This window comes from Pseudomonas sp. NY15437 (assembly GCF_048068435.1).
Classification (GTDB): domain Bacteria; phylum Pseudomonadota; class Gammaproteobacteria; order Pseudomonadales; family Pseudomonadaceae; genus Pseudomonas; species Pseudomonas nitroreducens_B.
Window position 1 is genome coordinate 274,832 of record NZ_JBLUQC010000005.1, and the last position, 57,227, is coordinate 332,058.

At 66.9% G+C, this 57,227-nt stretch carries 44 protein-coding genes and 1 CRISPR repeat array (2 of these 45 running past the window's edge); of the genes, 21 read left to right on the top strand and 23 right to left on the bottom strand.

The window, feature by feature from the left end:
* The 4 genes from ACNFIA_RS14505 to pcsA form a co-directional block, all read left to right on the top strand.
* Positions 1-724: the 3' portion of an amino acid ABC transporter permease gene (locus ACNFIA_RS14505; RefSeq protein ID WP_416785895.1), read on the top strand. Its footprint begins 461 nt before the window's first position; 724 of the gene's 1,185 nt are visible here — the last part of the coding sequence; its start codon lies beyond the left edge, outside the window; the stop codon is at positions 722-724.
* 10 nt (positions 725-734) lie between these two features.
* Positions 735-1,832 carry an amino acid ABC transporter permease gene (locus ACNFIA_RS14510; protein ID WP_259757043.1) on the top strand — a complete coding sequence of 366 codons (1,098 nt, stop codon included), beginning with the start codon at positions 735-737 and terminating at the stop codon, positions 1,830-1,832.
* Positions 1,833-1,844: 12 nt separating this feature from the next.
* On the top strand, positions 1,845-2,621 hold the full coding sequence (locus tag ACNFIA_RS14515) for an amino acid ABC transporter ATP-binding protein (RefSeq protein WP_416785898.1): 777 nt from the start codon (positions 1,845-1,847) through the stop codon (positions 2,619-2,621).
* 266 nt (positions 2,622-2,887) lie between these two features.
* A complete protein-coding gene (pcsA, locus tag ACNFIA_RS14520; RefSeq protein WP_416785901.1) occupies positions 2,888-3,661 on the top strand; it encodes a phosphatidylcholine synthase in 774 nt (257 codons plus the stop codon).
* A 201-nt stretch (positions 3,662-3,862) separates the two neighbouring features.
* Here the strand turns inward: pcsA and ACNFIA_RS14525 are convergent, their stop codons facing one another.
* On the bottom strand, positions 3,863-4,819 hold the full coding sequence (locus ACNFIA_RS14525; RefSeq protein WP_416785904.1) for a GlxA family transcriptional regulator: 957 nt from the start codon (positions 4,817-4,819) through the stop codon (positions 3,863-3,865).
* Between the two features lie 124 nt (positions 4,820-4,943).
* On the opposite strand from ACNFIA_RS14525, the gene ACNFIA_RS14530 reads away from it, so the two are divergent.
* The 4 genes from ACNFIA_RS14530 to ACNFIA_RS14545 all read left to right on the top strand — a co-directional run bounded on the left by ACNFIA_RS14530 (position 4,944) and on the right by ACNFIA_RS14545 (position 7,502).
* Positions 4,944-5,429 carry a nuclear transport factor 2 family protein gene (locus ACNFIA_RS14530; RefSeq protein ID WP_416785906.1) on the top strand — a complete coding sequence of 162 codons (486 nt, stop codon included), beginning with the start codon at positions 4,944-4,946 and terminating at the stop codon, positions 5,427-5,429.
* A 70-nt stretch (positions 5,430-5,499) separates the two neighbouring features.
* Positions 5,500-6,201 (top strand): glutathione S-transferase C-terminal domain-containing protein, encoded by a 702-nt coding sequence (locus ACNFIA_RS14535; protein WP_259757029.1) that lies wholly within the window; start codon positions 5,500-5,502, stop codon positions 6,199-6,201.
* Positions 6,198-6,503 carry a GIY-YIG nuclease family protein gene (locus tag ACNFIA_RS14540; RefSeq protein WP_259757028.1) on the top strand — a complete coding sequence of 102 codons (306 nt, stop codon included), beginning with the start codon at positions 6,198-6,200 and terminating at the stop codon, positions 6,501-6,503. The genes ACNFIA_RS14535 and ACNFIA_RS14540 overlap by 4 nt, the downstream gene beginning before the upstream one ends.
* 63 nt (positions 6,504-6,566) lie before the next feature.
* Positions 6,567-7,502, top strand: coding sequence for a glutathione S-transferase family protein (locus ACNFIA_RS14545; protein ID WP_416785909.1), 936 nt, complete (start codon positions 6,567-6,569; stop codon positions 7,500-7,502).
* Here ACNFIA_RS14545 and ACNFIA_RS14550 read toward each other — a convergent pair.
* The 3 genes from ACNFIA_RS14550 to ACNFIA_RS14560 all read right to left on the bottom strand — a co-directional run bounded on the left by ACNFIA_RS14550 (position 7,483) and on the right by ACNFIA_RS14560 (position 11,219).
* Positions 7,483-8,409 (bottom strand): DUF4344 domain-containing metallopeptidase, encoded by a 927-nt coding sequence (locus ACNFIA_RS14550; RefSeq protein ID WP_416785912.1) that lies wholly within the window; start codon positions 8,407-8,409, stop codon positions 7,483-7,485. The genes ACNFIA_RS14545 and ACNFIA_RS14550 overlap by 20 nt on opposite strands.
* Before the next feature lie 322 nt (positions 8,410-8,731).
* A complete protein-coding gene (gene yejK / locus ACNFIA_RS14555) occupies positions 8,732-9,739 on the bottom strand; it encodes a nucleoid-associated protein YejK (RefSeq protein WP_259757020.1) in 1,008 nt (335 codons plus the stop codon).
* Between the two features lie 115 nt (positions 9,740-9,854).
* On the bottom strand, positions 9,855-11,219 hold the full coding sequence (locus tag ACNFIA_RS14560; RefSeq protein ID WP_416785915.1) for a TAXI family TRAP transporter solute-binding subunit: 1,365 nt from the start codon (positions 11,217-11,219) through the stop codon (positions 9,855-9,857).
* A 259-nt stretch (positions 11,220-11,478) separates the two neighbouring features.
* Here ACNFIA_RS14560 and sbcD point away from each other — a divergent pair, with 259 nt between their 5' ends.
* The 4 genes from sbcD to ACNFIA_RS14580 all read left to right on the top strand — a co-directional run bounded on the left by sbcD (position 11,479) and on the right by ACNFIA_RS14580 (position 17,441).
* Complete coding sequence (gene sbcD, locus ACNFIA_RS14565) at positions 11,479-12,699, top strand: exonuclease subunit SbcD (RefSeq protein ID WP_416785917.1); 1,221 nt, start codon at positions 11,479-11,481, stop codon at positions 12,697-12,699.
* Complete coding sequence (locus tag ACNFIA_RS14570; RefSeq protein ID WP_416785920.1) at positions 12,696-16,145, top strand: AAA family ATPase; 3,450 nt, start codon at positions 12,696-12,698, stop codon at positions 16,143-16,145. Before sbcD ends, ACNFIA_RS14570 begins: the two co-directional genes overlap by 4 nt.
* Positions 16,145-16,600, top strand: a complete 456-nt coding sequence (gene aac(6') / locus ACNFIA_RS14575) for an aminoglycoside 6'-N-acetyltransferase (RefSeq protein WP_416785922.1) — start codon at positions 16,145-16,147, stop codon at positions 16,598-16,600. The genes ACNFIA_RS14570 and aac(6') overlap by 1 nt, the downstream gene beginning before the upstream one ends.
* A gap of 349 nt (positions 16,601-16,949) precedes the next feature.
* Entirely contained in the window at positions 16,950-17,441 is a 492-nt protein-coding gene (locus ACNFIA_RS14580; RefSeq protein ID WP_259759717.1) for a Dps family protein, read from the top strand.
* Between the two features lie 282 nt (positions 17,442-17,723).
* Positions 17,724-18,409: a CRISPR direct-repeat array (repeat unit 28 nt; unit sequence TTTCTGAGCTGCCTACACGGCAGTGAAC).
* A gap of 129 nt (positions 18,410-18,538) precedes the next feature.
* On the opposite strand, the gene cas6f is transcribed toward ACNFIA_RS14580, so the two are convergent.
* From cas6f to cas1f, 6 genes are read right to left on the bottom strand one after another with little or no spacing between them, the layout of a single operon-like run.
* Positions 18,539-19,102 carry a type I-F CRISPR-associated endoribonuclease Cas6/Csy4 gene (gene cas6f / locus ACNFIA_RS14585; RefSeq protein ID WP_416785924.1) on the bottom strand — a complete coding sequence of 188 codons (564 nt, stop codon included), beginning with the start codon at positions 19,100-19,102 and terminating at the stop codon, positions 18,539-18,541.
* 3 nt (positions 19,103-19,105) lie between these two features.
* Positions 19,106-20,143: a type I-F CRISPR-associated protein Csy3 gene (csy3, locus tag ACNFIA_RS14590; protein WP_416785927.1), complete on the bottom strand. Its 1,038-nt coding sequence runs from the start codon at positions 20,141-20,143 to the stop codon at positions 19,106-19,108.
* A 15-nt stretch (positions 20,144-20,158) separates the two neighbouring features.
* Complete coding sequence (gene csy2 / locus ACNFIA_RS14595) at positions 20,159-21,157, bottom strand: type I-F CRISPR-associated protein Csy2 (protein WP_416785929.1); 999 nt, start codon at positions 21,155-21,157, stop codon at positions 20,159-20,161.
* The gene (gene csy1 / locus ACNFIA_RS14600) at positions 21,150-22,496 is read right to left on the bottom strand and encodes a type I-F CRISPR-associated protein Csy1 (protein WP_416785931.1); all 1,347 of its coding nucleotides are present in this window, start codon (positions 22,494-22,496) and stop codon (positions 21,150-21,152) included. The genes csy2 and csy1 overlap by 8 nt, the downstream gene beginning before the upstream one ends.
* A gap of 31 nt (positions 22,497-22,527) precedes the next feature.
* Positions 22,528-25,926 carry a type I-F CRISPR-associated helicase Cas3f gene (cas3f, locus tag ACNFIA_RS14605; RefSeq protein ID WP_416785933.1) on the bottom strand — a complete coding sequence of 1,133 codons (3,399 nt, stop codon included), beginning with the start codon at positions 25,924-25,926 and terminating at the stop codon, positions 22,528-22,530.
* Entirely contained in the window at positions 25,923-26,900 is a 978-nt protein-coding gene (gene cas1f / locus ACNFIA_RS14610; RefSeq protein WP_416785936.1) for a type I-F CRISPR-associated endonuclease Cas1f, read from the bottom strand. The genes cas3f and cas1f overlap by 4 nt, the downstream gene beginning before the upstream one ends.
* Before the next feature lie 1,597 nt (positions 26,901-28,497).
* Between cas1f and ACNFIA_RS14615 the strand changes: the two genes are divergently transcribed.
* Entirely contained in the window at positions 28,498-29,040 is a 543-nt protein-coding gene (locus ACNFIA_RS14615; RefSeq protein WP_416785938.1) for a hydrolase, read from the top strand.
* 12 nt (positions 29,041-29,052) lie between these two features.
* Here ACNFIA_RS14615 and ACNFIA_RS14620 read toward each other — a convergent pair whose 3' ends face one another.
* Entirely contained in the window at positions 29,053-29,943 is an 891-nt protein-coding gene (locus tag ACNFIA_RS14620) for a LysR family transcriptional regulator (RefSeq protein WP_416785940.1), read from the bottom strand.
* A gap of 158 nt (positions 29,944-30,101) precedes the next feature.
* Between ACNFIA_RS14620 and ACNFIA_RS14625 the strand changes: the two genes are divergently transcribed.
* Positions 30,102-31,625 carry an MFS transporter gene (locus tag ACNFIA_RS14625; protein WP_416785943.1) on the top strand — a complete coding sequence of 508 codons (1,524 nt, stop codon included), beginning with the start codon at positions 30,102-30,104 and terminating at the stop codon, positions 31,623-31,625.
* 32 nt (positions 31,626-31,657) lie between these two features.
* Here ACNFIA_RS14625 and rlmF read toward each other — a convergent pair whose 3' ends face one another.
* The 5 genes from rlmF to ACNFIA_RS14650 form a co-directional block, all read right to left on the bottom strand.
* On the bottom strand, positions 31,658-32,665 hold the full coding sequence (gene rlmF / locus ACNFIA_RS14630; protein ID WP_416785946.1) for a 23S rRNA (adenine(1618)-N(6))-methyltransferase RlmF: 1,008 nt from the start codon (positions 32,663-32,665) through the stop codon (positions 31,658-31,660).
* 53 nt (positions 32,666-32,718) lie between these two features.
* Positions 32,719-33,297 (bottom strand): VTT domain-containing protein, encoded by a 579-nt coding sequence (locus tag ACNFIA_RS14635; protein ID WP_259757002.1) that lies wholly within the window; start codon positions 33,295-33,297, stop codon positions 32,719-32,721.
* Positions 33,298-33,307: 10 nt separating this feature from the next.
* A complete protein-coding gene (locus ACNFIA_RS14640; protein ID WP_416785948.1) occupies positions 33,308-33,604 on the bottom strand; it encodes a winged helix-turn-helix domain-containing protein in 297 nt (98 codons plus the stop codon).
* Between the two features lie 22 nt (positions 33,605-33,626).
* Positions 33,627-35,456 carry an SLC13 family permease gene (locus ACNFIA_RS14645; RefSeq protein WP_259757000.1) on the bottom strand — a complete coding sequence of 610 codons (1,830 nt, stop codon included), beginning with the start codon at positions 35,454-35,456 and terminating at the stop codon, positions 33,627-33,629.
* Positions 35,457-35,567: 111 nt separating this feature from the next.
* Complete coding sequence (locus ACNFIA_RS14650; RefSeq protein ID WP_416785952.1) at positions 35,568-37,223, bottom strand: thiamine pyrophosphate-binding protein; 1,656 nt, start codon at positions 37,221-37,223, stop codon at positions 35,568-35,570.
* 196 nt (positions 37,224-37,419) lie between these two features.
* Here ACNFIA_RS14650 and ACNFIA_RS14655 point away from each other — a divergent pair, with 196 nt between their 5' ends.
* Both ACNFIA_RS14655 and ACNFIA_RS14660 read left to right on the top strand, forming a co-directional pair.
* Positions 37,420-42,381 carry a C39 family peptidase gene (locus tag ACNFIA_RS14655; protein WP_416785954.1) on the top strand — a complete coding sequence of 1,654 codons (4,962 nt, stop codon included), beginning with the start codon at positions 37,420-37,422 and terminating at the stop codon, positions 42,379-42,381.
* A 175-nt stretch (positions 42,382-42,556) separates the two neighbouring features.
* The gene (locus ACNFIA_RS14660; protein WP_416785957.1) at positions 42,557-44,461 is read left to right on the top strand and encodes a M14 family metallopeptidase; all 1,905 of its coding nucleotides are present in this window, start codon (positions 42,557-42,559) and stop codon (positions 44,459-44,461) included.
* Between the two features lie 6 nt (positions 44,462-44,467).
* On the opposite strand, the gene ACNFIA_RS14665 is transcribed toward ACNFIA_RS14660, so the two are convergent.
* From ACNFIA_RS14665 to ACNFIA_RS14690, 6 genes are all read right to left on the bottom strand, one after another.
* Positions 44,468-44,821 carry a DUF86 domain-containing protein gene (locus ACNFIA_RS14665; protein ID WP_416785960.1) on the bottom strand — a complete coding sequence of 118 codons (354 nt, stop codon included), beginning with the start codon at positions 44,819-44,821 and terminating at the stop codon, positions 44,468-44,470.
* Positions 44,814-45,104, bottom strand: a complete 291-nt coding sequence (locus ACNFIA_RS14670) for a nucleotidyltransferase family protein (protein WP_416785963.1) — start codon at positions 45,102-45,104, stop codon at positions 44,814-44,816. The genes ACNFIA_RS14665 and ACNFIA_RS14670 overlap by 8 nt, the downstream gene beginning before the upstream one ends.
* 83 nt (positions 45,105-45,187) lie before the next feature.
* Entirely contained in the window at positions 45,188-48,037 is a 2,850-nt protein-coding gene (locus ACNFIA_RS14675; RefSeq protein ID WP_416785966.1) for a valine--tRNA ligase, read from the bottom strand.
* 766 nt (positions 48,038-48,803) lie between these two features.
* The gene (locus ACNFIA_RS14680) at positions 48,804-49,175 is read right to left on the bottom strand and encodes a DNA polymerase III subunit chi (protein ID WP_259756996.1); all 372 of its coding nucleotides are present in this window, start codon (positions 49,173-49,175) and stop codon (positions 48,804-48,806) included.
* 19 nt (positions 49,176-49,194) lie between these two features.
* Positions 49,195-49,623 carry a DNA polymerase III subunit chi gene (locus ACNFIA_RS14685; RefSeq protein WP_416785969.1) on the bottom strand — a complete coding sequence of 143 codons (429 nt, stop codon included), beginning with the start codon at positions 49,621-49,623 and terminating at the stop codon, positions 49,195-49,197.
* Between the two features lie 160 nt (positions 49,624-49,783).
* Positions 49,784-51,274, bottom strand: coding sequence for a leucyl aminopeptidase (locus tag ACNFIA_RS14690; RefSeq protein ID WP_416785972.1), 1,491 nt, complete (start codon positions 51,272-51,274; stop codon positions 49,784-49,786).
* A 191-nt stretch (positions 51,275-51,465) separates the two neighbouring features.
* On the opposite strand from ACNFIA_RS14690, the gene lptF reads away from it, so the two are divergent.
* Both lptF and lptG read left to right on the top strand, forming a co-directional pair.
* Positions 51,466-52,590 carry an LPS export ABC transporter permease LptF gene (gene lptF, locus ACNFIA_RS14695; protein WP_259756991.1) on the top strand — a complete coding sequence of 375 codons (1,125 nt, stop codon included), beginning with the start codon at positions 51,466-51,468 and terminating at the stop codon, positions 52,588-52,590.
* A complete protein-coding gene (lptG, locus tag ACNFIA_RS14700; protein WP_259756990.1) occupies positions 52,583-53,650 on the top strand; it encodes an LPS export ABC transporter permease LptG in 1,068 nt (355 codons plus the stop codon). Before lptF ends, lptG begins: the two co-directional genes overlap by 8 nt.
* Before the next feature lie 130 nt (positions 53,651-53,780).
* Here lptG and ACNFIA_RS14705 read toward each other — a convergent pair whose 3' ends face one another.
* Positions 53,781-54,296 (bottom strand): RDD family protein, encoded by a 516-nt coding sequence (locus ACNFIA_RS14705; protein ID WP_416785975.1) that lies wholly within the window; start codon positions 54,294-54,296, stop codon positions 53,781-53,783.
* A gap of 156 nt (positions 54,297-54,452) precedes the next feature.
* Between ACNFIA_RS14705 and ACNFIA_RS14710 the strand changes: the two genes are divergently transcribed.
* From ACNFIA_RS14710 to pilV, 3 genes are all read left to right on the top strand, one after another.
* Positions 54,453-56,000, top strand: coding sequence for an EAL domain-containing protein (locus tag ACNFIA_RS14710; RefSeq protein ID WP_416785978.1), 1,548 nt, complete (start codon positions 54,453-54,455; stop codon positions 55,998-56,000).
* A 562-nt stretch (positions 56,001-56,562) separates the two neighbouring features.
* The gene (locus tag ACNFIA_RS14715; RefSeq protein WP_259756984.1) at positions 56,563-56,952 is read left to right on the top strand and encodes a type IV pilin protein; all 390 of its coding nucleotides are present in this window, start codon (positions 56,563-56,565) and stop codon (positions 56,950-56,952) included.
* Between the two features lie 5 nt (positions 56,953-56,957).
* On the top strand, positions 56,958-57,227 hold the beginning of the coding sequence (pilV, locus tag ACNFIA_RS14720) for a type IV pilus modification protein PilV (RefSeq protein ID WP_416785981.1). It continues 282 nt past the right edge of the window; only the first 270 of its 552 coding nucleotides appear in the window; it begins with the start codon at positions 56,958-56,960; its stop codon lies off the right edge, out of view.

The following is a 57,227-nucleotide window of genomic DNA, read 5'->3' on the forward strand; positions in this document are numbered from 1 at the left end:
CCCGCGGCAGAGCATCAGCTTCGGCGACCTGTTCTTCGTCAACAACCGCGGCCTGCAGATGCCCGCGCCGATCGCCGCCGACGGCCTCGGCCCGTTCATCGTCGCGGTGATCCTGGCCCTCGTCGGCTGGGCGGTGATCTGGAAGTGGGCCAAGGCCCGCCGTCATGCCACCGGCAAGGCGTTCCCGGTCTTCCTCAGCGGGCTGGCGCTCTTGATCGTGCTGCCGGGCCTGGTGTCGCTGGTGGCCGGTGCGCCGTTCCACTGGGACGTGCCGGTGCTGCAGGGCTTCAACTTCCGCGGCGGCTGGGTGGTGATCCCGGAGCTGGTGTCGATCATCCTCGCGCTGTCGGTCTACACCGCCGCCTTCATCGGCGAGACGGTGCGCGCGGGCATCCAGGCGGTCAGCCACGGCCAGACCGAGGCCGCCGGCTCCCTGGGCCTGCGCCCCGGGCAGACGCTGCGCCTGGTGATCATTCCGCAGGCGCTGCGGGTAATCATTCCGCCGCTGACCAGCCAGTACCTGAACCTGGCGAAGAACTCCTCGCTGGCCGCCGCCATCGGCTACCCGGACATGGTCTCGCTGTTCGCCGGCACGGTGCTCAACCAGACCGGCCAGGCCATCGAAACCATGGCCATCACCATGAGCGTCTACCTGGCCATCAGCATCAGCATTTCGCTGCTGATGAACTGGTACAACAAGCACATCGCGCTGGTCGAGCGGTAGGGGATATTCCATGACGACGCATACCTTCAAGCCCGACCTGCCGCCACCCGCGATGAGCGTGGGCGTGCTCGCCTGGCTGCGCGCCAACCTGTTCTCCAGCTGGTTCAATACCCTGCTGACGCTGGTCGGCCTCTACCTGGTCTACCTGATCCTGCCGCCGCTGCTGGAGTGGGCGATCATCAAGGCCGACTGGACCGGCAGCACCCGCGCCGACTGCTCCCGCGAGGGCGCCTGCTGGGTGTTCATCGGCTCGCGTTTCGGCCAGTTCATGTACGGCTTCTACCCCGAGGAGCTGCGCTGGCGCGTGGACCTCACCGTGCTGTTCGTGGTGTTCGGCGCGGCGCCGCTGTTCCTCAAGCGCTTCGCCTACAAGGTGAAGTACGGCCTGGGCTTCCTGGTGGCGCTGCCGATCATCGCCTACTGGCTGCTGCACGGTGGCTTCCTGGGGCTGGAAACCGTGCCGACCAGCGCCTGGGGCGGCCTGATGCTCACCGTGGTGATCGCTGCGGTCGGCATCTGCGGGGCGATGCCGCTGGGCATCCTGCTGGCGCTCGGGCGGCGTTCGAAGATGCCGGCGATCAAGGTCATCTGCGTCACCACCATCGAGTTCTGGCGCGGCGTGCCGCTGATCACCGTGCTGTTCATGTCCTCGGTGATGCTGCCGCTGTTCCTGCCCGAGGGGATGAACCTGGACAAGCTGCTGCGGGCCATGGTGATGGTGGTGCTGTTCGAGGCCGCCTACATCGCCGAGGTGGTGCGCGGCGGCATGCAGGCCATCCCCAAGGGCCAGTACGAGGCCGCGGCCGCCATGGGCCTGGGCTACTGGCGGACCATGGGCCTGGTGATCCTGCCGCAGGCGCTCAAGCTGGTCATCCCCGGCATCGTCAACACCTTCATCGCGCTGTTCAAGGACACGAGCCTGGTGATCATCATCGGCCTGTTCGACTTCCTCAACAGCATCAAGCGCGCCACCGCGGACCCGGCCTGGCTGGGCATGGCCACCGAAGGCTATGTGTTCGCCGCGGTCGTCTACTGGATCTTCTGTTTCGGCATGTCCCGCTACTCCATGCACCTGGAGCACAAGCTGGACACGGGCCACAAGCGTTAGGAGCGATTCATCATGTCTGAAGCCACCAACAAGACCGCACAGCCGGCCATCGGCGATCACGTGATGATCACCATGAAGGGCGTGAACAAGTGGTACGGCCAGTTCCACGTGCTCAAGGACATCAACCTGGAGGTCAAGCAGGGCGAGCGCATCGTGCTCTGCGGGCCGTCCGGCTCGGGCAAGTCCACCACCATCCGCTGCATCAACCGCCTGGAGGAACACCAGCAGGGCAGCATCGTGGTGGACGGCACCGAGCTGACCAACGACCTCAAGCAGATCGAGGCGATCCGCAGCGAAGTCGGCATGGTGTTCCAGCACTTCAACCTGTTCCCGCACCTGACCGTGCTGCAGAACTGCATCCTGGCGCCCATGTGGGTGCGCAAGATGCCCAAGCGCCAGGCCGAGGAAATCGCCATGCATTACCTGGAGCGCGTGCGCATCCCGGAGCAGGCCAACAAGTTCCCCGGGCAGCTCTCCGGCGGCCAGCAGCAGCGCGTGGCGATCGCCCGCGCGCTGTGCATGAAGCCGAAGATCATGCTGTTCGACGAACCCACCTCGGCGCTCGACCCGGAGATGGTCAAGGAAGTGCTCGACACCATGATCGGCCTGGCGCAGAGCGGCATGACCATGCTCTGCGTGACCCACGAGATGGGCTTTGCGCGCACCGTGGCGAACCGGGTGATCTTCATGGACAAGGGCGAGATCGTCGAACAGGCGCCGCCGGATCAGTTCTTCGACAACCCGCAGTCGGACCGCACCAAGCTGTTCCTCAGTCAGATCCTGCACTGACGCAGGGCTCTTGGTAGGAGCGAGCGTGCTCGCGAACCGCCTGGCGACTGTGTGCCCGGGAGCTGCGGTCGCGAGCAAGCTCGCTCCTACCGGAGATGGCGCTCTTCTTCCTCCGACGAGTCCCGCTTCACGCTCGTCTCCCCCGATGGCACGTCCAGCCCTCGACGGCGTATGCTGCCGACTCTACCGCCGCAGGGCGCGCTGCGGGAAAACCGGCTGAACTCGGCCGCCTTCCCGGTGTTCCCATGTGCTGTGGTCTGTCAGGGATGAGCTACCGTTTCAGGGAGCTCCCCTGCATCGCCGTCCAAAGGAAGAGAGCCGACGTGAACCTGATCCTATCGCCAATGAACCTCAGCAAAGCCAAGGCCTGGGGCGCCCACGCGGTGACCTCCAGTGGTGTCATCCTCGCGCTGCTGGCGCTGCTCGCGCTCGTCGACAACAGGCCGCAGGCCTGCCTGCTGTGGCTGGGCGTGGCGCTGCTGGTGGACGGCCTGGACGGCACCCTGGCGCGCAAGTTCGACGTCAAGGCGGTGCTGCCGCACTTCGATGGCTCGACCCTGGACCTGGTGATCGACTACCTGACCTACGTGTTCATCCCGGCGATCTTCATCTACCGCTACATCCCGCTGCCGGTGCATACCGAGCTGCTGGCGGTGGGGGTGATCCTGGTGTCCTCGCTGTTCTGCTTCTGCAACGTCAACATGAAGAGCAAGGACAACTACTTCGTCGGCTTCCCGGCGGCGTGGAACGTGGTGGCGGTGTACTTCTTCGTGCTCGACCTGCACCCCTGGGTGAGCTTCGTCACCGTGCTGGTGCTGGCCGCGCTGACCCTGACCCGCATGAAGTTCCTGCACCCCTTCCGGGTGCGCCAGTTCATGCCGCTGAACATCGCCGTGACCTTCATCTGGATGCTCAGCAGTGCGCTGCTGATCCTCCAGCACCCCGTGGACCAACCCTGGCTGCTCGGCCTGTGGTTCGCCGCCTCCGCCTACTTCGTCGGCGTCTGCGTGTGGCGCACGGCCATGGAGTGGTTCCACTGACCGACCGCGGTATCGCGGTTTGCTTCCACGTAGGATGGTGTGGAGCGAAGCGATACCCATCGATACCCGTTTCCACTCAGCCGTCGATCGACGGCTCTTCGTAGGAGCGAGCTTGCTCGCGAGCGGATTTCCCGGCGGCGTTGGCGTTGGACGGTTCGCGAGCAAGCTCGCTCCTACAGCCACCCCATCATCCTGCGGGCTTCAAGCCTGCCGCCCCAGCAGCCGCTGCCGGAAAGCCCCGGGCGTCTCCCCGCATACCTGCTTGAACAGCCGCGCGAAGCTGGCCCGGTCGGCATAGCCGACGTCGCTGGCGATGCGCTCCAGCGACCGCCCCGGATCACCCAGCGCCTCCTGCGCCGACGCGATGCGCAGGCGCTGCACGTAGTCGTTCGGCGACATGCCCACCTGCTCGCGGAAGCGCCGCAACAGCGTGCGCGTGGAGCAATGCACGCGCTGCGCAAGCGAGGCGAGGTCGAAGGGCTGCGCGTAGTTGTCGTCCAGCCAGGCCAGCAGCGGCTGCAGCGGTGAGCCAGCCGGCAGCGGGTCGGGCAGAAGGGGCGTGAAGCGCCGCTGGCGGCCGCGCCCGTGCTCGAACACCAGGGTCGCCGCCGCGCGCCGCGCCAGTGCCGCGCCGGCGTGGCGCTCGATCAGGTACAGGCACAGGTCCAGCCCGGCCTGGGCACCGCCGGAGCAGAGCCGGCCGCGGTCGTCGGTGCACAGGGCGTCGATGTCCAGTCGCACCTGCGGATAACGTTCGCGGAAGGCCGCTTCCAGCGCCCAGTGCGTGGTGGCGCGGCGCTCGTCCAGCACGCCGGCCTCGGCCAGCAGGAAGGCGCTGCTGCACAGGCTGCCCAGTTCCACGCTGGCAGGCGCATGTCGCAGCCAGTCGAGCAGCGCCTGGTTGGCGGCGAGGGTGGCGGCAACGTCCGCGCCGGTGGCAGGAATCAGCAGCAGGTCGCAGCGCCCGGCGAGGTCGAGGCCGCCTTCCACTTCCACGCGGCCGAACGGCAATGCCACTGGCGCTCCGTCGGCGCTGACCCGCAGCACCTCGAAACGCCGCGCGCCGGCCAGGCGGTTGGCGAGGTGGAAACTGTCCATGGCCAGGCCAAGGCTGGAACACAGGGTTTGCGGGCAGACGAACAGGGCTATCCTGAACATGGCGTCTCGCTTTGCTCGGGCGATGAGAGTGGCGGTATCGATCATAATGTTGTCGATATTGCCAATCGTGTCCAGTCGATCTCGCCGCGATACTGCCCGTATTCCTTCCGACACGAGCGCCACCATGGCCCACGCCAACGCCCAGTTGATCGAACGTTTCTACCAGGCCTTCCAGCGCCGCGATGGCGACGCCATGGCCGCCTGCTACAGCGCCGACGTGCGCTTCAGCGACCCCGTCTTCACCGACCTGCGCGGCGCCGAGGCCGGCGACATGTGGCGCCTGCTCACCGCCCGTGCCCAGGACTTCTCGCTGACCTACGAGGGTGTCACGGCGGACGACACGCGCGGCTCGGCGCGCTGGGTGGCGTCCTACACCTTCACCCAGACCGGTCGGAAAGTGATCAATCACATCCAGGCACATTTCCACTTTCGCGACGGATTGATCTGTCAGCACGTGGACAGCTTCGACCTGTGGGCATGGTCGCGCCAGGCGCTGGGCGCCAAGGGAGCCCTGCTGGGCTGGGCGCCGCCGGTACAGCGGGCGATTCGCGCGCAGGCCGACAAGGGGCTCGCGGCGTACCGCGCACAACGCGGGGCGAATTCCCGATAGCGGGCATTGGTGCTCGCCCGTGGCGGCTGGATAGGCTTAAATGACAGGCGACTGAAAGCCGGACGCCGCCATGATCACACTTTTCCAGTTCCCGCCCGCCTTCAACGTACCCAACGTCAGCCCCTTCTGCCTGAAGCTGGAGACCTTCCTCCGCCTCGCCGGGCTGGAGTACCAGGTCAAGCCGGTCATGGACCCGCGCAAGGGTCCCAAGGGCAAGCTGCCGTTCATCACGCTGGACGGCAAACCCATCGCCGACACGGCGATCATCATGCGCACCCTGCAGCAGTACTACGAATTCGACCTCGACGCCGGCCTCGATGCCCGGGGCCGTGGCTGGGCGGTGTCGATCACCCGCCTGTGCGACGAGCACCTGGTGCCGCTGCTGGTGTACTTCCGCTGGCTCGACGAGCAGGGCTTCCGCCAGGTGAAGGACGTGATGCTGCGCGGCATCCCCGCCCCCCTGCGGCCGCTGGTGGGGGTGATGCTGCAGCGCAAGATCCGTGGCGACCTCAAGGGCCGCGGCCTGCTGCGCCACACCCGCGAGGAACTGCTGAGCTTCGCCCGCGATGACCTTGAGGCCCTCGACGGCATGCTCGGTGACCTGCCGTACTTCGGCGGCGCCCAGCCGTGCAGCGCCGATGCCGCCACCTACGGCGTGCTGGCCAACCTCGTCCTCAGCACCCTGGAAACCCCGCTCAACGACATGGCGCGCAGCTACGAGCGCCTGGTCGCCTACTGCGACCGCATGCAGGCGCGGGTCTGGTCGTCGTGACGGCCGCCGCGGCCAAGCCCTGGTTCGTCTACCTGGTGCGCGCCGAAAACGGCGCGCTCTACTGCGGTATCAGTGACGACGCGCAGCGCCGCTTCGAGGCCCATCGCAGCGGCAAGGGCGCGCGCTTTTTCCATTCCAGTCCTGCGCAAGCCCTGGTCTATGTCGAGGCCTGCCCCGGCAAGGGCGACGCCCTGCGCCGCGAGCGGGCGATCAAGGCGCTGAGCAAGAAGGCCAAGGAGCGCCTGGTGCTGGCCAATCCCTTCACCATCAGCGCCGTGGATGTCGTCCCATCCGAGGGATGAGGTAGGAGTCGTCCTACGTACGGGTTAAGCTGCCGGACCACCAACCGGCCGCTGGAGCCACCCATGTCCGAGCTGATCCTGCACCACTACCCGACTTCGCCCTTCGCCGAAAAGGCGCGTCTGATGCTGGGCTTCAAGCAGCTGTCCTGGCGCTCGGTGACCATCCCGCCGCTGATGCCCAAGCCGGACCTGACGGCGCTCACCGGTGGCTACCGCAAGACCCCCGTGCTGCAGGTCGGCGCCGATATCTACTGCGACACCGCGCTCATCGCCCGCCGCCTGGAGCAGGAAAAGGCCGTGCCGGCGCTGTTCCCCGAGGGCCACGAACTCACGGCGGCCAGCTTTGCCCTGTGGGCCGACTCGGTGATCTTCCAGCACGCCGTCAGCCTGGTGTTCCAGCCCGAATCCATCGCCATGCGCTTCGGCAAGCTGCCGCCGCAGTTCCTCCAGGCCTTCGTCGCCGACCGCAGCCAGCTGTTCAGCGGCGGCACCGCCAGCAAGCTGCCGATCGAGCAGGCCAAGCACCAGTGGCCGGCCTTCATGGCGCGCGTCGAGCAGCAGCTCGCCCGCGAGGAGGGCGACTTCCTCTTCGGCGAGCCCTCCATCGCCGATTTCGCCCTGGCCCACAGCCTGTGGTTCCTCAAGGGCACGCCGATCACCGCGCCGCTGGTGGACGACTACCCCTCCGTCGCCGCCTGGCTCGGCCGCGTGCTGGGCTTCGGCCACGGTGCGCCGAGCGAGATGAGCGCCGAGCAAGCCATTGCCGTGGCCCGCGACAGCCAACCGGCCGCGCTGCCCGACGAGGAGTTCGCCGACCCCAATGGCTACCAGGCCGGCCAGCGCGTGGTGATCGCCGCCACCGACTACGGCTGTGATCCGGTGGAAGGCGAGTTGCTCCACGCCGGCGTGGAGAGTCTGATCCTGCGCCGCGACGACGAGCGCGCCGGCACCGTCCACGTGCACTTCCCGCGCATCGGCTTCAGCATCCGCCCGGCCTGAGCCCGACCGGGCCGGGACACTGCCGCGTCACCGGGGTACGCAGGCGCGGCAGGTTCTCGGCCATCTCGCGGAAGTGCTGCAAGCGCTCGTAGCAGAGCGCCATTTCCCCGCTGTTGCGGTTGTACCAGGCGTCCGGCGCGCCGCAGCTGACCAGCCGCAGGTTCAGCGGGCGCGGCGGGCGGAACAGGCGCAAGACCTCGCTGACCATCTGTTGCAGGCGATCGCCATCGCGCAGCAGCGCAATCAGTGGCTCGGCCTCCTCGCGGTTCACCGATGGCGTATCCCAACTGAGCTGCCACGCCGCGTGGCGCTGGATCGACGCGCTGTGCCGGGTGTGGCGTATCCACTCCAGGGCCTTGCTCGCCTGGCGGAACTCCTGGTCGCAGTAGACCGCGCGCTCATAGGGCAGCCCGGTGAGCGGCGGCAACCAGTCCAGCCGCGCCATGTCGCTGCCGTAGAGCAGGCAGGCGATGTTGTAGTAGCGCTGCTCGTCCAGCGGATGGCTGTCCCAGGCCAGCACCTGGTCCGGCGGCGGCTTGGGCGTCTGCCACTCCAGCCGCCAGTAGTCGGCGATATCCAGCAGGCGTGCGTCCACCTCGTCGCGCGGCAGCCTGGCATAGAGGCGGAACAACAGGATGAAGCCGAGCTGGTCCGCCGCATCCTCCTCGCGGCCGAGCACCGGCAGGTCGTACTCGGCGATCAGCATGTGCCCCATCTCATGCATCACGCTGAACTCGGCATTGGCCAGCACGAAGCGCGCGACGTTGGGTGTCAGCGGCTGCGGCGGCGGGGCGGCGAACAGGAGGTGGCTGCAGAGCAACAACAGCAGTGCCCAGTATGAGCTGTGCAACCGGGGATGCCCGGAGAGCGGGGACGCAGCGACAGTGACAGCGTGCGAAGCGGGCATGGCGACCACCGCGAGCGAGAGGCGCCTGATTTGACTCTAGCACCGGCACCACGCGGGCTGCGGAGCGCTTGTCGGAAGTCCGTGCGCTGCGTCCCTGTAGGAGCGGGCCATGCCCGCGATCCGCCGGCAGGGCCGGCGTCCGCGTCTCCACGACCGCCAGTTGGCCAACACCGCGCCAGGACCTTCGCTGCCGCCCACTCCCAGCAGAGCAGCGGACCTTGTCCGCGATCGCGGGCGTGGCCCGCTCCTACAGGGAGAGCGCTTTCCCGCAGGCACAAAAAAGCCCACCGGGAGGTGGGCGTTTCTTGTCAGCGCGCGGAGCTCAGTCCTTGCGGCGCTTGAGCTGGTCCTGCAACTGGGTCGGCAGGCCGCGGATGATCAGCATGTCGCGTTCCTCGTCGTACTCCACCTTGCTGCCCAGCAGGTGCGCCTCGAAGCTGATCGACAGCCCCTCGGCACGGCCGGTGAAGCGGCGGAACTGGTTGAGGGTGCGCTTGTCCGCCGGGATTTCCGGCGACAGGCCGTAGTCCTTGTTGCGGATGTAGTCGTAGAAGGCGCGCGGCGCCTGGTCGTCCATCAGCTCGGAGAGCGCGTCCAGGGCCATCGGTTCGCCGATCTTGGCCTGGCTGGTGGCGTAGTCCACCAGCACGTCGGTCTTCTCGCGGGCCTGCTCTTCGGGCAGGTCCTCGCTCTCCACGAAGTCGCTGAAGGCCTTGAGCAGGGTGCGGGTCTCGCTCGGGCCGTCGACGCCCTCGGTGCAGCCGATGAAGTCGCGGAAGTAGTCGGAGACCTTCTTGCCGCCCTTGCCCTTGATGAACGAAATGTACTGCTTGGAGGCCTTGTTGTTGCGCCATTCGGAGATGTTGATCCGCGCCGCCATGTGCAGCTGGCCCAGGTCCAGGTGGCGCGACGGGGTCACTTCCAGCGCGTCGGTCACCGCCACGCCTTCGCTGTGGTGCAGCAGGGCGATAGACAGGTAGTCGGTCATGCCCTGCTGGTAATGGCAGAACAGCACGTGGCCGCCGGTGGACAGGTTGGACTCTTCCATCAGCGTCTTCAGGTGTTCCACCGCCTGCTTGGAAAAGCCGACGAAATCCTTGCCGCCGTCCAGGTACTCGCCCAGCCAGCCGCTGAACGGGTAGGCGCCGGACTCGCCCTGGAACAGGCCCCAGGCCTTGTTCGGCTTGGCGTTGTAGCTCTCGTTGAGGTCGGCCATCAGGTTCTCGATGGCCTGGGAGTCGCCCAGCTCGGCGTCGCGCGCGTGCAGCGTCGCGGGGTTGCCGTCGGGCTTCTTGTCGATCAGGTGGACGATGGCGTGACGAATCGGCATGGCGGACCCGGATGTTCAGTGCCCGCGCCGGCGCGCGCATCGGCGCGGCGGCAAGGCGGGCGGATTGGAAAACGACAGAGTTTACCCGACCCGGCGGCCGGATGCGCGACGCCGATCAGTCCGCCGCTGGCACCAGCCCCGCGTCGCGCTCGCGGCGGTTGCGGCGCAGCTGGCGCAGGCGGCGGATCACGTAGTTCAGGTGCAGGTGCAGCTCGTACAGCTCGTTGTAGTACGACAGCGGCACCTCCACCTTGGCCAGTTCGGCCTCCAGTTGCTCCAGGCGTTCGATCTCGCTGCTCAGTTCGGCGCTGCCGGTGCGTTCGTCCAGGCGCCGGTCGATCTCGCGCAGGTAACGGTACCAGCGGTAGATGCGCGCGCGGATGCGCCAGCGGTACAGCGGGCCGATGGACTTGAGCAACGGGATGAGGATGGCGATGAAGGGGATCAACAGGATGATGTAGCGGTCCGCCAGGGACGCGATGCGGAATGGCAGGAAACGCTGCAGCAGCGGCGGGCCGCTCTTGTAGTAGCGCCCGGCGTCTTCCTGCAGGGCCAGGGTGCGTGGTTCGGCGCTGGGGAAGGCGCCGGCCGCATCCAGCAGGCTGCCGCTCTTCATGACGCTTCGCGCGGCCTCGAGGATCAGTGGCGTGAGCGCCGGATGGAAGTCGCCGTTGACCACCAGGGTGGCGACCGGGGAGAGGGTGGCCAGGTCCTGGTCCGGCACATTCTGCGCCAGGTTCAGCAGGCCTTCGCTGACCTCCACGCGCTTGAGGAAGGGAATTCGCGCCTCGTAGGCATGGGCGCGGCGAAAGCCGGTGAGTTTCAGCTCGGGGCTGGCGGCCAGGCGCTGGATCAGCGGGTTCTCCGCCGGGCCGACGAAGAAGGCGGCGTCCAGCTGGCCGGCCAGCAGTTCGTTGGCCACCGCGTTGCCGCCGCGCGCCTGCCAGCCGGCCGGAAGCGGCTCTGTGGATATCTCGTTGGCCTTGAGGATGGCCCCGGTGACCGCCTCGGTACCGCTGCCGGCGCCGCCGATGGCCACACGCAAGGCGAGCAGGTCGGCCAGGCGGTCGATCTTCGCTTCGCGGCGCTGGAACAGCCACAGCGGTTCCTGGAACATCGCCCCGAGGGTTTGCAGGTGGGCGCGCTGCGCGGGTTCCAGTTGCAACTCCTGGCCGCTCTGCACCAGCGCCAGGTCAACGCCGCTCGCGTCGTCCAGCAGTTTGCCGAGATTCTCCCGCGAGCCCGCGGTACGCACTAGCTTCAGGTCGAAGCCCTGCTTGGCCAGCTCCTCCTTCAGCCGCTGGCCGAACACCGCGTAGCCACCGCCCGGCGCGCCGGTCGCCAGGGTGGCGCTCATCGGTGGCGGCGGGGCGACGAAGTAGAAGACCGCCGCGACCAGCGCGGCCAGCACCGGCACCAGCCAGAGGTTGGCGCGCACCAGGATGGCGAGGTCCTTGAGCATGTTCAGAAGGCGTTGCATGGGGAGTCCTTGTGACGACGTGCTGTCCTGAAAAGATAGCCAGCCTGGGCGCTGGTGAATGGCGGGCGACGAATCAGGTGTTTCCGAACTGCCTGCACGGCGGCGCAATGGCGCGGGATTTCCTTCTTCCCGTTGCAGGAGTTTCCCTGCAGGAGCGGGCCATGCCCGCGATCCGCCGGCAAGGCCGGCGAATCCGCCATCGGCAGGGCGCAAACCGTTATCATCGCAAGCCTCGAAACACGGCGGCGGATTTCACGGCATGCGCATTCTCCACACCTCCGACTGGCACCTCGGCCAGCACTTCATGGGCAAGAGCCGGGAGGCCGAGCACCAGGCGTTCTGTGCCTGGCTGATCGAACAGGTGCGCGAGCAGGCGGTGGATGCCGTGATCATCGCCGGCGACGTGTTCGACACTGGCGCGCCGCCCAGCTACGCCCGCGAGCAGTACAACCGCTTCATCGTGGCATTGCGCGACACCGGCGCGCGCCTGGTGGTGCTGGGCGGCAACCACGACTCGGTGGCGATGCTGGAGGAGTCCCGCGACCTGCTCGCCTGCCTCGACACCCAGGTGATCGCCGCCGTCGGAACCGACCTCGACCGCCAGTTGCTGGTGCTGCCCGAGCGTGGCGGCCAGCCCGGCGCCATCCTCTGCGCGATCCCCTTCATCCGCCCGCGCGACGTGCTCACCAGCCAGGCCGGGCAGAGCGCGCAGGACAAGCAACTGGCGCTGCAGCAGGCGATCCAGGCGCATTACCGCGCATTGTTCGAGCGCGCCCAGGCGCAGCGCGAAGCCCTCGGCCGGCACCTGCCGATCATCGCCACCGGCCACCTCACCACCGTCGGCGCCAGCGCCAGCGAGTCAGTGCGGGAAATCTACGTCGGCACGCTGGAGGCCTTCCCCACCAGCGCCTTCCCGGCGGCGGACTACATCGCCCTCGGCCACATCCACCGGCCGCAGAAGGTCGGCGGCCTGGAGCACATCCGCTACAGCGGCTCGCCGATTGCGCTGAGCTTCGACGAGGCGACCCAGGGCAAGGAAGTGCTGCTGGTGGACCTGGATGACAGCGGCTTGCGCAGCGTCACCGCGCTGCCGGTGCCGCGCTTCCAGCCGCTGAAATCGGTGTCCGCCAGCCTCGCCCAACTGCCCGCCGAGCTGGCCCGCGTCGCCCGCGAGGGGAGCGCAGAGCAGCCGGTGTGGCTGGAAGTCATGGTGCACACCGACGACTACCTGAGCGACATCCAGTTGCGCGTCGAGAAACTCTGCGAGGAGTTGCCGGTGATCGTCCTGCGCACCCGCCGCGAGCGCGGCACCGCGCAGGCGGCGTTGTTCAGCGAAGCCAGGGAAACCCTCGACGAACTCAGCCCCGAGGACGTGTTCCGCCAGCGCCTGGACGCCGAGGACCTGGACGCGCCGCTGCGCGAACGCCTGACCGGTCTCTACCGCCAGGTCGTCGCCGAGTTGCAGGAGGAGCGCCCGTGAGAATCCTCAGCCTGCGCCTGAAGAACCTCAACTCGCTCAAGGGCGAATGGAAGATCGACTTCACCGCCGAGCCCTTCGCCGGCAACGGCCTGTTTGCCATCACCGGGCCGACCGGGGCGGGCAAGACCACCTTGCTCGACGCCATCTGCCTGGCGCTGTACCACCGCACGCCGCGCATGAGCGTGCTGTCGCAGAGCGGCAACGAACTGATGACCCGGCACACCGCCGACTGCCTCGCCGAGGTGGAGTTCGAGGTGACGGGCCAGCCGTACCGTGCCTTCTGGAGCCAGCGCCGGGCCCGTGACAAGGCCGAAGGCGCGTTGCAGGCGCCGAAGGTGGAGCTGGTGCGTATCGACCGCGACAGCGGCGAGGGGCAGATCCTCACCGACAAGATCAACGACAAGCTCAAGCAGACCGAGACGCTCACCGGTCTGGACTTCGAGCGCTTCACCAAGTCCATGCTGCTGGCCCAGGGCGGCTTTGCCGCGTTCCTCGAGGCCAACGCCAACCAGCGCGCGGAGCTGCTGGAAGAGCTCACCGGCACGGAAATCTACGGGCTGATTTCCCAGCGCGTGTTCGAGCGCACCCGTGAAGTACGGGGCGCGCTGGACCAACTGCGCGCCCGTGCCGAAGGCTTCGAGCTGCTCAGCGCCGAGCAGCGCGGCGAGCTGGAACAGCAGGGCCGCGATGCCGCCGCGCAGGAAACCGCCGTGCAGGCACAGCACGCGGCCGTCCAGGCCCAGCGCCGCTGGCGCGAGGACCTGGGCCGCGCGCAGCAGCAGCTCGAACAGGCGGGCGTGAAGGAGACCGCCGCGCGCGAGGCTCTCCAGCAGGCTCAGGCCGACCTGCAACGCCTCGCCGACAGCGAGCCCGCTACCCGCCTCCAGCCGCTGCACCAGGCCTGGCGCAGCACTGACGAGAGCGTCGAGCAGGGCCGCAGTGCGCTACTGGACAATCGCACGCAGCAGCTGTCCTGCCGCGAAGCGATCGCCCAGGCGCTCTGGGAGGCCAGCCATTACGCGCAGCAGATACACGCCGCGCGCGAGGGCGATTACCAGGCGCTCAGCCTGCAACGCCAGGCGCTGCAGGCGCGGCTGGCCGAGCATCCGCAGCACGCGAAGCTGGGCGAACTGCTCGGCGGCTGGCGCGCGCAGTTCGCCCAGCGTGCACGGCTGGCGCAGGCCATTGCCGATCTGCTGCGGCAGGCCCAGGCGGCCGACCAGGCCTTGCAGGCCGCGACGGGCCAGCGGCAGAGCCTGCAGGGCAATGTCGTCTTCTTGCAGCAGCAGCTCGATACGGCCGCCGCGCAGGAGCGCCAGCATCAGCAGTTGCTCGATGGCTTGCTGGGCGGCGCTACCGAGGGGGAATTGCGCGAGCGTCTGCAGCAGGCACAACAACAGAGCCGCGGGCTGGATCGCCTGGAGCAACTGGCCCAGGCCCGCGCCCAGGCCGCCGCGCAACTGGCGCGCTGGCAGCCGGAACTGGACGCGCTGCGCCAGCGCAAGGCCGCGCGCGACACGGCCATCGTCGCGCTGCGCGAGCGCTACCAGGCGACCAAGCAACAGGTCGCCGACAAGGAAAAACTCCTCCAGCAGGAACAGCGCATTCACCAGCTCGAACACCTGCGCGCGCAGTTGCAGCCCGGCGAGGCCTGCCCGCTGTGCGGCTCGCCGGAGCACCCGGCTATCGCGGCTTACCAGGCGCTGGATATGTCCGCCACCCAGCAGGCGCTGGAGCAGGCGCGCCAGCAACTGGCCGAGCTGGAAAGCCAGGGCATCGCCCTGCGCGGCGAGCTGGCGGAACTGGACGCGCAACTGCAGCAGGGTCAGCGTCAGCTGGACGACGCCCAGGCCGCATTGGCGCAGCATCAGCAGGCGTGGCAGCAGCAGTGCGATGCCCAGGGCGTCGTCCTCGACGACGACCTGCAGCTCGGCGCCGAACGCGCGCGCCACGAGGCCGCGCTGGCCGCCTTGCAACAGCAACTGAGTGCGCTCGACGAACACCGCGCCGAGCTCCAGCAGGCGCAGCAGCAGCGCCAGCGCGCCGAGCGCGATCACGCCGAGGCGGCGCAACGGCTGGCGCTGTTCGACCAGCAGCAGACCCACGAACGCCAGCGCCAGGAAGAACGCGCCCAGCAGCTCGCGACCCAGCGCGCCGAGCTGCAACAACAGGAACAGGCCCTGGCCGCCGCGCTGGGCGAGCTGGGCTATGCCGTGCCCGACGACGGCGAGCAATGGCTGGCCGAGCGAACGGCGCAGTGGCAGCAGTGGCAGCAGGACCAGCAGCGCGGTCAGGAACTCGCCGCCGCCGAGCGCGATGCCGAACAGGCTGCCCGTGCGGCGCAACAGGTGGCCGAGCAGTGGCAGCAGCGTTGGCGAGCCGCCGGCTTCGAGCCGCGCCAGCCGCTGGCGAATCATCCGGCTGCGCCACAGGCGCTGCTCCAGGCCGAGGAGCACCTGGCGGCAGCCCAGCGTCAGGCCGATGCCTTGCAGGGGCGCGAGCAGTCGCTGGTGGAGCGCGTGGAACAGGAACAGGTGCGCCTCGCGGAGCGCCTGGCAAGCTGGCAGCACGCGCTGGCGGCCAGCCCTTTCGCCGACGAATCCGCCTACCTCGCCGCGCTGCTGGACGATGTCCAGCGCAGCGAACTGACCCAGCTGCGCCAGCGCCTGGAAACCGCGATCACCGAGGCGGTGACCCTGCGCGACGCCGCGATCCGGGACGTCGAGCGTTTGCAGGGCGAACCCCACGGCGAATTGCCGTTGGAGGAACTCGACCGGCAGTTGCAGGCACTCGCCACGCAACTGCGGGAGCTCGGCCAGCGACAGGGCGAGATTCGCGCCCAGTTGCAGGGCGACGACAACCGCCGCGCCAGCCAGCAGAGCCTGTTCGCCGACATCGCCCGGCAGGAGCAGGAGCACGACCTGTGGCAGCGCCTGAACAGCCTGATCGGCGCCTCCGACGGCGCGCGCTACCGGCGCTTTGCCCAGGGTCTGACCCTCGATCATCTCGTGCATCTGGCCAACCGCCAGTTGCAGCGCCTGCATGGGCGCTACCAGTTGGCGCGGCGAAGCGACGGCGAGCTGGAACTGGAGGTGCTGGATACCTGGCAGGGCGACACGACGCGCGACTGCAAGACGCTGTCCGGCGGCGAAAGCTTCCTGGTCAGCCTGGCGCTGGCGCTGGCGTTGTCCGACCTGGTCAGCCACAAGACCAGCATCGATTCGCTGTTCCTCGACGAGGGCTTCGGCACCCTCGACGGCGAGACGCTGGAGGTCGCGCTGGATGCGCTCGACAGCCTCAACGCCACCGGCAAGACCATCGGCGTGATCAGCCACGTCGAGGCACTGAAGGAGCGCATCCCGGTGCAACTCAAGGTGCACAAGGGCGTCGGCATGGGCTACAGCCAGCTCGATGCGCAGTTCCGTTTCGAGCCGGAGAAAGCGTGATGAACCGGCCGGCGCGTCACTGCGATGAGCACGATCTGGCCGACTGGGTCGAGCTGCGCCTGCAACTCTGGCCGGGCGATCACGCGGATGCCTTCCGCGAAGAGGCGCGTGACATTCTCGCGCAGCCCCATCGCTATGGCGCGTGGTTGCTGCGCGATGAACAGGGCAGGGCGCTCGGGCTGGCGGAGGCCTCGGTGCGCAGCGATTACGTGAACGGTACCGATGGCTCGCCGGTGCTGTTTCTCGAAGGCATCTTCGTCCGCGAGGAGGCCCGCCGGCAGGGCGTGGCGCGGGCCCTGGTACGCGCGGTGCAGGCCTGGGGCATTGCCCGTGGCTGCGTGGATTTCGCCTCCGATGCAGCGCTCGACAACACCGCCAGCCATGCCTTGCACCGGGCGTTGGGCTTCGTCGAGACCGAGCGCGTCGTCTACTTCAGGAAGCCGCTTCACGATTGATCCACATCAGGCGGAACGCGAGTGCGGCAGTGCTGTCAACTTGCAATCGACGCCAGGCGAGATAGGCTCAAGACCGCGTCACTCAGCCAATCGCGCCCGAGTCGGCACCCACAGGTATCGTGATCTTTCGTAGAGGTGATTTGAGATGAAGCAATCCGCATCGGCTCCGAAGAAACCCGCAGCGGCCAAGCCCGCCGCGAAGCCGGCTGCGAAAGCGGCCAGCAAACCTGCCGCAAAACCTGCCGCCGCCAAAGCCGCGGCCGCCAAACCCGCCGCCAAGACGGCTGCTGCCAAGCCAGCCGCAGCCAAGGCTGCCACCGCAAAAGCCGCTCCGCGTCGCGCCCCCGCGCTGGCCACCCCGTCGGACCTGAGCAAGAACGCCACCCGCGACCTGTCGGCTGCGCTCAACCGCCTGTTGGCGGATGTCTTCGCGCTGTACCTGAAGACCAAGAACTTCCATTGGCACGTCAGCGGCCCGCACTTCCGCGATTACCACCTGCTGCTGGACGACCACGCCACCGAAATCTTCGCGATGACCGACGCCATCGCCGAACGCACCCGCAAGATCGGCGGCAACAGCATTCGCTCTATCGGTCACATCGCCAAGCTCAAGCGCATCCTCGACAACGACGCCGAGTTCGTCCAGCCGCTGGACATGCTCGCCGAGCTGCAGGAGGACAACAAAGCGCTGACCTCCTACATGCGCGAGGTCCATGACCTGTGCGACGAGTACCACGACATCGCCACCGCCAGCCTGATCGAGAACTGGATCGACGAGACCGAGCAGCGCACCTGGTTCCTCTTCGAAACCAGTCGCCGCGGGGACAGTACCGGGCACTGATCTCGCTACACCACAACGCCGGCACCCTTTTGGGTGGCGGCGTTTTTTATGTGGGCGAAAGTCACGATGTGTGCTGCCTGCACGGCAGTGCGCTCGCCCGCGCCGCCCTGGCGCAACCTTCCCCTTGCTGAGCTGCCTATCCGGCAGTGAAAGTCTCTCTTGCTGCAGCATGATTTCAGCATTACCGAAACCGTAGGGCGCATAACGCTGAAAGCGTTATCCGCCGCAGATGCCCCACGAACCTTCTCGGCGGATAACCGCAAGCGGTTATCCGCCCTTGTACCTCAGGGCTGCCTGCACGGCAGTGAACTGCGACTGCCTGCGCTGCAGGCCTGTCCTCCATTTCTGAGCTGCCTGCACGGCAGTGAACCGCGACGCTGCCCAGGCCAGGGTGGCGGAGCTTTTCTGAGCTGCCTACACGGCAGTGAACGCGCACGGCCTTCGCCAGGTTGTCGGTGTAGTTTTCTGAGCTGCCTACACGGCAGTGAACAAGTCATTGGTAGCTACGCCGGCCTCTCGCAATTTCTGAGCTGCCTACACGGCAGTGAACCAGGTGTCCGGGCTGGGAAAGAGCAAGAAGAATTTCTGAGCTGCCTTCACGGCAGTGAACTCGCCGAGGTGGGCGCGTGCGGGCGGCCTTTTTCTGAGCTGCCTACACGGCAGTGAACGCGTTGGCGCGTGCGGTTTGCTCCGTGGTCAGTTTCTGAGCTGCCTACACGGCAGTGAACTTGAAGGGCAGGTAACTGTAGTTCTCCCGGTTTTTCTGAGCTGCCTACACGGCAGTGAGCGCGGCAACTGCGGTCGCGTTCGCCGCGGGTCATTTCTGAGCTGCCTACACGGCAGTGAACGAGCTGGGCGACAGCACCATCAACTGGTTCAATTTCTGAGCTGCCTACACGGCAGTGAACACGTCGCAGGTATTCGGCATCGCCTTGGAGTGTTTCTGAGCTGCCTACACGGCAGTGAACTAGAGCCTTTCTGATGTAACTATCTGTCTCCAAAACAAAAATCAGCCACGGTGACGATCCGACCCTCTTCCAGGCTGAATCGCCAAGTGATTGATTTTATTAGGGCTGGCAATCTCTCCGAAAAAAGGGTCAGAACCACGGCAGGGTGGCGCTGTCGCTCAGGCCGTAGCGGTTGAAGCGCCCGGCACTGGGCTGCGCTTGCAGCGGGCCGTGTCGGATGAACAACAGGAAGCGCTGCCCGCTGTTCCGGCTGTGCAGGCGCAGGAAGGGCAGGTCGAGCTGGCGGCCGGCGGTGTCCGGGATGCGCTGGCGTGCTTGCTCGGCGCTGATGCCGTGGCGGCGCACCAGGCGGCGGCGCAGGCGCTCGGGGTTGCTGTCCACCTGCACCCGGCGCACCGCGCGATACTGTGCGTCAGCGGGTATCGGGCGCCGCTCGCCGATGGCCACCTGGTCGCGCAGGCTGTGCAGCCAGGGCAACGCCATCAGGTGGTCCAGCGCCGCCGCGTTGCCATGCAGACGCAGCAGCTCGCCCAGCCACGGGCGGGCTTCGTTGACCTCGGGGAAGCTGACGCCGATCTGTTCGTCCGGCAGCGCCACCAGTGCCTGATGCAGTTTGGTGAACAGTGCGCCGAGCAGGTGGGCCGGGGCGATTTCCGGATCGGGGCGGATGCGCAGGTCGAGGTAGTGCTCCATGGTTCACCCCGCCTCGCCGAAGACGCCGCCGCGAATCAGCACGGCCAGCACATAGTGCTGGTCGCCTGTTCGTTCCGGTGCCTTGCCCTTGAGTATCCAGTTGTCCAGCAGGGTGTAGAAGTCGGCCTTCTCCTTGGGCTGGCGGTAGGCCTTGCCCTGGGTCGTGACCGAGCCATAGGGCTCCACGGCGATCGGGCCGAGTTCGTCGGCGCCGGGGTACCAGGTGTCGACGCTGCGGATGGCGTTGCCGAGCTTCTGCGAGTGGATGCCCGCCACGCCATTAACGTGGTAGAGGGTCTTGCTCTTGTCGCCGCGGCCGCGGTCGAGGATCAGTTCCTGTGAGGGGAATACCTCTTGGCCGCGGCCGATGCGCACGTAGGCGCTGATCGAGAGCAGCACATGGCATTCACCTCGCAGGCCGGCGGCGAACAGCATGGACAGTGCGCCGAGATCGTCCCGCGCGGCGGCGCTGGCCGGCGCCTCGAAATGCCGCAGCGACAGGTCCAGGGCGTCGAAGGTCCAGCTCGCGGCGGGCTGGCCGTCCACCAGGTGCTCGATCAACACTTCCACTTGCTCGGCACCGATGCGGTTGCGCCACAGCCAGCGCGCATTCGCCAGGTTGCTGGCGTAGCGGTGGGCCAGTTCGTCGAAGCGATGTTCGGCGACATAGGCCTGGATGGTCTGCTCCAGTCGCTCGCGGTAGGTCGCGTCGTTGCAGGCGGAAGGGCTGCCGGTGCCAGCCAGCACACGCAGGCTGAACTGCACTTTCAGGGTGTCGGCATCGTGGGGCAGGGTGGCAACATCGACGGTTTGCAGGTTGGGGCTCTCGATGGCAGCATCGAGCTTGGCCGGGTCCTGGTCCTTGCTCTTGAGGCGGTTGGAAATGGTGCCGCGCACGGACTTCGTGCCGATGCCCAGCGCCGCCCAGGCGCTGCTGTTGTTACGCTGTGCCCAGTCGCCGCCATAGAACAGCGCGTCGGAAGGGTCGAGCTTGCGTTCGAAAGCAAGAACGGAGGCGGTCTTGAGGGTTTCGTTGGCCATGATCGGTTCCTTGGGTCACTCAAAGTCGTAGTGGGCAGCCGCCGAAGCGGCGTAGTCGTTACGGCAGCGATAGAGGCCGAGTTCCTCGGCGTGCTGCGGGTACCAGAGCAGTTGCTGCGGGCTGTGCAAGCGGTGTGGGCCAAGCCATTGGCCCACCGAGTAGAGGCTTTCCACGAAGGCGAAGGGCGCCTGGGGATCGCGTGCATTCGCCACGCTGCCGGGCGCATGCGGCCCGCTTAGGGTGGCGTAGCCCACCGGGATCGGGACGATCCAGCCGAGGCTGTGCGGGTCATGCTCCCAGCCGGCCCGCTCCGTTTCCGATTCCGCGCGGTAACGCCAGTTGATGCGCGACAGCGAGAGCCAGGCGTCGAGCCGGCTGGCGTGCGGGTCGTCTGCCTGCAATGCCCGCAAGCGCGCGTCCAGCAAGTCATCCCGGGCCACCAGGGCGAAGCCCGGTAACAGTCGCTGCCGGGCTTTTTCGAAGCTCAGCGCGCGGTCTTCCGTGTTGCCCTTCAACGCCACGAAGAACGGCTGCTGCCGGGCAGCGGACACACGAGACGGGATCAAACTGCCCCCGGCGATCCGCAGGTTGTCCAGCAGGGCGCGCACGAGGACGGCGATGGCGGCGGCCGCGCTGCCGTCATCCAGGCCATGGGCATCGAGTTGCGGGCTGGTCACGCCCAGCACCAGGCTGATCTCCAGGTGGATGCGGCCTTCCTCGACGATGGCGGCGGTGCCGCCGTCCCTGCCTACGGGGTTGCGGGTCAGGCGGAAGGCGCGGACGAAGGGGCTGTCGGTGACCTGCTCCTCGAACGCGTGACAGACCACGCCGACCGCGTGGAAGCGCAGGTCGAGCCCGGCCGCCAGGGTTTTGCGTTGCAGGGCCCACATCAGGCCGATGAACGCGGTGATGGCGGGGAAACCGTGGGTTTGCGGGCTGGAAAGGGCATTGGCGTTCTGCATGCGCAGGCGCGGCAGCACCAGCAAATGATCGACGTGCGGACACTCAGCCATGCTGCGTTCCCCCCGTGAACAGGCGCCGCTGCAGGGGCGCTGGCCAGGCGGCCACTTCCACGATGGCCTGCCGCGCCCAGTGCGCCGCTTCGACGTCGCCCACCGGCAGGTCGCGGCCTTTCAGGTAGGCGTTGACCCAGTGGGCGAAGCTGGTGGCGATCTGGTCGAGCCAGTCCTTCAGGTGAAAGTCGAGAGTGAACCGTCGATCTTCCTGCTCATGCGTCGGGCGCGGCTCTAGCTCGGCGCGGCCGGGGTCGAGCCAGAGCTTTTCCGCGTCCGGCAGGCGGCAGTCGTCATCGCGGGTCCAGCCGGGGGGGAAGCGATCCTGTACGTCCAGGCCGAAGGCCGCCAGGGAATCTCCGAGCGCGCGCTCAATGCGCTCGCGACGTTGGCGGGTTGCTACAGTGGGCGGCGGGTCACTGACAAGAAAGTCGGCCAGCGCCTTGAGTTGGCCGGCGACACCAGGAAAGCGCGCGAAGCGCTCCAGAGCGGAATCGAGGCGAAGGAAATCGCGGGGAATATCCTGCTTCCAACTCGGCGGCAGCGAAGCCAGCAGGTAATTGACCCCACCGCGCTCGCTGTTGAGCTGAGAAATGTTCTGCGGCTTGGTCCCGCCCAGCCTGCGCGCCACCAGCTTCTGATAGTTGTGGTATTCGCCGTGGTGGGGCGCCTTAGCACGCCGTGCGCGCCGCACCTCCCTGTTGGCCTCACCGAAGCGTGCTTCGCTGATATCGGCGTGGATGGCTTGGGCCAGGCTGCTGGAGAACAGCGGTTGCAGCAGGTGATAGCCGTCGTCGTCTTCCGCCGCGCCTGACACGCACCAGTACAACTGCTTGGCCATGGCGTGGGAGGCTGGTTGGCCACTTTCGTTGCGGATCAGATTGCTGAAGGCCGCCGCCCATTCCCGCGCGGTGCTTTCGTCGTCGTGCAGCGCCGCCAGCAGGTCGGCATCCTCGGCCAGTAGCCAGTCGAGCAACCGGCGTTCTTCGACCTCCACCTTGAGGAACTTGTACACATCCAGCGCGGCGGCATTGCCGACGATATCGTCCGCGTGGACATCACCGAGGCTGTGGGTGCCGATTTCATCGTGGGGGTGAAGCGATGCCGGCGGGCAATGCAGGCTGCTGCCACGCGCATCCGGGTGGGTGGCCTTCAGTACATGGGTTACCGCCTGGATCTGCGCAACGCGCCGCGCGGCGTCCCCCAGCCAGGTGGTGTACTCGTACTTGCCGGCGGCATCGCTTTCGCCCTCACCCTTGAGCTTGGCGTCGCGGCGTTCGCTGATGAAGCCCTCAATGGCCTGGCGGAATCGCCACCGTCGTTGTGGGTTATCGCTCATGGCACACTCCTTCCGGGGATGGATGAATCGGTTATCGGGATCTGGCGAAGCCCAACGCCTCGTGATACCGCCAGCCCTGCCTACTGTCGGGGGCGCTGACGGTGGCGAAGCGCTTGGCGCTGTCTTTCAGCGAGAGGCCTTGCTCGTCTGCCTGAACGCGCAGCAGCTCCAGCAGGTCATCCTGTCCCCAGCGGCCAATGCGTGGGCCGAGTTGGCGCTCCAGGTCGATGCGTTGCAGCAGGGAGTCATCACGGATGTATTCGTCTTCACGCTGCTGCTTCGACGCCTTCACGTAATGCAGATGCAGGCTGTCGCCGTCCTCGTCGGGCAGCAGTGCCAAGGTGGTTTGCCGGTACTGGCTGTCGTCGCGGAAGCGCTGTTGCTGCGGCAGCGCCCAGGTGAGCGCGGCGCGCGGCGATTGCCAGGCACTGGCGGCATTGAGTTCGCCAGCGTTGGGCTGCATCGCGTCGAGCAGCCGGGCGTGTTCCAGGTCCACCAGGCTTTCCTTGGGGCGCCAGTCGTTGCAGGGGCGGGGTTGAATGCGCGGGCACGCGGTGATGTGCCGGTACTCGTCCTCGCGCAGCAATTTGCCCAGCCGGTGACGGGTGAGACGGAAGGGTGCGCTGGCCAGTGGCGCATCGGCCTCGAAGCCCGGGCGCAGGTAGATGGCGCGGGGTTGGTCGTCGTGGCCACGCTCGGCCTCGAAATGCCGCAGGTTGGTGTCGAAGATGAAGATGTTCGGTGATTGGCAGGGTTGGTTGCGATGGCGTTGCACCCGCCCGGCCAGTTGGATCAGCGAGCGCATGGAGGAAGGCTCCACCAGCGCCCAGTCGTAATCGTGGTCGCGGCCCACCTCGCTGACAGGGCTGGCGAGGACGAGGAACAGGTGCTCGGTTTCGGCATGCCCATCCAGGGCCGTGCGAATGTCCGGCAGGCTCCACACGGCATCTGGGTTGCGGCGGTCCAGGGCGCGGTCCAGGCGCTGCTCGATGGCGGAGCGCAGCAGCAGCGGGAAGCGCGCATGGTAGACGCACAGATGGATGCGCATTCCCGGCGGCGCGCCCAGGCGCAGCAGCGCCAGCGCCACCTCGAACAGGGGCTCGATATTGGCCATGCGCACCAGCCCGAAACTCGCTCGCTTGCCGCTGTGTGGGCAGATTTGCCCGTGGGCCGTATGGGCCCAACTGGCCGCGCGCAGTACCTGCTCGGCGAAGGCGTGGCGGATCGCTTCCGTCTGCTGTGCTGGAATGTTTAACGGAATCAGCAGGCCGCAGCGACGTGGCCCGTCGTCGGCGATGGCTTGTCGCAGCGCCTTTACGCGTTTTTCGGTAAAGCGCGCATGGGCCGACACGAAGGTCTCGACCTGCGCACAGGCCTGCTCCTGCACGCCGAACTCGTCGACCCACAGGCAGGCGACCTCGGCGGCGCGCCCGGAGTGCGCGCCGCGGTTGTTCTGGTAATGCCGGCGGCCTGCGCGGTAGGCCTGGTACATGCCCTCCACCAGCGCTGGCGGCAGGGTGGCCGAACAGATCAGCACACGGCTGCCCAGCAGCCCCGCCCAGTGCACGAGGCGGGTAAGGGCGGGCAAGTCGGCGAGGTCGAAATCGTCCAGTTCATCGAGCACCAGGTCGGCGCTCATCAGCCGCAGCATCGGCGCTATCTGCCGCCCGGCGCGTTGCGCCTCGGTGGCGGGCATCAGGTGGTCGATGGTGCAGACCAGTAGCGGCGCCGACAGCAGCTTGCGGATGCTGGCGTCAGCCAGGGCTTTTGCCAACAGCGGGTGGTCGGCCGTGTGCCCTTCGTAGAACACATGGCTGTCTTCATCGAGCAGCGCCTGGATAGAGGCTGAACCCTCGGCCTCGGCCTGTTGCTGGTAAAACTCGAACAACGTGCGGTTGGCCGTACCGCCCACGAGCACGGCCAGCTCGTCGTCGTTCAGGCGCAGCTCCTTGCGGTAGGCGCGCCCGGTTTGCAGGGTGAGGGTGCGCAAGCCCAGGGCGAAGGTGCAGCGCAGGCCCTGTTGCGGGTCGGCCAGGGCATTCATGATGCGCGCGTTGGCAAGGGTCTTGCCGCAGCCGGTGGACGCCATGTTGACGATAAAGGCACCGTGCTCGGCCGCGCGTTCGCGCATGCTCGCCGCCGTGTCCGTGGCTTTGTCCTGCCAGGCGAAGCGCGGCGAGCCGCTGCGTTTGCGCAGGCCGCGGTGCTGCGCCAGGCGTGGCAGGTAGCGGGCGAAGCCGGGCAGACCGTGGACGATGGTGGCGCAGTCGCGGGCCACGCCCAGCAGGTGCTCATCCAGCGGTTGTTTCAGCCGCGTGTGCCCCTCGGCGTCCTGCCCGGTGTTGGCGAACAGCGCGCGCGTGTCGCTGCGCGCCGTGTCGCCTTTGACCCGCTGCGGCGCGCCGTGGGGCAGCGCGGAGTAGTGATGGTCGGCCAGCATCAGGCTCAGCCGCGCCAGGTGCATCACGTAGGGGTTGTCCAGCCAGTTACCCTGGCCGTGCTTTGCGTTCAGCTGCTGTAGGCGCGCGGCGAGCTTGCTGGCCTGGGCGCGCCAGCACGGCTGCGTGACGGGTAGGCCCTGCGGGAAGTGCCAATATGCCGGAAGAAGGTCGGCCGCCGCAGGTTGTCGGCGTTCGTTCCAGTCGGGGCCAACGGTCGCCAGTAGCCCGTCCAGTTGCTCGGCGGAAAAGGACGGATGACGTTTACCCAGCGCGTGTTGCTGGCCGGTGCGGTCGTCGTACACCGGCAGGGTCGGCAGGCGGTGGTGGCTGACCATAAGCCAGCCGATAGCGGCGGCTAACGGTGGCAGGCGCGCGAAGGGCGGCGCACCGTGAGCGGCGGCGCCGTCCAGGCCGTCGCGCAGCAGCCGCGACGGCGCTAGCCAGCAGGCGTCGTCCTTGTCCCTTGGGGCTGCCAGGCGTTGCAGCCAGCCCTCGTCATCGTCCGCGCCGACGAAGGCCTGGAACAGCCGCAGGGAAATCCATTCATGGCGCACCAGGTTGGCTTCCCGCACCGGCTTGCGCAGCCGCTGCTGGAAGGCCGCGCAGGCTTTGCCCAGGTCATGCAGCAGGGCGGCCATTTGGGCCAGCAGGCGAATGGCTTCGGCGTTGTGCCAGTCGTTTTCATCGTCGGCGCGCAGGATGGCGCGCTCGCTGCTGTTGGTCGGCACCGCGCCCTGGGCATTGAAGCGGCTGGCATCGCCGACGATCCACAGCAGTTCGCTGTGGTCCTTGCCGCGAATCCAGTGGCAGGCCACGGCGGTGTTCTTGCGTGCGCTCCTGCGCAGCAGACGGCGCAGGGTATCCAGGCCCGCCTGGGTGATCGGTGTTTGCCAGGTGCGTTCGCCACGGCGCTCAGCGAACTGGTCGAGCAGGCGCCGGCTTTCCTTGAGCGCACGCTTGTCGCACTGGCTGATCAGCAGGACGTTCATGGCGCGCGGCCTCCCAGTTCCTGGGCGACGGCCTTCACGGTGTCGATCATGAAGTCCAGCGCTTCGTGCCGGGCCAGCGCCTCGATGCAGGCCTGGCGGAAGTCCTGCTCCTCATCGCCGCGCATGGCACTGATAAACGCCTGCGGCAGAATCAGGGCATCCTTCACCAGGTCGGCCACATCGAATACCAGGCCGCCGCGCCGCGTCTTGCCGTGCAGCACGGCCAGGCCGTGGGGCAGGCCGAGCACCCAGGTGGCGGTGGCGCCCAGGCCATAGGCCAGGTAGTTGCCGTGATCGAGGAAACGGTTGGCCGGGTCGCTGCCGCTGCCCTGCTTGGCGCGGGTGAATTCGCCGTAGCCAGTGGCTTGAGCCGCCAGGCGAAACAACTGCTTGGTCAGCCGGGCCTCTTCGGTGAGCAGAAAGTCGTGATTGGCGGCGCCGTCGATGACCTCGCGCGAGGCCCGCAGCGCGGTGTCCAAGGTTGCGGCGTCGACGCCGAAGCCAGCGTCGCGCAGCGCGCGGTCTTCCAGCCAGGCCTGCTGTACCCGCTGTAGCCGCGCACGCTGGAAGGTCTTGGCGGCCTCCAGCCGGAGGTCGTTGTCGAACCAGAAACGTACCCAGTGCTGCAGATACTCGGTAGGCCGGTATTCGCTCTGCGGCGACAGCCAGGTCACCTCCACATCGACCTCGTTGGCACTGAACAACGGCGTCCCGCCGCCGCCGCAAAAGCCTACCAGCACGCCCGCCTTGGCCAGCTCGCGCATCGCCGCCTGGGTGATCGAGGTGCCGGTGCCGAGCAGCAGACAGGTGGTGTTGGCGATGGGGATGTTCCAGTACAGCGAGCGCTTGCCAGCGTCGGTGACGTACTCGACCCGGCCGCCGTTCACCAGCACCCGGCAATGTTGCAGGTAGTACAGATTGGCACGTTTGGAGTGGAGGATGGTTTTCAGGTCGGAAGCGGCAATGTCATCCATAAAACGGGAATTCCTCAGGCAATCCCGAGGAATCCTCGCAGTTGGCAATATGGGCATGGGCGCTTTGTGCTGGGAGAAATTTCCTTGATTGCCGGTAGGGCGTTGCGGTTTTCTTGAAGTTTGATCCCCCCTTTGAACGGGGTTATGGAAATCAATGGGTTACAACAAAGGCAGAAAAAAGCCGTGTGCGAGGGGAGGGGATGCCTGCGCTTGGTGCTGACAGGCGATGGGCATTACTGCAGGGTAGGCAGCTCAGAAACTCCAGGCATGGCGCCACCGAGCCACAGGCTCCGTCCACTGCCGTATAGGCAGTTTGTCGTGGAGCACGAGGCTGCCGCCAGGCTAAGCATGAGCAGCGGGCGCGACGGCGCTGGCAGTGACGGGGATTTTTATTGGCTGCCTGCGCGCAGTGGACAGGCTCAGCGGAGCGATCGTCCAAGCCTAGTTTTGCTGAGCTGCCTACTCGGCAGTGAACAAGGATGGCATCCAGCTGATACCGGTGAGCGATTTCTGAGCTGCCTACACGGCAGTGAACGGAAGCCGCGATGGAGCGGTACTGGCATATCGTTTCTGAGCTGCCTATACGGCAGTGAACATGTGCGGATGAGTCGCGCATTACGACAGCTGTTTCTGAGCTGCCTGCGTGGCAGTGAACCCCAGCCCCTCGCTCACCGCCTTGCCGTTGATTTCTGAGCTGCCTATGCGGCAGTGAACATCAACGGTGAGGGCACGCTGGTTGGCGAGCATTTCTGAGCTGCCTGTGCGGCAGTGAACGAGCCGGCGCTCTTGCTGCTGCCTGCGAAAATTTTCTGAGCTGCCTATGCGGCAGTGAACCGGCAGGCGATCGAGAAGAGCTACGACCAGATTTTCTGAGCTGCCTATGCGGCAGTGAACGTCGGATATGGCAGCTCGACCCCGACGCCCTTTTTCTGAGCTGCCTATGCGGCAGTGAACTGCTGATTGAGGGTTGTTCAGACGGCTGGGATTTTCTGAGCTGCCTATGCGGCAGTGAACCAGGTTGGTGATGAGGACGGGGGTGTCGACCGTTTCTGAGCTGCCTATGCGGCAGTGAACCAGCACCACTACCAGAACGCCACTCGCCAGCTTTTCTGAGCTGCCTATGCGGCAGTGAACTAGAGCTCCCGCCCGCCAACCCATTGTTGCATCGAGAATTTCTGCCGCAAGAGGGCGTAGTACCCTTTTTCTTTCATGCATCGTAACCGATTGATTTCAAAAGCCCGCCCGGAGGGCGTGGAAAAAGGGGGGGGAACGGTGTTTGGCAGGGCATCGGCTCGCGAGCATGGCCCGCTGCACGGGAACGCCGGGGTGGGATTCTGGCTAGGAGCTGTCTCCGTCTGGGAATACGTGCCAGGGATTTCCCTCTTCCTAGCCCTCTCCCTGAAGGGAGAGGGGACGCCCGTACCTGTCGCCTGAGCCGCCATCAGGGATTCATCCTTCACCCACAGCGTGGCGGTCGGGACTTCGCGGACAAGGTCCGCTCCTACGCGAGCACGCCGGCACTGGGCGGTTGACAGGGCTGCACCGTAGGGCGACAACTCGGCTGGAATCCCGCCTGCCAATCCAGAGGACAACCCCAATGCTGCTGCGCGCCCAGGCCTCGACCCTGCTGATCATCGACATCCAGGAGCGCCTGTTCCCGGCCATCCATGACAACGAGGCGGTGCTCGAGCACAGCGCCTGGCTGCTGGCCATTGCGCGTCGGCTGGGTGTGCCGGTGCTGGCCACGGAGCAGTATCCGAAAGGCCTCGGTCCGACCGTGCCGGCGCTGCGCGACGCGCTGGCGGAGGCCGAGGTGCTGGAGAAGATCGCCTTTTCCGCCGTTGCCGATCCGGGCCTGTTGCACCTGCCCGGCGGCGAGCGTCGGCAGTTCGTGGTGTGCGGCACCGAGGCGCACGTCTGTGTGCTGCAGACGGTACTGGGCCTGCTGGCCGAGGACCGCGAGGTGTTCGTGGTGGACGAGGCCGTCGGCTCGCGCCGCCCGCAGGACAAGGCGCTGGCGTTGGCCAGGATGCGCCAGGCCGGCGCGGTGATCGTCTCGCGGGAGATGGTCGCCTTCGAATGGATGGAACGCGCGGGGACGGAGGTCTTCCGCGAGATCAGCAAGCAGTTCATCCGCTGACCCGCTCGTCCCTCAACGGGTGACGAACAGCCGGTCGCTGAGGAAGTCGAGGAACACCCGCAGCTTCAGCGACATGCGCCGGCCCGCCGGCCACAACGCGTGGAAGCTGCCCAGGTGCGCGGTGTGTTCGCTGAGCACCTGGACCAGCCGGCCGTCATTGAGCGCGCTGCGCACCGCGAAGTCGGGCAGGCAGGCAATGCCCATGCCCTGGCTGGCAACGCTGATCAGCATGTCGGCGGTGTTGCAGATCAGCCCGCCGTCCAGGCGGGGTTCCGCATCTCCCGCCTCCAGTTTCAACGGCCAGCGCTGCACCAGGCCGCTGCTCGGGTAGCGGTAATGCAGGCACAGGTGCTGGCTGAGATCCGCCGGGCGCCGCGGTGTGCCGTACTGCCGAAGGTAGGCCGGCGCGGCCACCAGCAGCAGGCTGAAGTCGCCCAGCTTGCGCGCCTTGAGCCGCGAATCGCGCAACTCGCCGCCGCGCACGACGAGGTCGAACCCCTCTTCGATGACGTCCACCAGGCGGTCGGTGAAGTCGATGTCCAACTGGATGCGCGGGTAGCAGCGGAGGAATTCGGGGAGCACCTGCGGCAGCAGCCCCGCCACCAGCGGCATGCTGATCTTCAGGCGCCCGCGAGCCTGCTGGGTGGACAGCGCCAGTTCCTGCTCCGCCGCTTCGAGTTCGTCGAGAATGCGTCGGCAGCGCTCGAGGAACAGCTGGCCTTCGTTGGAAAGGCTCAAGCTGCGGGTGCTGCGGTGGAACAGACGCACGCCGAGGCGCTCCTCCAGCCGGGCGATGCTCTTGCCCACCGCCGAGGCGGAGAGCCCGAGCAGACGCGCAGCCTGGGCAAAGCTCAGAGTGTCGGCGACCTGGAGGAAGACGCGCAGGCCGTTGAGGCTGTCCATGGGCAGGTATCCGTGCGGGTGGGCAGCTATTGTGCCGCGCGAGGGGGAGACGATTACGGACATTGGCGTCCGTTATGTTCGGAATCCTAGCCTGTTTTTCCGCAATGGCGGGTTGTTTAGCGTGGGCTGGGTCTTCTTCGACACATGACGGACCCACCATGACCCCTTCCCACGACTTCCCCGAGAACAGCCCCGAGACCTCGCGCTGGCTGCTGTTGCTGGCCGCCAGCCTGACGGCGGTGCTGATCCCGCTGTGCTTCACCGGCCCCGCCGTGGTGCTGCCGGCCATCGCCCATGAACTGGGCGGCTCGGCAGTGGCGCTGAACTGGATCGTCAACGGCTACGTGCTGGCCTACGGCGCAGCGATGATGGCGGCCGGCAGCCTGGCGGACGTATACGGGCGCAAGCGCATCTGGCTGGTCGGCCTGGCGCTGTTCTGCCTGACCACGCTGGCGATCCCGCTGGCCGGTTCGGTGGCGCTCATCGACCTGCTGCGGGTGCTGCAGGGGGCTGGCGGCTCGGCGGCCTTTGCCGCGGCGATGGCGGCGCTGGCGCAGGAATTCGACGGGCCTATCCGCACCCGCGTGTTCAGCTTGCTGGGCACCACGTTCGGCGTTGGCCTGGCGTTCGGCCCGCTGCTGGCCGGCTGGCTTACCGACGGGCCCGGCTGGCGCTGGGTGTTCCTGGTGCCGGCGGCCTGTGCGCTGGCCTCAGTGCCGCTGGTCGTGCGCTTCTGCCGCGAGACGCGGGACCCGCACGCGCGCGGCCTGGATTGGCGTGGCGCGCTGAGCTTCACCGCCGCCCTCAGCCTGTTCACCTACGGCCTGCTGCTGGCGCCGGAGCAGGGCTGGGCAAGCCTGGCCGTGGTCGGCACGCTGGTGCTCAGCGCCATGTTGCTGGCCGTGTTCGTGGCGGTCGAGCGCCGCATCGAGCGTCCCTTGCTGGACCTATCGCTGTTCAGCCAATGGCGCTTCGTGGGCGTGCAACTGCTCGGCGCGTCGCCGGCGTTCGCCTATGTGGTGCTGATCGTGCTGCTGCCGGGGCGCTTCATCGGTATCGAGGGCCAGGGCGCGCTGCAGGCCGGCTGGACCATGCTGGCGCTGTCGGCGCCGCTGCTGGTGGTGCCCTTCCTCGCGGCGATGCTGGCCAAGCACGTGGGTGCCGGCAGCCTCTCGGCGCTCGGCCTGGTCATCGTCGCGGGCGGCCTGTTCTGGCTGGCGCGCAACCTGACGCAGGGCATTGCGCCCGATGCGCCGCTGCTGGTGATCGGCATCGGTATCGGCCTGCCGTGGGGGCTGATGGATGGCCTGGCAGTGAGCGTGGTCGAGCGTGAGCGTGCCGGCATGGCGACGGGCATCTTCAACACGGTGCGGGTATCGGCCGATGCGGTGGCCATCGCGGTGGTCGGCGCCCTGCTGGCAACGCTGATCGCGGCGCAGCTGGAGCCCCTGGGCCTGGCCAGCGGGGAGCGCCTGATGAGCGCCAACCAACTGGCCATCGGCAACCTGGCAGCGGTGGTCGAGCAGTTCCCGCAACTGCCGCCCGAGCAACTGCGCAGCGACTACGTGGCCGTGTTCAGCCGGGTTCTCGAGTGGCTGGGGGGCGTGACGCTCGTCGTCGCCGGGTTGGTGTTCGTGCTGCTGGGGCGGGAAAGGGCGCCGGGACTTGTCGCCGAGGCGTGAACGCGGGCTGACGGCGGATAACGCGTGCCGCGCTAGGCGCCCTGCGGGCGGACGCGACGGTGCTCCGGCTCGAGGAAGGTCCAGGCGACGAAGCGGCTCTGCTTCTGCCCCTGGGCCATGTCCACGGTGCGGATGCTGACGGCGCCGGCCTTCTTCAGGGCGCGGCGGAAGTCGTCGAGGTTGCCGGCCTTGGACACCAGCGAGCTGAACCAGCGCACCTGCCGGCCGACTTCTGCACTTTCCGCCGCGAGCTTGCGCAGGAAGGCGATCTCACCGCCCTCGCACCACAGCTCGTTGCTCTGCCCGCCAAAGTTCAGCTTGGGCAACTGGCGCGACGGGTCGAGCTTGCCAAGGTTCTTCCATTTGCGCCGGCTGCCGCTGCTGGCTTCCTCTGGCGATGCGTGGAAGGGCGGGTTGCACAGGGTGGCGTCGAAGCGCTCGTCCGCGCCCAGCAGGCCGCGGAAGATGTGCGTCGGCTCGTGCTGCTGGCGCAACTCGATGGCCGCCGCCAGGCCCGGGTTGCCGTTGACGATGGCGTGGGCGGAGGCCAGTGCGGCGGGTTCGATGTCCGAGCCGAGGAAGCGCCAGCCGTAGTCGCGGTGGCCGATCAGCGGGTAGATGCAGTTGGCGCCGACGCCGATGTCCAGCACGCGCACGTCCGGCCCGCGCGGCACGCTGCCGCCGTTGTCCTCGGCGAGCAGGTCGGCGAGGTAGTGCACGTAGTCCGCGCGGCCAGGGATCGGCGGGCAGAGGAAGCCGGCGGGGATGTCCCACTGGGCGATGCCGTACTGCGCCTTGAGCAACGCCCGGTTGAACACGCGCACCGCTTCGGGGCTGGCGAAGTCGATGCTGGGCTTGCCGTAGGGGTTGGTGATGACGAAGCGGCCCAGCTCCGGGCAGCCGTCGATCAGCGCCGGAAAGTCATAGTGACCCTGGTGCCGGTTGCGCGGGTGCAGCAGGTTCGGCCGCTTGGCGGCGGGGTCGCGCAGGGCCTGGGCGGGTTTCGCGGGGGAGGCGGGGCGTTTCGGCGGTTTCGACATGGGAGCGCGCGGGGGCTGGGAAGCGGAGGGGGATTTTCCCACAGATGGGCGCGTCAGCCGAGCAGCACGTTGCTCAGGCGGTCGAACAGCAGGCAGCAGAGCAGCAGCGGAATCGGCAGGCCGAGCAGGGTGCCGAGCATGTAGGGCCAGAAGCCGATGCCCGACAGCGCCAGGCTGTAGTTCAGCGTCGGCGAGGTGATGAAGGCGTGGCGCAGGAGGAACACGCTGCTGGCCGGGCGCTGGTCGAGGTGGCTGAACACCGCGCGCGTCAGCCTGTTGTTCAGCAGGCGCAGGCCGTTGCCGCCGACGGCGCGGATGACGACGAAGGTGAAGCCGCAGGAAAACACCGCCGCGCAATAGGTGATGAGACCGCCCCACAGCTTGCCCATGGCCAGCACGGCGGCGGCGAGGAACAGCAGGCCGGGGAAATGCAGCAGGTTGCCCAGGGCGAACAGACCGATGAACAGCAGCAGGCCGCGCAGGCGATGGTCGCTCAGCTCGGTGCGCAGGTAATCGAGGCTGAAGTCCTCGTGCAGGCCGCTGGCGCGGTAGAGCAGGACCAGCAGCGCGGCGAAGGCGAGCAGCAGGATCAGTCGGCGAAAGCGCCAGAGGACGGGCGGCACGGCAAGCATGGGGATGGGCTCAGGGGTACTGCAGGATGTCCTTGATCGTTGGCAGGTGCGCGGCGATCCAGCGCGGATCGATGGCGCCCCAGTCGCGGATGCGGTAGTGGCCGGCATTGTTGCGCTCGCCGTCGTGCTGCTCGAAGGCGCAGTCGATGTCCAGGTCGGCCAGTGCGGCCAGGGTGTCCTGGGCGGTGCGCCGGGGCATGCCGGTGGCCTCCATCAGTGCCGGGACGCTGGTGGCGGTGCCGCTGTCGATCAGCCAGGCGACGTAGAGACGGCGGTAGAAACTGCTTTTGGTCTTGCTCACTTCCATCGAGGCGCTTCCTTTTCGGCGGCTACAGCGGCAGCAGCCAGGGTACCAGCACAACGCTGACGATCATCACCAGAATCGTGAAGGGTACGCCAACCTTGACGAAATCGCCGAAGCGATAACGCCCCGGCCCCAGCACCAGGGTGTTCACCGGTGAGGAAATGGGCGTCATGAAGGCGGCCGAGGCGGCCAGCGCGACGATCATCGCGAAGGCGTCGGGCGAGGCGCCCAGGGCCTTGGCCGTGGCCACGGCCACCGGCGCCATGAGCACTGCGGTGGCGGTGTTGGAGATGAACAGGCCGATCAGCGCCGTCAGCGCGAACAGGCTGGCGAGAATGGCGTAGGGCCCGGCGCCGCCGAGGACGCCGACCAGGCCGTTGACCGCCAGGGTGATGCCGCCGGTCTTCTGCAGGGCCAGGGCGAAGGGCAGCATGCCGACGATCAGCAGCAGGCTCTGCCAGTGGATGGCGCGGTAGGCGCTGTCCATGTCGATGCAGCGGAATGCGCCCATCAGCAGGCAGGCGATCAGCGCGGCCATGACGTTGGGCACCAGGCCGCTGACCATCAGGATCACCATCACCGCCAGGCTGAACAGCGCGTGGGGCGCCTGGCTGGCGGCGGGGGCGGCCTCGTCCACTTCCATCGGCAGGCCGAGCACGAGGAAGTCGCGGCCGCGGCTCTGCAACTGGCGGATGTCCTTCCAGGGCCCGACCACCAGCAGGGTGTCGCCGACCTTGAGCTTGGCTTCCAGGAGCCCGTCCACCACGGCTTCGCGGTTGCGTCGCAGGCCCACCACGTTGAGGCCGAACTGGCTGCGGAACTCCAGGTCCAGCACGCTCTTGCCCAGCAGGGCGGACTCCGGCGGCAGCGTGACTTCGGCCATGCCCACCTCATGGGAGCGCTCGGTGAAGTAGTCGCCCTGCAGGCTCAGCGGCTCCAGGCCGTACTCGTGGTAGAGACCCAGCAGATCGGTGCGCTCGCCGAAGATATCCACCAGCAGCACGTCCCCGGCCTGCAACTGGATGTTGGCGTTGGGGCTGAGGATCTTCATGCGGAAGTGCGCGGTGCGTTCGATGGCCACCACGTTGGTGCCGGCGCGGGCGCGCAGCTCCACCTCGCTCAGGCTCATGCCCACCAGCCGCGAATCGTGGCGGATGCGCAGGCGGCGCTCGCGGCCGGCGAGCTGGTAGTCGCGGATCAGGTCGCCCAGGGTGCGCCGCTTGACGCTCTGCCCGGCGTCGCCGTCGTCCTCGCCCAGCCAGCGCCGCGCCACCAGCATGTAGCCGACGCCGAGCACCAGCACCACCAGGCCGAACGGGGTAAAGCTGAAGAAGCCGAAGCCCTGGCCGCCCTCGCGCACCAGTTCGCTGTGCACCACCACGTTGGGCGCGGTGGCGACCAGGGTGAGCATGCCGCTGATCAGCCCGGCGAAGCTCAGCGGCATCATCAGCCGGCGCGGCGAGACGTGCAGGCGCGCGGCGATGCTCAGCACCACCGGAATGAAGATGGCGACCACGCCGGTGGAACTCATCACCGAGCCAAGCCCGGCCACCGCGAGCATCAGCAGCACCAGCAGGCGCGTCTCGCTGGCGCCGGCACGGCGGGTGAGCCATTCGCCGATGCGGTAGGCCACGCCGGTGCGCACCAGGCCCTCACCGATGACGAACAGCGCGGCGATCAGGATGACGTTGGGATCGGCAAAGCCGGCCAGCGCCTCCTCCGCGCTGAGGATGCCCGACAGGGGCAGGGCGACCATCACCAGCAGGGCGACAACGTCCATGCGCGGACGGTTGATGACGAACAGCCCCACCGCGGTGGCGAGCAGGGCGAGTACCCAGATCAGTTGCAGACTCATGCGCTTCCCTAGCGAATTACCGGCGCCATTGTGCCCGCTGCGGCGAGCGCAATGCCTTGACCCGGTGCAGCTTAGCGAAGCCTGAGCCGCTGCGTATGGCGCAAGGCCGCGTCAGGGCAGCCGCGCGGCCGGGGTGATCTGCTGCGGATCGGTGCGCAGTTCGATCAGCGCCGGCCGGCCGCTGGCCTGGGCGCGTTCGAAGGCGGCGGCGAAATCCTCGCTGCGCTCTACCCGCTCGCCATGGGCGCCAAAGGCCTGGGCGAGGGCGACGAAGTCGGGGTTGCGCAGTTCGGTCGCGCTGATGCGGCCGGGGTATTCGCGCTCCTGGTGCATGCGGATGGTGCCGAGCATGCCGTTGTTGACCACGATGACGGTCAGCGCGGCGCCGTACTGCACGGCGGTGGCCAGCTCCTGGGGGTACATCATGAAGCAGCCGTCGCCGGCGAAGCACACCACGCTGCGCTGCGGGTCGCGCAGCTTGGCGGCGATGGCGGCAGGGAAACCGTAGCCCATGGCGCCATTGGTGGGGGCCAGCTGGCTGCGTGGCGCGCGGTAGCGGTAGAAGCGGTGCACCCAGACGGCGTAGTTGCCGGCGCCGTTGCTGACGACGGCGTCGTCCGGCAGGGTTTCGTTCAGGTACTGGACCACCTGCGCGAGGTCCACTCCCCGCGGTGGCTCGGCATAGTGCGGCGGAGTGACGTAGTTCAGGTGGTCCGCGCGGGCGGCGGCGGTCCATTCGGCCCAGGGCGTTTCGCCGAGCGGGTCGAGGCCGGCGAGGGCGGCGGCGATCTCCGGCATGCCGGCCTGGATGCTCTGGTCAGCCTGGTAGACACGGCCCAGCTCGCTGGCATCGGCGTAGACGTGGATCATCCTCTGCAACGGGCGCGGGCTCTGGATCAGGGTGTAGCCGGCGGTGGGCGTTTCGCTCAGGCGCGAGCCGAGCACGATCAGCAGGTCGGCCTCCTGCACCCGCGCAGTGAGCGCGGGCGAGGCGCCGAAACCGAGCTGGCCGACATACTGCTCGTCGCGGTTGTCGATCAGGTCCTGGCGACGGAACGAGGCCACCAGTGGCAGCCGGTTGGCGCGGGCGAAGGCGCGCACCTGCTGGCAGGCCTCCGGCGTCCAGCCGGTACCGCCGACGATCAGCAGCGGGCGCCGCGCCTGGCTCAGGCGCTCGCGCAGCTCGGCCATGGCGGCGGCAGCGGGCGCGGGGCGAGTGATCGGCGTCGGCGCCACGTCGGCGACCTGCGCGCAGCCGAACAGCACTTCCTCCGGCAGCCCGATCACCACCGGCCCAGGGCGCCCGGACTGGGCGACGCGGAAGGCGCGGGCGACGATCTCCGGAATGCGGCGGATGTCGTCGATCTCGGTGGCCCACTTGGCCAGGCCACCGAACATCTGCCGGTAGTCCACTTCCTGGAAGGCTTCACGGCCCTTGAAGGCGCTTTCCACCTGGCCGATGAAAAGGATCATCGGCGTCGAGTCCTGCATCGCCGTGTGCACGCCGTTGGCCGCATGGGTCGCGCCCGGCCCGCGGGTGACGAAGCAAATGCCGGGGCGGCCGGTGAGCTTGCCATAGGCATCGGCCATGTTCGAGGCGGCGCCTTCGTGGCGGGTGACGATGGTCTGGATATCGGCGACATCGTGCAGGGCATCGAGCACCGGCAGGTAGCTTTCGCCGGGGATGCAGTAGACGGTGTCCACCGCGTGCTGCTGCAGGGCATCGACGAGGATCTGGCCGCCGTTGCGGGCTGGAGAGTCTGGCATGGCTGTTCGCTTGAGGGGGACGGGTGCCGGTGATCTTCAGCCAAGCAGCGGCGCCTTCCAAGCGACGATTCTTCCGGAGGTCATTCCGGCAAGGAATGGCGCCGCAGTGGGCCGAACCTGGCGGTCGGCAAAAAGACACTGGCCGAGCTTTCGAGGGCACGGCACTATCTTCCTGCCATTTGGGAGGGCGTAGTCAATGAACGGATTCGATCTGGAACCCTGTGTCGCGGCGGGCAGCGTCGTGGACATCGCGCACATCGAGCGGCTGTGCGACATCGGCAGATTTCAGGATGCCTACGAACAGGCCCTGAAGCTGGGGCCGCTGGAGGAGTGGCGGGGGCCACAGGCCCTGGCGCTGGCCTCGCGACTGCTGCGGCACCTGGGGGCGCGGCGGCTGGCACGGGTGTTCGCCTGGCGCGCCTGGCGTGCCGACCGGCGCAGCTATGCCGGCTGTCTGGTGCATGCGCGAGAGCTGTTGTGGCGGCGCGGACACTATTTCGTCTGGCGCTGGATCCATCAGCTGGCTCCGCTCCACGGCACCGCCGATGAAGAGGCAGAGTGGCTGTCGTTCATCGCGCTGCAGGCTGCACATCTGCGCGACTTCGCTCGCTCCCGCGAGACCATGGAACGCGCCCTGGAGCTGAGCCCCGGGCAAGCCTGGTTGCACGTCGAGCAGGCTTACTGCCTGGAGCAGGAGGACCGCTTCGCCGAGGCGCTGCAGGCCTGCGAGCGGGTGCTGGAAACCTGGCCCGACTACCGGGCGGCCCGGCAACAGGCCGCGTCGATGGAGATGCTGCTGGGCCGTGACGCCGAGGCTATTGCGCGTTTGCAGGCCGCGGCTCAGGACACCCAGAGCGCGGCATTGCTCTCGCAGCTTGGCGGGTGGCTGATCGAGCACCAGCGCCTCGACGAGGCCGAGCAGACCCTGCGGCGGGCCGAAGCCTGCGCCATCCTCAACGACGCAGCGCTCAAGCGCTGGTATGCGGCGCGCTACTGCGATATCGCCTGCCTGCGCGGCGACTACGAAAACGGCCGGCGCTATGCCGAACAGGCCGGCCCCGGCTTCTACCAGGGGATCGCCGAAAAACTGCGGGCGCCCCAGGGGCAGCGTCGCCTGCTGCCGGTATCTTTCGTTCGACAGCACCACGTCACCTGCGGCCCCGCGACATTGACCGCGATCGCCCTGTTCTGGGGGCGAGGTGTCGAACATCTGCAGGTCGCGGAGGAGATCTGTTACGACGGCACGCCACATTTCGCGGAGCGCAACTGGGCCGAGCGCAATGGCTGGCTGGCCCGGGAGTTCACCGTCGACTGGGACAGCTGTGTCGCGCTCATCGACCGCGGCATCCCGTTCACGCTCACCACGCAGACCACCGGCAGCGGACACCTGCAGGCCGTCATCGGTTACGACGCTCCCCGTGGCACCTTGCTGCTGCGCGATCCATCACAACGCGATTACAACGAACTGCTCGCCGACACCTTCTTCGCCGAGCGCAAGGCCTTCGGTCCGCGCGGCATGCTGATGCTGCCCCTGGAAGAGTCGGCGCGCCTGGAAGGCGTGGAGCTTCCCGACGCGGCGCAGTGGGATGCCTATTACGCCGTGATCGGCGCCCTGGAAGTCCATCATCGCGAACAGGCGCGGGAAGGACTCGCCAGGATGGTGCAGCACTGGCCCGATGACCGCCTGACGGCACAGGCCGAACGGGCCCTGGCCGGGTATGACGGCAGCGAGGCGGGCCGCCTGGCGGCCACCGAGAAGCTGCTGCGGATGTTCCCCGAGGACGCCAACCTGCGGTTGTCCAAGGCGGCGTCGTTGGAGCAGCTGGCGACCCGCGCGGAGCAGCAGGAGTGGTACTCGCAGATCGCGGAGCACAGCGCGGACGTCTGGGTGCTGGTGCGCTATGCGCATTTCCTCGCCGAGGACGGCAGCCGCCAGACGCAGGCACAGGCGCTCTTCCAGCGCGCCCTGTATGCCCATCCGACGCTGGCGACGGCCTGGCAGGGCCTCGCTTCGCTGCTCTGGGGCGAGGGCCGGCAGGAGGAGGCCACCGAGTTGTATCGGGTTGCCGCGTGCCTCGACGAATTCAATGAAGGCCACGCACTGGCCTTCTTCCGCGCCAGCCGCTGGTTGCGCCAGGGCGAAGTGGCGCTGGAGTTCCTCCGGCAACGGGCTGAACGCCTGGGAAATCGCAACAGCGGGCCGGTGATCAGCCTGTGCCAGCTGCTCGACGAACTGGAACGCGTGCAGGAGATGTTCACGTTGCTGGAGCGGGGGCTCGCGCGACTGCCCGAGGACCCCGAACTGCTGCTGTACGCCTCGGACGCCTATGGGCGCTACGGCCGGCTGGAGGAAGCCGAGGCCTGCCTGCGCCGGGCCGAGTCGCGCTGCCAGCGCGGGCGCTGGGTGCGCGCCCATGCCTGGCACCTGCAGCGCAGCGGCGCCGACCATGAGCTGGCCTTGCGGGAGGTGGGCGAGGCGCTCGAGCAGGAGCCGCTCAACCTGGGCCTGCAACGCCTGTACGCCGATCTGCTGCAGAAGCGCCAGGGACGGGCGGCGGCGCTCGCGCACCTGGCTGACCTCGTGGCCCGTTACCCCCATCACTGCGGGGTAGCGGAGATGCACTACGGATGGCTTTCGAGCGAGCCCCTGGTCGACAAGGAGCGCGCCTTGCGCCATCTGCTGGCGATCAACCCGGCCTATCCCTGGGCGCGGCGCGAACTGGCGGTCAACCTGGCCAACCAGGCGCGCGGCGATGAGGCGCTGGAGCAGGCCGAGGCCGCGCTTGGATTGGAACCGCGCTCGTCCAACGGTGCCTCGACCATGGCCTTCGTGCGCCTGCGGCGCGGCGAGCGCGAACTGGCGCGGGAATACCTGCGACTGGCGCTGGAGCGCTCGATAGACAACGACTACGCCATCGAGACACTGGTGGAACTGGCCACCAGCCGGGAAGAAAGTCTGGAGGCGCTGGCCCTGGTGGCCGATCAGCTCAGGCGGCAGGTGACCTTCGGTGACGGCCTGCTGGGCTACCAGCGCGTCGCGCAGCCGTTGCTCGAAGCGGAGGTGGTTCTGCAGACGTTGCAGGAGGCGCTGGCGCAGCGCCCCGACCTCTGGCAAGCCTGGCTGGCGGTCGCGATCCAGCAACGCGCGTGCGGCCAGCAGGAGGCCGCCAGCACCCTGCTGAACAGTGCCATCGAGCGCTTCCCTCTGCTGCCGCGTCTTTACCTGGAGCTGGCCCAGTTGCACCTCGCCGCGAAGGACTTTGCCGCGTGTCGCGAGGTGCTGGAAAAGAGTTTCGCCATCAACCTCGTCTGGGTTCCGGCCATTCGCACCTACCTGGAGTCGCTGCTGGAGGAAAATGCCGAGCTCGCGCCGGGGCTGGCCCTGCTGAAGCGTGCGCTGCTGCGCGAGCCGGAGAATACCGCCTTGCGGGTCTGGCAGGCCTATCTGCTGGGGCGCGTCGAGCGCTTCGTCAAGCAGCGCGAGGCTCTGGAAAGGGCCCTGAAGGAAGAGCCGGATAACCAGTGGGCGTGGAGTCAGCTGCGAGAGCTGGACGAGCGCGAGCGCACGCCGGAAGCGGCCGTCACGCTGGCCAGGCAACTGGTGGAGCTGCGCGCCGGCGATCCGGCCGCTTGGCAGGCCTTGGCCGAACTCAGCCAGGGCGACGAGCGTGGCGCGGCCCTGCGTGAAGCGTTGCGCCTGGCGCCTTTCGGCTGGGCGGCGGGAGAGGGCTATCTGAAATGGCTGATCGAGCAGCGCCGCGTCGAAGAGGTGGGCGAGTGGCTCGATGGGCCGCCCTGGCAGGGCAACGCGCCGGTGGAGTTCGAGTTGTACCGCGCTCGCGCCCAGCGCGCCGCGGGGCGGAACCGGGAAGCGGTGGGCCTGCTGCGGCAACTGCTGGCGCGGGCGGAAAACTTCTTCGAAGGCTGGCGCCAACTGGCCGACTATCACGACGAGGATGGCGAGGCCGCGCCTTATGTCGAAGCCGCCCGGCAGATGGTTGCACTGCGTCCGCAACTGGCGATGGCCCATGGTTTCCTGGGGCATGCGCTGGTTGCCGCCGCGCAGCCGACGCAGGCGGAGGCCTCCTTCGAGCGCGCCGTGGAGCTGGACGCCAACTACCCGTTCGCCTGGTTCCAGCTGTTCGACCTGCGCCTGGATCGCCAGGCGACTATCGCCTGCGAGGAAATGCTGCACGCCATGGATGTCCACACGACGGGGCCGGCCCTCTATCTGCGGATGGTGCGCCTCGGTGTGGCCGAGGACCGTTTCGCCGTGCATCTTCGCGACGGCCTGAAACGCCTCGCGCAGAGTGACGAGGACGTCGGGGAAGTCTGGGGCCGGGCCGAAGATTCGGTGATGGGGGCCAGGCGCGAGCATGTCCTGGTGCAGGAGGTGGAGCAATGCCTGGAGCAGGGCAGCGCCAATGCGGTGGCCGCCCGCGCCTGGCTGCGGCGCCAGGCTGGAGAGCTGGTGCCGGGAGGGCTGCTGAGGGCGTTCAAGCGCATGCTGCCCAAGGACCGCGAGGGGAATCTCGCCGTGGCGATGTTGGGCCTGCTGGCCGACCGCCCCGCTGACAGTGCGGTGCTGCGCAGCACCTGCTACCTGCTGCGCGAGACGATGAAAAGAGACGTGCGGATCTGGTCCCATGCCAGCTACGCGCTCTCCAACCATGGCGAGTGGTACACTCTGACCAGCATGCTGGGCGACTGGCGCGAGCGCAGCGACGCACCGGCCTGGGCGCTGGACAACCTTGCCCTGGGCCTGCGCGAGCTGGGCAGGGACGAGGAGGCGGGTGAGGCCTCCCGGCGCGCCCTGGCCCTGGATGACGGCAACCTGGAGGCCCGGTTGTGGCTGACTGTCGATCACGCGCTCAGCGATAACCTGGGCGAGTTGGCCAGCGGCCTGGCGGCGATTCCCGTGGAATCGCTGCGACCTTACTACGCCTGCCTGTGGCACCTGGCGGAGGGCTATCGCGAGGCGCATGAACGTGGGCATGCGCGTCATGCGCAAGGGCAATTCGAATTGGCGCGCCGGCAGGCGGCGGCCAGCCGCAGCCAGGCGGCCTATCGTCGGCTGCGCCGCCGACTGGCCGCGGCGCTGGCACGGCGTGAGCGCTCCTGGCTGGAACGCCTATGGTGGCGGATCCAGCTGCACTGAGTCGCTGTCAACGACATCAGCAGGCGGCGCCGGCGGCCATCCAGGGCAGCCGGGTCGCTCTGCGACGCAGGGCGCGACGACGAACCGCGCTGGCGTTTTTTGCCGGTTGTCTATGGTTCATGCACGGGCGCAGACGCGTCCGCAGGACGATTTTGCTGCAAAAGGAGAATCTTTCATGGACCACCTCTCGTCCCGAGTGCTACTCGCCGGCCTCTTTGCCACCTCCAGCCTGCCCCTGTACGCCGCCCTGCCTTCGGCGCCGGGGTACATCGATGACAGCGGCTACAGCGCCGCCGCCAAGACCCGCATCCTCCCGGCGATGTTCGAGCAGAAGCTCACCAGCACGAAGTACATCGCCAAGGCCGACAACCCGCTGATCACCCTGGCCGAATCCACCGGCTTCAAGCAGACCTCCGACTACCACCAGACCCGTGCCTGGCTGCAGAAGCTGGCCGATGCCTCCGGCGGCGCCATCGCCCTGAGCGACCTGCCGGAGAACAGCGCCACCGGCGAGCCGATGCTGCTGGTGGCCGCCAGCCGCAAGGCGGACAAGTCGCCGGCCGGGCTGAACAAGTCCGGCAAGCCGACGATTTTCGTCGAGGCGGAAATCCACCCCGGCGAGGCCAACGGCAAGGACGCCATGTTCATGCTGCTGCGCGACATGACCACCGGCGACAAGCCGCTGGCCGCCCTGCTGGACAAGGTCAACATCCTCTTCATCCCCACCGTGAACATCGACGGCGACCTGCGGCGCAGCCCCTACGGGCGGATCAACCAGAACGGCCCGGAGGTCACCGGCTGGCGGGTCAACGGCCTGAACTACAACCTCAACCGGGACTTCACCAAGCTCGACAGCGCGGAGATCCGCAACGTCGCCTGGGTGTTCAACCAGTACGACCTGAGTTTCTTCGCCGACACCCATTCCACCGATGGCGCCATGTATCCCTACGACAGCTCGTACTGCCACAACGGCAACGGCTGGTCGCCGGCCTCCAGCCAGTGGATGGACAGCGTCATGCGCGGCCCGGTGTACAAGGCGCTGGAGGGCGACGGGCATGTGGTGCACGAGTGCATCAGCTTCAACGACAACCAGGACCCGACCCAGGGCTACTACCCGTACCGCACGGACCTGGCGCGTTTTTCCAACCAGTACGGCGACATCCGCAACGTGCCCTCGATCCTCATCGAACAGCACGCGCTGCACCCCTATGAAACCCAGGTGCTGGGCAACTACGTGATGCTCAAGGCGATGTTCCAGGTGATCGGCGATAACGCCGACTCGCTGAAGCAGGCGATCACCAAGGACCGCGAACGGCTGGCGGCGCAGCAGCAGGTGACGCTCACCTGGAAGCCGGGCGAGGCGCAGCACACGCCGTTCACCGTGGGCGATTACCGCTACGAGGAATCGCCCATCACCGGCAAGAAGACCATTGTCTGGAGCAACAAGCCCAAGCAGCTGAACGTGCCGATCACCGACAACTCGGTGCCGGACCTGGTGGTGAAGCGGCCGAAGCAATACGTGGTGCCGGTGCAGTGGAGCGAGGTGATCGCGCGCCTGAAGTCCCACGGTATCCAGATGAAGACCCTGGACAAGGCCACACCCATCGAGGTGACGCTGTACCGCATGGACGACATCAAGCTGGCCGGCGGATTCGAGCCGGATCGCGCTGCCACCAACGAGATTCCCGGCTACGAGGGGCATCTGCTGGTCAGTGGCGTCGGCAAGCCGTTCCAGCGCCTGCAGACCTACCCGGCGGGCTCGGTGGTGATCGACACCGACCAGCCGCTGGGCGTGCTGGCGGTCAACCTGCTGACGGCGGAAAGCCCGGACTCGTTCTGGTCCTGGGGCTTCTTCAATTCGACCCTGGTGGTGGCCGAGGAGCCGGAGGAATACGTGATGGAGCCGATGGCGCGCAAGATGCTCGCCGAGGACCCGAAGCTGAAAGCCGAGTTCGAGCAGAAGCTCAAGGACGACAAGGCCTTCGCCAAGGACGCCCAGGCACGCCTGCAGTGGTTCTACCAGCGCACGCCGTTCTATGACGTGAATGCCTACGTGTACCCGGTGGGGGCGGTGTACTGAGGCAGCTCAGGGTTGTTGCTGGCGCAGCTCCCGCAGCTGCGTCAGCAGTTTGGGGACCTCGTCGCGGACGATGCTCCACAGGGTGTCGTTATCGATGCCCAGATAGCCGTGGATCAGTCGGTTTCGGGTAGCCACCAGCATGCGCCAGGGGACCTGCGGGTGCGCCTGGCGAACTTCATCGGGAATACGCGTCGCGGCTTCGCCGATGATCTCCAGATTGCGCAAGGTCGCGTCATAAACCAACGGGGTAGCGACGAAGGCCTGCTGATCCAGATTTGCGCAGTAGGCGAGAACCTTCTCGGCGCACACCATCATGTCGTCGACGTAGAAATACCAGACTCGTTCTGGATGCTCAGACATTCACCGCCTCCGCTTCGATGAAGGGGCGTAGCTCCGCGCGAAGCGCCTTTTCGGTTACTAGGTCGACACTGTGGCCTAGCAGGTCTTCGAGGTAGAATTGCACGCCGAAGTAGCGCTCCGAGGTCGCTGGGCCGTCGAAACTGACCAGAATATCCACATCGCTGTCCGGTCCTGCGTCGTCACGTGCCGTCGAGCCGAACAGCGCCAGCCTGACCACACCGAAGCGCGTGGCCAGTTCTGGCTTGCAGCTTTCCAGCAGGGTCAGGGTGTGGTGGCGGTCCATATTGGTTACCGGGTCAGTGAGTACGCTGAAGGTAGCACAAGCGGAAAACACAAGACCCGCATTGGCGGGCCTTGTGGTGGGGCTTACAGGCTGGCGATCTTCTCGCGCTGCTGGATCAGGTTGGTCACGGCCTGCTCGGCTTCGGCGAGCTTGGCGCGTTCCTTCTCGATCACTTCCGGCGGGGCCTTGGCGACGAAGCCTTCGTTGGCGAGCTTGCCGCCCACGCGTTTGACTTCGCCTTCCAGGCGCTGGATTTCCTTGTCCAGTCGCGCCATCTCGGCAGCCTTGTCGATCAGGCCGGCCATCGGCACCAGCACCTGCAGGTCGCCCACCAGCGCGGTGGCGGACATCGGCGGCTCTTCGCCTTCGTCCAGCACGCGGATGGTTTCCAGCTTCGCCAGCTTCATCAGCAGCGGCTCGTTGTCGGCCAGGCGGCGGTGGTCTTCCGGCGATGCATTGTTCAGCACCAGGTCGATGCGCTTGGCCATGGAGATGTTCATCTCGCCACGGATCTGGCGAATGCCCAGCATCAGGGCCTTGACCCACTCGATATCGCCTTCGGCGGCGGCGTCGATCTTCGCCTCGTCGGCGATCGGCCAGGGTTGCAGCATCAGGGTGTCACCGGTCTTGCCGGCGGACGCCTTGATGCGCTGCCAGATTTCCTCGGTGATGAATGGCATGAACGGGTGCGCCAGGCGCAGTGCGGTTTCCAGCACGCGCGCCAGGGTGCGGCGGGTGCCGCGCTGGCGCTCGATGGGCGCGTTCTCGTCCCACAGCACCGGCTTGACCAGCTCCAGGTACCAGGCGCAGTACTCGTCCCAGATGAACTCGTAGAGGGCCTGGGTGGCCAGGTCGAAGCGGAAGGCGTCCAGCTGGCGGGCGACTTCGATCTCGGTGCGCTGCAGGGCGGAGATGATCCAGCGGTCCACCGAGGACAGTTCGACCGGCTCGCCATTCACGCCGGTGTCCTTGCCATCGGTGTTCTCGATGACGAAGTTGGCGGCGTTCCACAGCTTGTTGCAGAAGTTGCGGTAGCCCTCGACGCGGCCCATGTCGAACTTGATGTCGCGGCCGGTGGAGGCCAGCGAGCAGAAGGTGAAGCGCAGGGCGTCGGTGCCGTAACTGGCGATGCCTTCGGGGAACTCGGCCTTGGTCTGCTTGGCGATCTTCTCGGCGAGCTTGGGCTGCATCATGCCGCTGGTGCGTTTTTCCAGCAGCTCATCGAGGGTGATGCCGTCGACGATGTCCAGCGGGTCGAGCACGTTGCCCTTGGACTTGGACATCTTCTGGCCCTGGCCATCGCGCACCAGGCCGTGGACGTAGACGGTCTTGAACGGGATCTGCGCGGTGCCATCGCCATTCTTGATCAGGTGCATGGTCAGCATGATCATGCGCGCCACCCAGAAGAAGATGATGTCGAAGCCGGTCACCAGCACGTCGGTGGGGTGGAAGGTCTTCAGGTACTCGGTCTGTTCCGGCCAGCCGAGGGTGGAGAAGGTCCACAGGCCCGAGCTGAACCAGGTGTCGAGAACGTCTTCATCCTGGCGCAGGTTGGCGTCGCCCAGGTTGTGCTTGGCGCGCACTTCGGCCTCGTTGCGGCCGACGTAGACGTTGCCGGCGTCGTCGTACCAGGCCGGGATGCGGTGGCCCCACCACAGCTGGCGGCTGATGCACCAGTCCTGGATGTCGCGCATCCAGCTGAAGTACATGTTCTCGTACTGCTTGGGCACGAACTGGATGCGGCCGTCTTCCACGGCGGCGATGGCCGGTTCGGCCAGCGGCTTGGTGGAGACGTACCACTGGTCGGTCAGCCAGGGCTCGATGACGGTGCCGGAGCGGTCGCCCTTGGGCACTTTCAGCGCGTGGTCGTCGATCTTCTCCAGCAGGCCGGCGGCCTCGAAGTCGGCGACGATCTGCTTGCGCGCGACGAAGCGGTCGAGACCGGCGTAGGCGGCCGGCAGGCTGGCGTCCAGCTCGGTGTTGACGCTGCCGTCGAGCTTGAACACCTGGGCGGTGGCGAGGATCGCCGCGTCCTTGTCGAAGATGTTGATCAGCGGCAGGTCGTGGCGCTTGCCGACTTCATAGTCGTTGAAGTCGTGGGCGGGGGTGATTTTCACGCAGCCGGTGCCGAACTCGCGGTCGACATAGTCGTCGGCGATGATCGGGATGCGCCGGCCAACCAGCGGCAGGTCGATGAAGGTGCCGATCAGCGCGGCGTAGCGCTCGTCTTCCGGGTGCACGGCGACGGCGCTGTCACCCAGCATGGTTTCCGGACGGGTGGTGGCGACGATCAGGTGGTCCTTGCCGTCGGCGGTCTTGTTGCCGTCGGCCAGCGGGTAGCGCAGGTGCCAGAGGTGGCCCTTCTCGTCGTGGTTCTCCACTTCCAGGTCGGAAATGGCGGTGTGGAACTTGGTGTCCCAGTTGACCAGGCGCTTGCCGCGGTAGATCAGGCCGTCCTCGTGCAGGCGCACGAAGGCTTCCTTCACGGCGTTGGACAGGCCTTCGTCCATGGTGAAGCGCTCGCGCGACCAGTCCACGGAGGAGCCCAGGCGGCGAATCTGGCGGGTGATGGTGCCGCCGGACTGGTCCTTCCACTCCCAGACCTTCTCCAGGAACTTCTCGCGGCCCAGGTCGTGACGGGCGATGCCCTGTGCGGCCAGCTGGCGCTCCACCACCATCTGGGTGGCGATGCCGGCGTGGTCGGTGCCCGGCTGCCACAGGGTGTTGCGGCCCTGCATGCGACGGTAGCGGATCAGCGCGTCCATGATGGCGTTGTTGAAGCCGTGACCCATGTGCAGGCTGCCGGTGACGTTCGGCGGCGGGATCATGATGGTGTACGGCTCGCCGGAACCTTGCGGGGCGAAGTAGTTCTCTTTCTCCCACAGGGGGTACCAGTGGGATTCGATGGCGTGGGGCTGGTAGGTCTTGTCCATGAGCGCGGCGGGACCCTGATAAGGCTAGACGGAAAACCGCTGAGTATAACGGGAGGCGGGGCTCACAGGCCACCAGTGCGGGTTGGGCGGGCCTGCTTTTACAGGCGTTGCTGTGGGCGTAGGAGCGGACTCCGTCCGCGTTTGCCCTCCGGCCGCTCGGCTGGGGCCTTGTAGGAGCGGGCCATGCCCGCGATCCGCCGGCAGGGCCGGCGCGTGCCCCTGTGATATTGCAGGGGCAGCACCTGTCAGGATGCGGCAGGCCCTGGCTTGGGCATTCCTGCGCCGCTTCGGTGTGCGCGCGGACTTCCCGTTTCGCCCCCTCGGGCGACCTTCTTTGGCAATCGCCCCAAAGAAGGCAAAGGTCTTGCCCCGACATCCGGTTTTTCGCTCAGGCGAAAAATTCCCTCGCTCCAGCGAAGTTTCAGAGGCACGCCGTGATGGGCCATCCCTGGCCCATCACGGCTCTCGCGGCATCCATGCCGCTCAACCCCTGAAACTCCGCTTCCACTCGGCCTCCTGAACGGGGCCGTTCGGAGTGCGCGGGGATTTCTCTGGAAGCCGTTAAAAAGCCAGAGCCAGAGCCAGAGCCAGAGCCAGAGGCGGGGCGGGGATATTGGGCTCTTCGTAGGAGCGAGCTTGCTCGCGAACAACCCCCCGCTGCGAAGCCCAGTTCGCGAGCAAGCTCGCTCCTACAGGTAAGGGGGCGCAGGAGCGGACTCTGTCCGCGATTGGCGCGAGGCCGCGCGGCGGTTGAGGTTGGGAACCGTCAGGGCTTGCGCTGCGCCAACAGCCGTTGCATCCGTGCCTCCAGGCGCCGCTGCAGCTCGGCTTCGATCTGCGGAGCGAAGTCGTCGAGGACGTCCTGCAGGATGAGCTGGGCCGCGGCGCGCAGTTCCAGGTCGAGGCGGTTCAGCTCGCTGGCCGTGGACGATGCGGTTGGCGCTGCCGGCGACACGGCTGCCGGGGTGGGCGGCTGGGGGGCGGGCGCGACCACGTCGGAGAGCAGCGGGATGTTGTCCGGCTCGAAGGATTCGGTGAGCAGGGGCGGCTCGGCGCCCGATTCGTCCAGCAGGTCCTGGATCTTCTTCAGGTCTTCCAGCAGGTGGTCGGGGTCGTGCGGGGGCTTGCGGTTGTCCATGGTCGTGGCGAAAACGCTCTCAAGGGCGCGGCAGGCGATGGTCCTGCAAAGGATAGCCCTGCTCGCGGTAGCGACGGAAATTCTCCCGCGCGGCCTGACGAATCGCCGGTTCCTCGATCACCAGTTCGGCGACCCGGTTGAACCGGTCGACGAAGGTGGGAATGGCCAGGGTCAGGTTGATCAGCAGGTCCCGGTGGCTCTCCGGCGGCTCGCCGAGGGCGAGCACGATCGGCGAGTCGGCATCTTCTTCCACCGCATTGTGTGGGATGAAGGTTTCACCGCGGAAGTTCCACAGCCGGGCGTCCAGCGCCTCGCGCTGGGCCTCGTCGCTGCACAGCACGAAGATGCGCATGCCTTGCCGCCAGGCCTTTTCGGCCAGGCGGCAGGCGATGGTCAGGCGTGCGTCGGGATTGGCGCTGGGGATAACGTAGAAATCCACGCGCGTCATTTTTTGGCCCCAAAGCTGCTGCGCTTGCTCATGCTGCGTTGAAAACCTGCGCAAATTGCTCATTTACAAAACGGAAACTGCGCAGTTGCGCAGGCTTTCGCCCTGCCCGAGCGGCACTCGCGACGCGTTGGGTTCCAAAAAACATGGCTGTCTTACTCCGTTACTTCACGCGGTCCAGCAGGTACTGGGTCAGCAGCGGAACCGGGCGGCCGGTGGCGCCCTTGTCCTTGCCGCCGCTGATCCACGCGGTGCCGGCGATGTCCAGGTGCGCCCAGTGGAACTTCTTGGCGAAGCGCGACAGGAAGCAACCGGCGGTGATGGTGCCGGCCTTCGGCCCGCCGATGTTGGCGATATCGGCGAAGGGGCTGTCGAGCTGCTCCTGGTACTCGTCGAACAGCGGCAGCTGCCAGGCGCGGTCGTCGGCGACTTCACCGGCCTTGAGTAGTTGCTTGATCAGCGCGTCGTTGTTGCCCATCAGGCCCGAGGTGTTGGAGCCCAGGGCGACGATGCAGGCGCCGGTGAGGGTGGCGATGTCCACCACGGACTGCGGCTTGAAGCGCTCGACGTAGGTCAGCGCGTCGCACAGCACCAGGCGGCCTTCGGCGTCGGTGTTGAGGATTTCGACGGTCTGGCCGCTCATGGTGGTGACGATGTCGCCCGGGCGGGTGGCGCCGCCGCTGGGCATGTTCTCGGCACAGGCCATCACGCCCACCAGGTTGATCGGCAGCTGCAGCTCCAGCACGGCGCGGAAGGTGCCGAACACGGAGGCCGCGCCGCACATGTCGAATTTCATCTCGTCCATGCCCAGGCCGGGCTTGAGGCTGATGCCGCCGGTGTCGAAGGTGATGCCCTTGCCGACCAGAACGTGCGGGGCCTCCTCCTTCTTCTTCGCGCCGTTGTACTGCAGCACAATCAGGCGCGGCGGTTGGTCGCTGCCCTGGGCGACGGCGAGGAAGGAACCCATGCCCAGCTCGCGCAGTTTCTTCTCGTCGAGGACTTCGACCTTCAGGCCCTTGTATTCCTTGCCCAGCGCCTTGGCCTGCTCGCCGAGGAAGGTCGGGTGGCAGAGGTTCGGCGGCAGGTTGCCCAGGTCGCGGGTCAGGGCCATGCCGTTGGCGATGGCCTGGGCTTGCTTGGCGCCTTGTTCGACGGCCGCGGCGTCGGCCTTGTCGACCAGCAGGGTGACCTTCTTCAGCTTCGGCGCTTCGGCCTTCTGGCTCTTGAAGCGGTCGAAGACGTAGGTGCCGTCGGCCAGGGTTTCCACCTGCAGGCGGGCCTTGCCGTGGGCGTTGCGGCCTTTCACCGCCAGGTCGCCCAGGGCCAGGACCGCGTCGGCGCCACCCAGGTTCTTCAGATTGTTCAGGACGGCGGAAACCAGTTTGCGGTAGGCGCGGTCGGAGAGTTCGCGCTCTTTGCCGGCGCCAACCAGCAGCACGCGCTCGGCCTTAATGTTGGGTAAATCCTGCAGCAGTAGAGTCTGGCCGACCTTGCCCGCCAGATCGCCACGCTTGAGCAGGGTGGCGATGGCACCGCCGGTGGCTTCGTCGACGGCCTTGGCGGTGGCGCCCAGCTTGCGGCCTTCGCCCACGGCGATGACCAGGGTGGCGGTCTTGAGAGTTTCCGGACGTACGCTTTTTACAAGGAATTCCATGGCTGAGTGTCCCCGGGACAAAGAGCTTGAATGGTCTGCGAAGGAAGATGGCCTGCGCAGTGACAGGCCCGGCGAATCGCAGGATAATGCCGGCTATTTGCGCTGGGTCGCGTCCGCGCGCACCCGGCAATGCTTCACGGCGGCTAGTTTGAGCGTAGCCGCCTGAGCGTGACAACCCTGGAGTGTCCGGTTTGATTGTCTTCCGTTACCTGTCCCGTGAAGTGCTGATCACCATGAGCGCGGTGAGCGCCGTGCTGCTGGTCATCATCATGAGCGGCCGTTTCATCAAGTACCTGGCGCAGGCCGCCCAAGGCCTGCTCGATCCGGGTTCGCTGTTCATGATCATGGGCGTGCGCCTGCCGGGCTTCCTGCAGCTGATCCTGCCGCTGGGCCTGTTCCTCGGCATCCTGCTGGCCTATGGCCGCCTGTACCTGGACAGCGAGATGACCGTGCTGACCGCCACCGGCATGAGCCAGCAGCGCCTGCTGGCCATCACCCTGGCGCCGGCGCTGTTCATCGCCCTGCTGGTGGCCTGGCTGAGCCTGTGGCTGGCGCCGCAGGGCATCACCCAGATGCAGCTGCTGCTGAACAAGCAGGACGCGATGACCGAATTCGACACCCTGGCGCCGGGGCGCTTCCAGTCGATGCGCGACGGCACGCGAGTGACCTACACCGAAACCCTGGCCAACGAGCGCACGGAGCTGGGCGGGGTGTTCATTTCCGACAAGAACCGCCCGCGCAATGGCAAGGACGGGGGCACCTCGGTGCTGGTCGGCACCACCGGTGTGCAGGAAATCCATGCGGACGGCAGCCGCTACCTGATCCTCAAGGATGGCTACCGCTACGATGGCACGCCGGGCCAGGCCGACTACCGCGAAATCAAGTACGACACCTACGCGGCGCTCCTGCCCAAGCCGGAAGTGAGCAGCGAAATCGACGACCGCGACGCCATCCCCACCGCCGACCTGCTCGGTAGCGACGACCCGCGGATGAAGTCCGAGCTGCAATGGCGCCTGTCGATCCCGCTGCTGGTGTTCGTGGTCACCGTGCTGGCCGTGCCGCTGTCGCGAGTCAACCCGCGCCAGGGCCGCTTCCTCAAGCTGCTGCCGGCCGTGCTGCTGTACATGGCCTACCTGGCGCTGCTGATCGCCGGGCGCGGCATGCTCGACAAGGGCAAGATCCCCATGGCCCTGGGCCTGTGGTGGATCCATGGGATATTCCTGGGCATCGGCCTGTTGTTGTTGTACTGGGAACCGCTGCGCCTGAAGCTGGCCGCCCAGCGAGCGAAGTCGGGCGGGGGTCTGAAGCATGCGTAAGCTGGATCGTTACATCGGCACGACGGTCTTCGTCTCCATTCTCGCGGTGCTGGGGGTGATCCTCGGCCTGGCCGAGTTGTTCGCCTTCGTCGACCAGCTGGGGCAGCTCGATGACAGCTACACGCTGACCGAGGCCCTCAAGTTCGTCCTGCTCACCGCGCCGAGCCGTGGCTACGACATGCTGCCGATGGCGGCGCTGATCGGCTGCCTGGTGGGCCTGGGCACCCTGGCCAGCAACAGCGAGCTGACCATCATGCGCGCCGCCGGCGTGTCGCTGCAGCGCATCGTCTGGGCGGTGATGAAGCCGATGCTGGTGCTGATGTTCGTCGGCATTCTGGTTGGCGAGTACGTGATTCCCTACACCGAAACCGCTGCCCAGAGCGGCCGCGCGCTGGCGCAGAGCGGCAATGGTTCGCAAAGCTCCAAGTCGGGCCTGTGGCACCGGCAGGGCCACGAGTTCATCCACATCAACGTGGTGCGCCCGGACGGCGTGCTGCTGGGTGTGACCCGCTACAACTTCGACGACAACCGCCGCCTGCAAACGGCGAGCTTCGCCCGCCAGGCGGTGTTCGAGAACAACCAGTGGCAGTTGCAGGACGTGACCACCACCGTGCTGCACGCCGCGGAAAAGCGCAGCGAAGTGGTGGCCGCGCCGAGCGAGACCTGGAACATCCAGCTCAGCCCGCAGCTGCTCAATACCGTGGTGATGGAGCCCGAGGCCCTGTCGATCACCGGCCTGTGGGGCTACATCCACTACCTGCAGGACCAGGGCCTGAGCTCCAACCGCTACTGGCTGGCGTTCTGGACCAAGATCCTGCAGCCGCTGGTGACGGCGGCTCTGGTGCTGATGGCGATTTCGTTCATCTTCGGCCCGCTGCGCAGCGTGACCCTCGGCCAGCGCGTGTTCACCGGTGTGCTGGTGGGCTTCACCTTCCGCATCGCCCAGGACCTGCTCGGGCCGTCCAGCCAGGTGTTCAACTTTCCGCCGCTGCTGGCGGTGCTGGTGCCGGCGGCGATCTGCGCCTTCCTCGGTGCGCTGTTGCTGAAGCGGGCAGGTTAAAAGAGGCTCTCGCAGGAGCGCGCTTGCTCGCGATCAATCCCTGTTCCGGTGCGAGAGGTTCGCGAGCAAGCTCGCTCCTACACAGAGCACAAAAAAGCCGGCAATCGCCGGCTTTTTTGTGCCCGGGGGGTCAGCCCCGGCCCTGGGTGGCCTTGCGTACCGCCTTGGGAATCTGGATCACCACGCTTTCGGAGTAGCGGTCGTGCCAGGTGCGCTTGTCCTTGTCCCAGAGCATCCAGAGGAAGCCCAGGCCGGCGCAGCCCCAGGAGGCAATGGCAATGACGAAGCGCAGCAGCGCCTGCATCAGGCTGATGCGCGTGCCATCGGCGTTCTGGACGCGCACACCCCACACCTGCATGCCGAGCGTCTGGCCGCTGTGGGTCCAGAACTTCGCGAAGAAGGCGAACACGCTGATGAATAGCAGGCTGGAAAGCAGCGGGTCGCCGGTCAGCGCGCCCTGGTCGGCCAGCTGCCGAAGCTTCTCGCCGCCGTAGATCAGGCGCAGGAAGCCTTGCTGGTAGATCAGCGTTACCACCATCAGCAAGGCCACGCAGAGCAGGAAGTCGTAGAACATCGCGGTGAAGCGACGAAGGAGCGTGGCGGGCGGGAAGTTCCCCGCGGGCTGGAGCTGCTGCGGCTTGGGCATGGGCGTCTTCTGTGGCGATCAGGATGGGCGGGGATTATACGGATTCCGTTGCCAGGCGCCCGGCGCCGGAGGCTGTTCTAAGCTCAAGGCACGTCGCTGCCTTCGGGGGAGTGGCAATGCGTCGCAGGTCGCGGCGCCCTCGAGCAAGGAACAAGGATGCCGCTACGCAGTTATACCCGGCGCCGGCTGGTGCCCCGCCTGGTCTTCTCCCTTTCCATGGCGCTGCTGCCGCTGTTGCTGGGCAGCGTGATCATCTACTGGCAGGCGCTGAGCAGCCTGGGCGCCGAAGCGCGGACCGCCGCCAACGAAGCCGTGCGCCTCTTCGATGTCATGCTGGGCAATGCCAGGGGCGCGGCCCAGGTCGCCTTGCGCCACGTGGACGAAGGCTGCGCGGACGCCACCCTGGTACTTCGCGAGCAGGTGGCGGTGGTGCCGTTCGTCCGGTCGGTCAACCTCACCCGTGACGACACTATTTATTGCACCTCGCTGTTCGGCGATTACGAGGCGCCGCTGGACGCCGGACTGTATGTCGCCGGCGAGCTGCGGATGATGGCGGGCAACGAGGTCACGCCGCATTACGCCCTGCTGATCCTGCGTCGCGTCGAGGGGCGTTTCGCCGCGCTCTCCACCATTGACGGCCGCTACCTCAGCAACACCCTGCAGCTGGTCGACCAGCGCAGCGACCTGCAGCTGCGGGTCGGCCAGCAGTGGATGGACGAAGAGGGCAGGGTGTTCGACGGTAACCCTGCGGCGTTGCCCCTTGGCCATGTCGAGCGAACGTCCCGACGGTTTCCCTACACGGTCATCGGTGGCTTCCCGGAGGGCGCGCAATGGCAGCACATCCGCAGGGACTCGTTGCCCCTGGTGGCATTGATGCTGATGCTCGGCGGTGTGTCCGGTATCGCCTGCTACTGGCTCTGGGGACGCTCGGCCACGCCGAGCCTGGAGCTGGAACGCGCCCTGCTGGCCGGGGAGTTCGTGCCCTACCTGCAGCCGCTGGTGAATGCCCGGGACGGCCGCTGGGTGGGGGCGGAGGTGCTGATGCGCTGGATTCACCCGCGCGAAGGCATGGTCGGCCCTGACCTGTTCATTCCGATGGCCGAACGCTCCGGGCTGATCGTTCCGATGACCCGGGAGCTGATGCACCAGGTTGCCGACGCGCTGGCGCCGCATGGGCATTTGCTGGGCCAAGGCTTCCACCTGGGGTTCAACATCAGCGCCCGGCATTGCACGGAGCCGGGGCTGTTCGGCGATTGCCGGGACTTCCAGGCGCGCTTCCTGCCTCATCGCCTGGAACTCACGCTGGAGCTGACCGAACGGGAGCTGATCGTCTCCAGCGAGGTGACGGACGAACTCTTCGACAATCTCCACTCCCTGGGCGTCAAGCTGGCCATCGATGACTTCGGCACCGGTAACTCCAGCCTGGCCTATCTGCATCGCTTCAAGGTGGATGCGCTGAAGATCGACAAGAGCTTCGTGGCGATGATCGGTGTCGACGCGCTGTCCTCCCACATCCTGGACAGCATCGTCGAACTGTGCGGCAAACTGGACCTGATGATCATCGCCGAAGGGGTGGAAACCGAGCAGCAGCGGGCCTATCTCGCCTCGCGCGGCGTGGAGGTGTTGCAGGGGTATCTCTTCGATCGGCCCATGCCACTGGCGGCATTCATCGAGGCGTTGCAACGACGTCAAGGTGGGCGCTGACACAGGCTGGCCGGTTCTTGCTCGGCGAGACGCCGGCCGGTGAAAAAACTCCTTCGACCGCTCGCCGGGCCTTGTTTGCCTTTCTGACTCGATAGTTAGCTCATTGATAGCGATGCATATAGAAGTTTGATAGGTGGTGAGAAGTTGTTAGTTGTCGGCGGTTGGACGATTTTGAATTCGTTATCACTGCGTATTTCAATCGACGAGATGGAAATAATGGGGGTAGTGTTTAACTTTATTTTCACACTTTTTTTATGTGAAATTTATAAGTAGTACGAGTGTGCAAGAATTAACTCGGAAAGTTTCCTGAGTGTCTCTTTTTTGATACAGGGACGGCGGTGTATCGGCTCTTGATGCGGCTCGGGTGTTCAGCTCTAATGCCCGCAATCATTGGGTTGTGGCGCTTTCATGGAAAATGCCAGGCCATCTTTCTCGTTAACTACTTGTATATAGATCGGTGCGCCGGCGACGACTGGTACTAAATTGCCGAGTCGGCGGGGTGGCGATTCGCCATTTAACTAATAGAGTCTTTGAAAAAGGGCCCCGTAAAGAGAGTCTGATAATGCCTGTTAGTTCCCGTGGTTTTACCCTGATCGAATTGATGGTGGTGGCGGCGATAGTGGCGATCCTGGCTGCCATCGCTTATCCCAGCTACCAGCAATACATCATTCGCGGAAAGCGGTCGGCGGCCCAGGCGCAAATGATGGACATCGCCAATCGCCAGCAGCAGTACCTGCTGGCCAACCGCTCCTATGCCAGCAAGACGCAGCTGGAGAGCGGCGGCTACGCCCTCCCCAGTGAGGTGTCGAGCAATTACGGCTACTCCATCACCGTCGGCAGCGGTACGCCGCCGACCTTCACCATCACCTTCACCCCGAGCGGCGCGCAGGCCAGCGACGGCAACCTGACCCTCAGTAGCGACGGCAGCAAGACGCCGGCGGCGAAGTGGTGACCGACATGCTGGCCTCCCGGCAACGCGGTTTCACCCTGATCGAGCTGCTCGTCAGCATCCTCATCATCTCCCTGGGCCTGCTTGGCCTGGCCAAGCTGCAGATGCGCATGCAGTTGTCGGACATGGAGTCCTACCAGCGCGCCCAGGCGCTGCTGTTGCTCAACGACATGTCCAGCCGGATGAACGCCAACGCGAAGAATTCCTCCAGTTATGTCACCGGCACATCCACGCCGCTCGGCGTCGGCATGACCTGCCCGACCAGCAGCGGCACCCGC

Excerpts from the sequence above, each read along its gene's own strand:
- ACNFIA_RS14645 (WP_259757000.1), bottom strand. The coding sequence starts at position 35,456 with ATGAGTCTGCAACTGATCTGGGTACTCGCCCTGCTCGCCACCGCGGTG.
- ACNFIA_RS14510 (WP_259757043.1), top strand. The coding sequence starts at position 735 with ATGACGACGCATACCTTCAAGCCCGACCTGCCGCCACCCGCGATGAGC.
- ACNFIA_RS14670 (WP_416785963.1), bottom strand. The coding sequence starts at position 45,104 with ATGGACCGCCACCACACCCTGACCCTGCTGGAAAGCTGCAAGCCAGAA.
- ACNFIA_RS14640 (WP_416785948.1), bottom strand. The coding sequence starts at position 33,604 with ATGGAAGTGAGCAAGACCAAAAGCAGTTTCTACCGCCGTCTCTACGTC.
- cas6f (WP_416785924.1), bottom strand. The coding sequence starts at position 19,102 with ATGGAGCACTACCTCGACCTGCGCATCCGCCCCGATCCGGAAATCGCC.
- cas3f (WP_416785933.1), bottom strand. The coding sequence starts at position 25,926 with ATGAACGTCCTGCTGATCAGCCAGTGCGACAAGCGTGCGCTCAAGGAA.
- lptG (WP_259756990.1), top strand. The coding sequence starts at position 52,583 with ATGCGTAAGCTGGATCGTTACATCGGCACGACGGTCTTCGTCTCCATT.
- ACNFIA_RS14530 (WP_416785906.1), top strand. The coding sequence starts at position 4,944 with ATGGCCCACGCCAACGCCCAGTTGATCGAACGTTTCTACCAGGCCTTC.
- ACNFIA_RS14635 (WP_259757002.1), bottom strand. The coding sequence starts at position 33,297 with ATGCTTGCCGTGCCGCCCGTCCTCTGGCGCTTTCGCCGACTGATCCTG.
- ACNFIA_RS14535 (WP_259757029.1), top strand. The coding sequence starts at position 5,500 with ATGATCACACTTTTCCAGTTCCCGCCCGCCTTCAACGTACCCAACGTC.
- ACNFIA_RS14525 (WP_416785904.1), bottom strand. The coding sequence starts at position 4,819 with ATGTTCAGGATAGCCCTGTTCGTCTGCCCGCAAACCCTGTGTTCCAGC.
- ACNFIA_RS14515 (WP_416785898.1), top strand. The coding sequence starts at position 1,845 with ATGTCTGAAGCCACCAACAAGACCGCACAGCCGGCCATCGGCGATCAC.
- ACNFIA_RS14650 (WP_416785952.1), bottom strand. The coding sequence starts at position 37,223 with ATGCCAGACTCTCCAGCCCGCAACGGCGGCCAGATCCTCGTCGATGCC.
- ACNFIA_RS14710 (WP_416785978.1), top strand. The coding sequence starts at position 54,453 with ATGCCGCTACGCAGTTATACCCGGCGCCGGCTGGTGCCCCGCCTGGTC.
- ACNFIA_RS14675 (WP_416785966.1), bottom strand. The coding sequence starts at position 48,037 with ATGGACAAGACCTACCAGCCCCACGCCATCGAATCCCACTGGTACCCC.
- ACNFIA_RS14550 (WP_416785912.1), bottom strand. The coding sequence starts at position 8,409 with ATGCCCGCTTCGCACGCTGTCACTGTCGCTGCGTCCCCGCTCTCCGGG.
- ACNFIA_RS14665 (WP_416785960.1), bottom strand. The coding sequence starts at position 44,821 with ATGTCTGAGCATCCAGAACGAGTCTGGTATTTCTACGTCGACGACATG.
- ACNFIA_RS14620 (WP_416785940.1), bottom strand. The coding sequence starts at position 29,943 with ATGGACAGCCTCAACGGCCTGCGCGTCTTCCTCCAGGTCGCCGACACT.
- ACNFIA_RS14690 (WP_416785972.1), bottom strand. The coding sequence starts at position 51,274 with ATGGAATTCCTTGTAAAAAGCGTACGTCCGGAAACTCTCAAGACCGCC.
- ACNFIA_RS14685 (WP_416785969.1), bottom strand. The coding sequence starts at position 49,623 with ATGACGCGCGTGGATTTCTACGTTATCCCCAGCGCCAATCCCGACGCA.
- ACNFIA_RS14705 (WP_416785975.1), bottom strand. The coding sequence starts at position 54,296 with ATGCCCAAGCCGCAGCAGCTCCAGCCCGCGGGGAACTTCCCGCCCGCC.
- ACNFIA_RS14660 (WP_416785957.1), top strand. The coding sequence starts at position 42,557 with ATGGACCACCTCTCGTCCCGAGTGCTACTCGCCGGCCTCTTTGCCACC.
- pcsA (WP_416785901.1), top strand. The coding sequence starts at position 2,888 with ATGAGCTACCGTTTCAGGGAGCTCCCCTGCATCGCCGTCCAAAGGAAG.
- cas1f (WP_416785936.1), bottom strand. The coding sequence starts at position 26,900 with ATGGATGACATTGCCGCTTCCGACCTGAAAACCATCCTCCACTCCAAA.
- csy3 (WP_416785927.1), bottom strand. The coding sequence starts at position 20,143 with ATGGCCAACGAAACCCTCAAGACCGCCTCCGTTCTTGCTTTCGAACGC.
- csy1 (WP_416785931.1), bottom strand. The coding sequence starts at position 22,496 with ATGAGCGATAACCCACAACGACGGTGGCGATTCCGCCAGGCCATTGAG.
- yejK (WP_259757020.1), bottom strand. The coding sequence starts at position 9,739 with ATGCCGATTCGTCACGCCATCGTCCACCTGATCGACAAGAAGCCCGAC.
- ACNFIA_RS14655 (WP_416785954.1), top strand. The coding sequence starts at position 37,420 with ATGAACGGATTCGATCTGGAACCCTGTGTCGCGGCGGGCAGCGTCGTG.
- csy2 (WP_416785929.1), bottom strand. The coding sequence starts at position 21,157 with ATGGCTGAGTGTCCGCACGTCGATCATTTGCTGGTGCTGCCGCGCCTG.
- ACNFIA_RS14560 (WP_416785915.1), bottom strand. The coding sequence starts at position 11,219 with ATGCAACGCCTTCTGAACATGCTCAAGGACCTCGCCATCCTGGTGCGC.
- rlmF (WP_416785946.1), bottom strand. The coding sequence starts at position 32,665 with ATGTCGAAACCGCCGAAACGCCCCGCCTCCCCCGCGAAACCCGCCCAG.
- ACNFIA_RS14615 (WP_416785938.1), top strand. The coding sequence starts at position 28,498 with ATGCTGCTGCGCGCCCAGGCCTCGACCCTGCTGATCATCGACATCCAG.
- ACNFIA_RS14545 (WP_416785909.1), top strand. The coding sequence starts at position 6,567 with ATGTCCGAGCTGATCCTGCACCACTACCCGACTTCGCCCTTCGCCGAA.
- ACNFIA_RS14680 (WP_259756996.1), bottom strand. The coding sequence starts at position 49,175 with ATGGACAACCGCAAGCCCCCGCACGACCCCGACCACCTGCTGGAAGAC.
- sbcD (WP_416785917.1), top strand. The coding sequence starts at position 11,479 with ATGCGCATTCTCCACACCTCCGACTGGCACCTCGGCCAGCACTTCATG.
- ACNFIA_RS14715 (WP_259756984.1), top strand. The coding sequence starts at position 56,563 with ATGCCTGTTAGTTCCCGTGGTTTTACCCTGATCGAATTGATGGTGGTG.
- ACNFIA_RS14625 (WP_416785943.1), top strand. The coding sequence starts at position 30,102 with ATGACCCCTTCCCACGACTTCCCCGAGAACAGCCCCGAGACCTCGCGC.